We start from the raw sequence: 56,716 nt of genomic DNA, 5'->3' as shown, positions 1-56,716 counted from the left end.
CCGCCATTATAACCATACTAGATATCAATGGAACCTAAAAAAGATGACTCCTGTGCAATACAGAAATCACCTTTTAAAGGTGGCCTAAGCCTTTTTTAAAAATGTCCTTTACAAAGGGTACCTTTTAATCATACTATTCTCCTTTTTTTAATTATTGCTGTATATATTAATGATTTATATTGATTTTAGGCTTATCGGGTTTCTCTCTCAAGTAATAAGGCTCTAACTCAAACCATATGAGTACAAAAAGTGTAATGGTTTACGCCATCTCCTGTTATTTTCTCATGGTTGGATCCAACGATGGTATTGGTTACTCAATTCCCCACATTTCCCCTTTACCGAACACTATTCAGTATGTTTACAAAAATTGGGTCGAGCAGAACATAGAAGTAACGTGACGTGGTATGTCGTTTACTTCTCCACCGGTTCATTCATAAAAGTCAGCAAGGTGCGACCGTCTCTACCATAAAAACAGCCCATCCATGCTTTAAGCGGCATGAATGGGCTGTTTGTTTATTTTACTTTGAATTGCTTCACAAGTTCTAGTAACTGGGAACTTGCTTGGTTTAGTTCTTCTGCAGAACTCGCTACTTGTGTTAATGCGTCTACTTGTTGGTCACTTGCGGCATTAACCTCTTCAACGGATGCAGATGCCTCTTCTGCGACAGCCGCGATATTTTGAATGCCGTCGATTACCATATCTTTTTGATCTGACATGACCTCTACTTCGGTGCGGATCGTCGATAGAGACGAAACAATGTCTTCGATGGAAGCGACAATTTGTTTAAAAGCAGCTTGTGTGTCATCGACTGCTTCGGTTTGTAAGGTGAAAATTTCTTTTGTTCGATTAATCTCCGATTTTACTTTTTCAGATTGCGTAAAAATTCCGCTTATCGTTTCACTTACTCTTACTGTTGCTTGTGATGATTCCTCGGCTAATTTTCGAACTTCATTGGCTACAACGGCGAAGCCTTTTCCGTGTTCTCCTGCTCTTGCTGCTTCGATACTCGCATTTAAAGCAAGTAAATTCGTTTGTTCAGATATGCCATTGATTGTACTCATTACATGTTCAATATCGGTAATTTTTTCATATAAGCCGGTTACTACATTTTCCACATTGTGAAGTACTTCATTGGCCTCGACTGTTTTTTCCTGTAACGTATCTACTTTTAATGTCCCGTTTTCACTGACTTGTTTCGTGCTGTTCGATACGGTTTCCATTGAATAGGTTTCTTTTGTGACTTTTTCAATTTGATCTGATAATTCCATGGTTCGGTTCTTCATGTCTTCTACATCGTCTACTTGCTTTACTGCTCCACTTGCAATTTCAGCAACAGCCGAAGAAACTTCTTCACTAGATGCAATCGATTCTTCCGATATTGCACTTAAACTCTCTGCGGAATTGTTAACTTCATTGGCAGATGATTGAACAGATTGAATTAGTGCTTTCATGATGTTTGTCATTTCGTTAAAGCTATTCGTTAACTCACCGACCTCATCTCGTGACTTCGTCGTGGCTACGACTGTTAAATCACCGGCCGCAACTTTGCGTACATGGGATTGTAGTGCTTTTAATGGGTTAGTTATATTACGAGAAACAAAATAAGCTACGATGAGCGATAACGATAACATGACAAAAGCAATCATTACAATCTTATTACGTATGTCATATAGGTCAGCCAGCATATTATCGATGATGTACACAGCATTCACTTTCCACCCTGTTGCCGAGACTGTGCTGTAATACATAAATCGATCTAAACCATCGAAATGGTAATGGATATAACCACTTTGATCTCCTGAAAGCATTTGTCTAATTGTTTCATTTTCTGAGAGATCTTCCCCTGTTAAAGTTGGGTGAACAAGAGCGGTTCCATTTGCATCAAAAAGCGCAGCGAACCCTTGATAGTTTACATCTACTTGGTTCACGATCGCAGTTAGACCATCTAGTGAAATATTCATTCCAATGACGCCTAGAAGATTTCCAGTTGCGGGATCTAGTACCGCTTTGGCTCCAGTAACGATTAGTTCGCCATCTTCTGATGCAGATTGGTAAGGATCGGTCCAAATGACTTCGTTCGGATTATTTTGTGCTTGAATGTACCATGGTCGGATTGTGGGATCAAAATCATCTCCTAAGCTAGTTGCAGGAAACGTTTCCATCACCTTTGTTGGCGTACCGATAAATGATGCGTCAATACTTTCATACATTTTCATATACGCTGAAAAACTCTCACCAATTGCATTGTGCATTGAAGAAATCGTTTCACTGTCTTCTTCGTTTATGGCTGTGTTGTAATCGATCATTCGTTGATCTTGACTAAACATCATTAGTTGGTTCGCAAATCCTTCAAAGTATTGATTTGTATATCTCGTAATCTCGTTAACAACATTACTTGCTTCATGCTGGGTGCTGCTTTCTATAACGTTTCTTGTTTGATTGTAGGTAACATAAGAGACTGTTACTATAGTCACAACTAACATCGCAGCAATTAGCACCATGATTTTGTTCTGTATTTTTTTAAACATGATGTTCTTCCTCTCTTATTTATTCTCAAAAAATAGTATATCAGAAATATTTGGTAACTGGTGCTTTTATACTATATTCATATAGTTTATATTAGTCTGAAAGTTTTGGGTATTTTCGTTTTGAGTAGGTATATAAAACTACTAATGCGTACTATAAGATATCCGTGTCAGAAGAACTCATAAGAGAATGTTTGTTTCGTTCAGTAAAAATGGTACCAGGTACCTGTCAATTTGGTCGACAGGTACCTGGTACCATTTAAAAGGTGCCACATACCGATTATTTTATTGGTATAACAATGGTCTTGTTGTATCTTTTCATGTAGTGCATTCCTTCTATTACTAATAGTTCGGGTTCGCCTACGGTGTCAAACAACAAGGTTCGTTGTTTTAAAATCGTTCCGTCATCTAGTTTTAATTCGGTTTGGTTGACGATCGTCCGTAACTCCGTAATTTTATCCCGTGCTTTTATAGAGACACCGTCCAGCATCACGTCATCTTCTGTTGCAATCGTTATTTCTGTTCCAGTTGTGGTTGTTGACACGTCAGTGATCCATAATAATTTCCCGTCAAAAAGAGAAATTGGGTTTTCGCCAGTCTTTGCAAGGTTGATCGTTTGGTCTAGTTTTTCATAGCCAACAAACTGCTTCATGACGAGTTCTAGTGACTGTAATGGCTGAGGTAAGGCGTCAAAGCGGATATCAAAATTAATGCCTCTTATAGAAGAAGTACTTCCGCCTCCTAGTTGTTGTACGACTTCATCATTAGCAACTAAATCAATACCACCTAATGCATAGTTGACGCGATCAAAATTATCAACTTGTAACTTTCCGTCAATCACCGTCATTGTCGGTGTGGCTGTAATCGAATGAAAGGTAACTTTTCCTTGATCGACGTTTACAGTTTTTCGAATCGACTGTTTAATTTCGGTTTGCATCGCTTGATTTGGATTGTACGGGAAAGAAATGGTATCTTCGATCGTTTGGCCGTTTAGTGATTGATACGAGAATTGCAAAGTTAATTCTTTTGAAAAAGGACTAACGTGTTCAAATGACATCATTCCTTTGATTTCATTCTCCTCTTCATTGAGTAGAGATTGACCTCCAACGGCAATAGAGTTGGTTAGAAAGCCAGTCATTCGGTAAAACCGGAAATGATCGTCATAAGAAAGACCGTTCGGATTGGTTAATGTATAGTACAGGATCAGCTGATTGGCATCGGTCATAATTCCGTCCACTGTGAACATCGTTCCGTCTGCTAATTGTTTTTGCTTATCTATGATTTGGCCCATCTCTTCTTCATTTAGTTCTTTTAATGTACCTGTGATGACTTCATCAAAACCAAACAGTTTCTTCCCGTAATAAGCAAATCCATTGTAATGATAGCCAACAATCACCATGAAAAGTAAGGCGACAGCTGCAGCACCGAAAAGCGGTGTTTTGCGTTTCGGTTTTTTAACCGTCGTTCGGTTCTCTAGTGCTCCTCTCAATCTCGCTTCTAGTTCCTCAGGTGCTGTCATGTTATCCAGACGCTTTTTTTCTTCTTCTAAACGCTTTTCGATGTTACTCATCCACCTCACCCCCATAGTGTTCTCTTAGTTTTTTTAGACCTTGAAAAACTCTCGATTTCACCGTACCAACAGAGACATTTGTCATCACTGCTATCGTTTGATAGTCAAGGTCGTGAAAGTATTTTAATTGAATCGCCTCTCGTTGATGGTCATTTAAATGAAGTAACAGTTGTTGAATGTCGATTTGCCTTTCTGTCCGAACATACGGGTTCACTTTTAGCGCATGCCCCGCTTCACTTTCATTCGTCATACTCCATTCTTCAATGAGGACGATTTTCTTTTGCTTACGGAGTAGTGTTTTACAGCAGTTCACTAAGATGGTTTTGCTCCAACTATAGAAGGCGTCTTCGTTTTTTAGTTGATCAATTTTTTCATACAGTGTTACGATCATTTCTTCCATCGCATCCATGGCATCGTGTGAGTTCCCCATGTAGGTGAGAGCTAACTTATAGTACACATCTTTTTCAGCCATAATTAATTGCAGCAATGCTTCTTTGTTTCCTTTTTTCGCTTTTTTAACTAATCGAATGACATTCATGCCTTCACCTCTCTTCCTCTCCCCTATAAGAGTCCTCAGCTTTTAAGAAAGTTCATTTTTAAATAAAAAAATTTCTTACTGTAGCTTCTTCGGTAATGGGGTCTACTCTCTGGGCCGACGCTATCGTTGCTAAAATGATTTTTGTGAGCTGTCTTTCCTTATAATGGATATATTGGGCATGTATTTGAGTTTTGTGGTCTGTTTTTTCCTTATACTGGATAAAGTGAGCGCAAAAAGGAGTTTTATGGTCAAAATTCCCTGAAACTGGATAAGTTGAGTACGAATATCGTTTTGAAATCTTTTTTACATAGAATTATTTTCAATTAATTTAGATTAACAATCTATCATTCTTTCCAAACACTCTCTTATTATAAACTTATTTTCAGCTAAAAAAATAAGGCCAAAAGCTTTCAGCAAGCTCTTGACCGTTGTTATTTTTATTATGATTCCACTGTATAAAGCTTAACGTAGGATGGGCGTGGGAAAATTTGTGGTGGCTGTTGGTCGATTTCTTCTGAAGTTCCCCGTTTTTTATGTGCGTGTTTATAGGCATTTGTTGTTTTCCAATTTTCTTATCCCTGCGTCTTCTCGTTCATTTTCTCATACATCTCGTTAATCTCAGGAACATTCATCCACCAGATGTCGCCTGCTCCAGGTTCATCTGAAGGTGCTCCAGGTAAGAGGTGCAATACAGACGTTACTACAAAAATAACGACGACAAAACCTATTAAATTCAAGATTTTTTTCATCATTCCATCTCCTAGAATGGTAGTGTGAAGAAGGTTCCACTAAAGAACACCCAAGCTGCAAGTAACGTTAAGATGATATTGAACAGCTGACCGACGATGTATAGAATGATAGGTTTACCACCTCTAACACCTTTAGCTAGTTCTTTAAAGTTGGACTCTAAGCCAATGCTGACAAAGGCTAATGTAAAAAATAAGCCACGATAGCCATCTATGGTTGGTAAGGCTGCTTCAACCGTTTGATCCGGTAGTAGGAATGAGAAAATCAGTGAGGCACCGATAAACCCTAAAATAAACTTTGGCATACGCACCCAAATTTCTTTTCCAGAAATTTCCTTCTTGCTAGTCGTCCCTTTGTTTTCAACGCGTGATACAAAGAAAATGGCAATCGCGACCGCAACAAATCCAATTAAAATGTTTTGTACCATTTTAATGACGGAAGCGACTTCCATAGCTTCATCGCCTAGTAAAGAACCGGCGGCAACTACTGCTCCTGTTGCATCAATTGTACCACCAAGCCAAGCTCCTCCTACGATCGGGTCCATACCAAACAACCGAACAAGTGCAGGCATCCCTAACATCATTAAGATTGTAAAAATTAATGTGATCGAAATTGCCAGTGTAATTTCTTCTTTTTTCGCCTTGGCCGCAGTTCCCGATGCAATTGCTGCAGATACACCACACACTGCTGTTGCTGATGAAATGGTTATGGCTAATTCTTTTTGGTCGTTCATTTTTAAGTAACGCTGCGAGAACCAGTACATCACAATAATAACGATCGGCGTGACGACCCAAGCGACCCCAACACCTAACAAACCAAGAGCTAACATACGATCAAATAAAATTGAAGCGCCTAGTAAAACTAATCCAGCTTTAATATACAACTCTGTATGCAAAACGCTTTTTAAAAACGCCGGTGTTTTTAAAACATTACTTATAAATAACCCGATGGCTAACGCCCAGATGACATCGTTAAACCCGTAATGACGCCAAGGTCCATACTGTCCAAGTACGTATGCAAGTAAAGTTAATGCAAAAAGAACTGGAAATGCCACAAGAAACTGATTACTAATTTCCTTTTTTAAAAAACGAATCGCTAAGAAAAAAATGAATAACGCTACAATTCCGGTAATGACAACAGGTATGAAACCTTCACTCGGAATCGTATTTAAAATCCCTTGTTGATCCCCTGATCCCCAGCGAGCAGGTAATGTAGGTTTAGGTATAAAATTGATAAGGACTAAAACTATAACGCCAAAGCCTAACCAAACGGCCCACCAATCTTCAGTGTTCCAATTTCTTTTCTTTCCTTCATTTGAAGGTTCTTTCACTTCTTGTGGTCCTTTTAGGTTTGATAACATTCGATGATCCTCCTACAATAATATTGTCTACTCTTACAGAAGAAGGACCTCTGGTTTTTCCAGTCAGCACTTTTATATCCGAGTAATCTTATACGTTTTATAATATTACTATACTTTAATGTGTGTCAATACTTTTTTTGGAATTAAAATTCTTTTTTTCCATCCTGTGGATGATTTCAAGTTTGATAGACTTTCGCCATTGATTTAGGGTCGTAAAATGATAAATGACACGATAACTAAAAAGACTAGGAAATCCGATGATATCCTAGCCGTCCGCTTCTTAATTTGTATTCTCTAGTATTTTCCGTATTTGGTTGGTATACTTCTCATCTAAATGGTCTGTACTGTAATGGAAATTGTCCATACTCGCCACTTTTGGGATGTTTATGTTTACGAGTTGAGTATCGAGTTCAGCAATCATGAAATATTCATGCTCATTGTCTTTTACCCCGCCGACCTCTGTTATATCGATTTTCGTACCATCTTTTAATTCAATAACATAATAGAATTGTCCCTTTGAATGGGTAAAGGGCAGGTAAAATTGGTCACCATACACACCCGTATTGATCTCAACAATATCATGGTAGCTATATTCCTTCCCCTTAGGTGCTAGATAGGAATAATCGATGATTTTAGTAGTTGTAATAACAGTGACAGAAGTTAAGATAATGTAAAACAACACGATGTTGATCATCACGACAGCGAAGTAAAGTCGCTTCCTAAATTTCCTTCCCCATGGTTTCTTTACTGGAAACGCTTCTATTTCAACTGATTTTTTCGTTCGTCGATTAAGCATGTAAAAGAAACTTAAAATAAGGAGGATTTCGTAAACAATCACGAACCTTGAAGCAGGATATTTAAAAACCCACATCACGTACTCTTCAGGTACAAACAACATACCTTGTAACGCTACAATGATTATATAAAGCGCGATCGTTAAGGTAACGATGACTATGATAGCTAATGTGTATAAAAGAAAGGATTTAAAAATTCTCAAGTTAATTACCTACATTTCTTCTAATCTATTGTTTTGTTTTTGCAATTGAAGCCGTTAGGTCTCACCGTAAAATTCAACAAGATGTATAAATCCTACCTTTTTCACAAGGTAGTTTCTCAGTTCGCCTTGCGTCGCTTTTTCAATGCGGTAAACTTTAGGTGACTGAGAAGCCCTTATTTCCTCTAAATCTACCATTTTCCTAATGTTAGGGCACTGAGAGGCCCTTATTTGTCACTTTTATTGTGTGAATGATGGATTTTACAGAGAATAAGAACTTCTGAGGTCCCTAAACTCTTGAAAATACTGGTTTTGTCACAAATAAGGACCGTTGGAGACCGCTTCCGTTCCCCCGATGCTCAAGAGTTTAAGTCAACTATTTTGAGTTGTTGTTTCTTTTGAAAAACAAAGCTTTCAATATTGTTTTTATAATAGACTCAGTCTCTGCATGTGTTCTGATTTCTTCTAAAAAAGGGAAATCCGTTGGGGCCACGGATAGTTTCGCCAGTGGCTTTACATTTTGTTCACATACCCACTCATCTCCAATTCCACCTCGTTTAAACTGATCTTTAGGCAAAATATATATGGTACCAGGTGTCCAAATGTCCTATACATCTTCATTATTAATAGAAAAATAATAGTAACGTCTGATGCCTTTCTTTGTTGGAACAGTCAAGCAAAGATTTCTTAATGAACCTGCATAGTCTCTTCGATTTTTAACAGAAAAAAATAATGACCATACGCCATCACTTGCGGCAAACACAGCTTTTATTGGCCTCCCATTAAAAAGCGTACTTTCTTTTGGTTCGAAGCTATTGATTACGGGGTTATTAGAACCATGCACTAATACATTTTTATTCTCAATGATATAATTTAAAAACTGATAGACCGGGTAGTTACTTTTATAAGAAATAGACTTTCCTTCACCTGCTAGTATTGAATGGTGATATATGTCATCAAACTCATTCTTTGCTTGCGCCGGCAACTCTAGTTCTTCTATATTTAATAATTGAAGTCGATCTAATAGATACCGTTTAAGACGGTTTTGTATGGTATGGTCTCTCATACACCCTCCTCATAGAAAGGAAAATAATTAGCGTTATATACATATTTAACCATATTGGAAATTGAATGTGTAAGGAAAAATTAAATATCAATTAAAAAAACCAACAGTTAGTGTTCTACTCTAACTGTTGGGGGTGGGTACCTTGATAGCCTTTTTTAAGTCTCTTATTATAGGTTTTCAATAGTAACGGGAACTCAATTGAAACATTCTTCGTGTGTGAGTGATCAGATTAATCTATACTCTACTCCTCAACCAACTCCTTAAATACTTCATACAAATCATCACGGAACTTTTTGAGTTTGATTTGCGTTTTCTTGGGCGGGATGACTTTTAGTTTTTCGGATGGTTCGGGTAAATACATACGCCGGTTGATTTCTATTTGGATCCACGGGATGTTTCCTTTGTTGCCGTGATGCCTCGTAATATAACCGCCCGCAAATGGTTGATTGAGTGTGACGAGTGGCATTCCTTCGGCTTCTTCTTTATATTCACTGAATTTGTTTTCAAGTAACGCCTTCAATTTTTCCATTATTTCAACAGGTGCTGTGATCGGCTCGCCTTTCGAGTGGCCGGTTTCAGACCCGCGGTTACCGAGACAAAACAGCGGGCGCTTCTCCCAATTCGCCCCTATGGCTACGGGACCGACATCGAGCATCGTATGACAGTCAATTCCTAACACAACGTTAGGGTTGGTGGCGGCGGCTTCTAGCTGTTTATGATAATTCGAATAGTAACTCTCTAATAACACTTGAATTTCCGCTTGTGATAAACTTCCATTTTCTGTATTCCAGACCGGCTTTTGGACGACAGACAACGTTTTGACGACGCCATCAGGATTTTGCGGTGGCAGATCCTGTCGGTCACGGTTCATATCAACGACAATCCGAGCGATGGGTGTGGTGACAAACTCTTCCACCATACCATTAAAGTCATAAATCTCATGAGACCATGTGTCACAATCAAGCAAAACTTCTTCGGGTGTAAGCAAGCATTTCTTAATTAGATTGGTTGGGATCATCAGTCCCCCGTGGGGAACTGATATCACAATAGGTAATTTCTTTTTCGTATCTTTCATCTTATTGTTCTAGTAAAAACAACCCGAGTAATAAAGAACGTTGAATTAATTCACTTCGATGGATCGCTTCGGTTGGTGTATATAGATGTTTACTAGCCGGCGCGAACCCACACACCACCGGGATATTCGTTGGGATTTCCCCAGCAGCCGTCGCTAGAAGACTCGACTCCATTCCAAACGGCAAGTTCCATTTACTGCTTAATTCTTGAAGTTGTGCAATCACCGGGTTATTATGCTTACGTAATAATGGCGGTCGTTCGACTAATGTTTCAACATAAGCTCGCATGCCGCTAGACTTGGATGTAAACGTTTCTCGGATTTGTTTTTCAACATCTTCCGCTAGCTTTTCGTCTACATACGTGACAACGACTGTCGCATGAACTCGATGTGGCAATAACACACTATAGCGCTGCGAACGTACGTCTTGAACGGCAACAGTTAATTTTTTATTACGACTGCTAAATTTCTTAAGCTTTTCTGCTTTTTGAATAAAATCACTAAGAACATCAGTCTCATTCGTTTGTTTCCCGATTCGCATCGGATCGCCTTCTACAATAATGCTATATTGTTTTGAACCCCGTCGTTGGTCGGCAATTTTCCCATCTGTAAATCCTGGTTGAAGGACAATGACTTGTTTTGATTTTTGCGCTGCTTTACGTAAGGTAGAGTTGCTGTAGCGCATCCCTCTTCCTTCGTCCGAATAAAAATAGACACCGACTTTCTTTTCTGACAGTAATCCTTGTGCATGAAGTGCTTCTAAAGCCGTTAATATTGTAACGAGACCACCGCGACTCGAAGCCACACCTTCCCCGTAGATCCACTCTTGCTCGGTACGGTATGGAATCGGAAAGCCTGTTCGCTCTCCAGGGATATCGATTGGAATCACGAGTAACGTGCCATCTTCAAAGCCCTCTTTTGTTTCCCAAGTCCAAGCCGATCGTCCGTTCGTATGTTCTTCAACAAGTCGTAAGTCTAAAGCTTTTAACCGCTCTTCTAAACGTCTGCGGATCGTACTTAACCCGACAGGATCTTCCGTCCAGCTTGAAATGTTTGTCCAACGTTTTAAATCAGCTTCAATTTTATCGCGTTTTTGTGTAATCGCTGAGATAAGCTCTAGTTGGTCTTTGCCTTCTTCAATATTGTTGTCGAGAAAATACGGACCAAAATAGCGTTCATTCGTGATATCGATCAGCTTGTTCATTAAGTCAGCATAGCTTAACCCCATCGTTTCAGCAGCGAAAACAAAAGAGCCGTCAGCACCTAAGCTTGCCATCGAATTCACTTCTAGAATATACGGTTTTCCATCTTTATCGATACGGAAGTCAACACGGGCACTGTCATAGCAACCTAATGCGTTAAACGTATCGATCGCAAGCTGTTGAATTTCTTTTGTTTGTTCTTCAGAAAGCGGCGCTGGACATACCTTTTGTACGGTCCTTCCGCTTTTGTTCTTTTTATCTTCGTATGTATAAATCTGTTCTCCTTCACCGAAGACCAGTTCGACAGGCAGAAGCGCTTCTACCGGGTTATTTCCGAGTAGACCGACATTGACTTCACGACCTTCGATATATTCCTCTACTAATGTAGGAGCGTGGAACGTTTCATAGATGAGTTGAACCCCTGCTCGCAGCTCTTCTTCATTGTGAACAACTTTAAGTCCGAATGAGACCGCTTCATCTTTTGGTTTTACAATGAGTGGATAGTTTAAGTTATCCATGATCGGCGATTCCGGCTTTTCCATGACGGTAAATCTAGGTGTAGGAAGTCCTCTTTGAATTAAAATCATTTTCGTAACGACTTTATCGAGTGCCAAAGCGTGTGTTTCTGGTCCTGAACCGACATAAGGAATTCCGAGCATTTCTAAAATTCCGGGGATGTGCATATAGCGTCCTTTTCCTTGAATACCATAGCTTAAGTTAAAAACAAGACCGGGCCGTTCGCCGGATACGACAGATGGCATGAATTCTTCTAATTTCGCGATGATGTTTTTATCTCCTTCAAACGTCTTCACTTGATGACCGCCAGCAACTAAAGCCTCCCTAATATTTCGAATCGTTTCAAGACCGTATTTCTCCCGATTTTGCTTTCCGAATAAATTGATAACAGCTTGACTTTCACGGTTATACACAATCGCGATTTTCATTGCACCCTCACCCTTCTTTTATATTAATAAATTTGGTCCTTTTGCCGTTCCATCTCTTCTTAGATCAGCAACTCCGTAAAATGGTTCGTCCTGTTTTTTCGGGAACTGTATACCTTGGACACAGCCTAGGTAAAAACTATAAGCCCCTCTTCTTTTTAATTCAAACCCAGTATTCGTTAAGGCAGATAAGACTTCTTCGGAAAAACGTGCTTTTTCAATTAAAAGCTGTCCAGTGTCTGATGAATGAAAGCGCGGTGCAGCAATGGCTGCATCTAAGTTTTCGTTGCGGTCGATTAATCGAGTAATCACTTGTGCCAGCGAAGTCGAAATGCGACTGCTTCCCGGACTGCCTAATAAAAATCTCGGTGCACCGTCTTTAAAAATAAGCGTCGGTGCAACACTGCTCCATGGCTTTCCACCGGGTAAAAGATAATATGGGTGGGTCATATTTTTATAATCAAACGCACTCATGTAGTTGTTATAAAAAAATCCAAGGCCGTTAGCCATGCGTTTACTACCAAACACAAGTTCAATCGATTGAGTGATTCCGACTGCATTGCCTTCTCTGTCTGCAACTGACAGGTGCGTTGTTTCACCCGAAGAAGGAGGTGCAGGATACATATCGGGTAAATTTGTTTGGGCAATTCTAGAAATCAGTTGAGCGACTTCTGCTGCATATTCTTTATCTAACATGAGATTATTTACAGTTTGTAAATAATAATCAGGATGGATCGGCATGTTCTGTCGATTTGTTAACGCAAATTGGAACGCTAAAGCAGAGAGAGCAGCGCCAATCGGCTCCTCTGTATTCAGTATGTCAGGAGAAAAGCTTTCTAAAGTATTTAAAATTTGAATAAGCACTCGCCCTGCCCCAGGAGGCGGGAATGTATAAAGATCGTACCCTCTATAGCTGCTCGAAAGCACATCTCTTTCAACTGGAAGCGGGATTTGGCATAGATCAGCTTCTGTTATTAAGCCGTCTCGTTTTTTCATATCCTCGATGATTTGTTGTCCGATGATTCCTACATATAAATCTTGCCAACCTCTTTCCACCATTGTTTCTAGCGTAGCAGCAAGTTCTGGCTGCTGGATGAGTTGACCTGTAGTTTTCGGTTCACCATTCTCAAAAAAGTTTTTAACGATTAAAGGGTCCTCACGTAAATGGTCTACTTCTTTTTTGAGTAACTTGTGAATTAATGGAGAAACAGTAAACCCTTCTTTGGCAGCGCGGATCGCTGGCGCTGCGACTTCAGCAAAAGTCAGCCTGCCGTATGATTCTTGCATATATCCTAAAGTGGCAGGTGTAGATGGAACGGTCGTTGATTTCAAACCTAATTTAATTGGTTTATCTGGTGTTTTCATCGGTTGAACATTGAATGGCGCACGGGAAGAGCCGTCTAAAGCAAACACGCGGTCTTCTTCTTTTAAATAAAGCAACGCCATCGATTGCCCGCCAATTCCTGAAGCTTGCGGTTCGGTAACGCCCAAACAAAGTGCAGCTGCAACGGCAGCATCCACCGCATTACCGCCTTTTTCAAGCATCTCAACGCCAGCATCTGTCGCGGGCTTCGAGGCTGTCGAAACCATGCCATACATACTGTTCGCCGAATAATCTTTTGTTTTTTTCATTCGTGTTCGCCATACTTTCTATAGAAGATAAAAAATTACTTATTCTTGAATATTTTACCACAATATAAACCAATTAAGCGTAGACTATTTTATGTTAAATTGGTTACAAAATGCGCAAGTCCAGCGATTTTTTCTTTATTAAATAGACAAAAATAAAGTTAAATGTTCCTTGAACGAAGTTAACCAAATAAAAAAGAACAAGTTTTCACCTGTCCTATGGATTACGATTCGTTCATTATTAAACTTTTTTGCATGATCACCAAATTTGGGTCTGTTCCTTTATTAATTTCTTTTCCAAACACCGAACTACGCGCCGTGAATATCACGTTTACTTGATTTTTCTACCCATTCAACAAATTCTCTTCCATGAAAATGCTGGTTTAATTCTTGTTGAAAAACGGCCAACTGTTCCATGAATTTCTTATTTTCCTCACTGTTCGCTATGAATTGATCAATATAGGCTTGGAGCTTCAGTGTACCCTCGTAGGACGTCCTCACTTTTTCAGCACCTAATTCAGTTAACTTCACATAGGATACTCGCAGATCTCTTTCATCCTTTTCAATGGTAATAAGTCCTTTTTGCGTTAGCCTTTTCGTTACTTGCATAACCGTTGATATATCAATTAAACCGAGTTGAGCTAACTTAGTCATCGATGTTATCTTTTCATAATAAACAATACTTAATAAATGATGCTCCGCTTGCGTTAACCCTAACGCTTGAACCGATTTTTTCCACTCTTCATCTAAAATTTTATATGTCGCTCGTAAATAATTTATTAACTTGTGCATATTAGTGTAATCCATTTTATTCCTCCTACGAAAAATGAATTTCACCGTATCTTTCATTAGGCCTACATCTTATTTCCTTGTGGAGTTCTTTAGTTACCTTCACATTGAAATTGTTGTGTAATTACCGGATTTAGGTGAAGTTGTATATACTTCTATTTTACTAAATATTACGCCATATATATGTTGCTAGTTGCCACAGCTTAAATTTTTATGTTACTCCTTTTGCCGGGGGGAAATAGGATTGACGTAAAAAGTGAGAAAAACGTAGACAAAATCTAAACGGTTTTCTCACTTTTATATTATTTTAAATTATTAAATGGATTGTCATCCGGGTTCGATCTAAAGTATCCTCCACCTTGTTCTACAGTTCGGTTAACTGACGTATCGCCATCGCCATCACGGAAATAACCTTGTACAACGGTTCCATCACTTCGTACATAGCTGTCTACATAGTGAGGTTTCACAAAATGGATGTTCTCTAATTGCAATGGTTTAAACTGAAACTTTTGAGAATATTTTAGTGGATCCTGGTATTGCATGATCTCATGGGTTGAATCGTTATACGTACTGAATTGATTAATCGGTAATACTTCATGATGCATCGGTGTAGTTAGTTTTGAATTATAATCATTATCAAATGTGTTGGAGATTTCAGGTAAGTTTTGGTTTGTCCAATCGATCATAATACCACTTCCTTCTGATTACTCATTCTTTCAATCCATTCTTTACAACCTTCTAATTTAGCTCGATATTCATTGATTTGACTAGTTTCTTCTGTTTTCTTACGAATTTCATCTTGTACCATTCTATAATAGGAGCTTAATAACCGATGAAACTCATCTACAGACTGCTCTTTAATCGTAAACATTTGGTCGCGAATGTATTGATCTAGTTGTAATTGGAATTGATCAATTAACTCATTCGTTTTCAATTGTACGGTACTAATTAATTCTGGTTTAAGGTTTTCGAGTTGTTTTTCTGCAATTTTTTGAGATAAAAAGGGTAGTCCTGCCATACCAACAATCGGAATGAAGAATGAAGCACCGAGCAGGAGTGCAACTGTACTTGCGCCCCCCATGGCCAAACCAGCTTTTACATTGGCATTACCACTTTTGGTTTCGAAGGATAGCATGGGATTACTATATTGAATATTTTCAGATTGATAGGCTTGAATTCGTACACTTTGTTCAAAGGATTCAGCTAGTCCACGACTAACTTCCTGTTGAAGTTTATGAAATAAGTTATTAATATGATCGCTATATTGATCGATCCATTGCGTTAATTGTGACTTAATAGCAAATGGCAATTGAGTTTCTACCAATGACTTAATATCCGGTCCATGATACGTATGGATACGATTTTCAACATCTTCTCGTAGGCGATCACCGAAATAATTAACAGATTTTCTCACCATAAATTTAATTTCTTCTTCACGCTCAGTTAGATAGTGCTGAAGTTCAGTTTCAAGCTGAGCTTTGTTGTCAAACCATTCTTTAACGACCTTTTGTTGTTGTTCCAATTCTTCGATTGATTGTTTGGAAAGTCCTTCAGACGTTTCGATTTCCTGCAGAATAACTTCACTAAGTAGTGCTAGCCTTGTCTCAAAACGTGATAACTTTTCTTTACTTCTAGATCCACCTTCAATTTGCGCGAGGATATCCCGTTCTATTTCTAGTAATCCTGAGTAGTTTAACAACTCCTCATCCGCATGTAGTTTACCTTCTAAAGCTTCTTTTGAAGAAAGCGCATAAAGTGGTGACGTTGAGTTGCCTGTAATTTTTTCTAAACGGCGACTCATGAATTCCATAACATCATCAAATTCTTCATCATCGATTCGATCGAGAAAGTTCGCGATAAATAATGTTTTGTCTAGACCGTTTTTTTGTAATTGATTTTGTATAAACTCTTTTTCTGTGTTCTTGAAAGCATCGGTCATTGACGTCATAAATAAAATCACATCGGCACGCGGAATAAATTGGTATGTAATTTGAGAACGATGATCATTCAAGTCATTTACTCCTGGAGTATCAATAAGGACGACACGATTTTGAAGTAATTCTGCCGGAAGAAACAACTTAAGATAATTGATATCATTAGGGTTAAAATCAGCGGCTGCCGTATACTCATTTAATGTATCGAGGGTGAGTTCTCTACGTTCAAGTTCACCATTTGATTTTAAAATTTGCACTTCCTCTTGCTCACTATAAAAGACAGCATTAATGGTTGCTGTTGTCGGTGTCACATCTCGAGGCATAATGTCACGACCTAATAGCGCGTTAACAAAGGTAGATTTTCCGTGTTTAAATTCCCCAACGACTACGATAGAGTAATAATCTTCAATAATATCTTCCTCTAATTCTAGTAAAACTCTAAATTGAGAACTGTTCGGTAAGATCTCTGCGACTTTTTCGAGTAAGGTTTGTACATTCGATAGTATCTTTTGTTTTTCTTCTGTATAGTTCATCGTATCTCAGCCTTTACTTTTAAATGTTGACTCAACTCTTGATCTAGTTTATTGAGCTCTTTTTGTATTTTAAGAAGTACTGCTTCTCGCTGTTGGACAATTGCTAGGCGTTTTTGAATATCAACTTCTTCTAGTCTTGTCGATTCTAGCAGTTTATTTAATTGTGAATTCATTTGTTCCACATTGTCATCAATCACATTTTGATAGCGTTTTTTTGTTTCTTTAACGATTCCAGTCCATTCTTTTTTAAAAGCAGACACCTTTTGTTTTTTTGTTGTCTCGAATTGTGCAACCAAGTGACGCTTTAGTTTGGCCTTTTCATCTTCACCAGTCAACCATGCCCATCCTGCTTTAAAAATTGATGTAACTCCATGGACGATTCCTGTAGCAATAAATCCAGTAACGATGGCTGCTTTTCCAAAGAAACTGTTACTTTGATCCCATGCAACATCGAGTTCATTGTATATTTCATCAAAAATTGTCGGATCTGAATTTTGTTCAGATTCTCTTTTAGAACGAACTACTTTTCCATCCATATCTGGTTGATAAATGGTCTGCAGGTCATCTTCAAGTTGTATCCATTCTTCATTTAAAGTTTGACTCATTCGATCAATACACGCTTTAACGGTTGTCGTAATTTTTTCTTTTTTCTTCAAGTGCAAGTCTCGTTCTAATGGAGCAATCCCATTCTCAACTAACCTAGTAATCTCGTTTACACCTAAATAACGGTTATTTTCAAATATTGTGAGCGCTTCTCTTGAAATGGTATCGAGTTCTGTACTGTACCAGCGAACCAGTGGATCTTCATTTTTTTGAAGTTCAAACGAAATCTTTTTAAGCGCTTCCGTTCCAATTTGCTTTACATGGTTTAGTTTTGGGCGAAAAGCTTCAACTTTCTCTTGTAAGTCATCCATTTGATTGGACAGTGCTCTTTTTTCTAAATGGATTTGTTTTTCAACCACGGTTTCAATTGACTTCTCAATGCGCTTAATCGGTTTCTTTAATTTAACCGTTCCTCTCTCATACTGTAAAAATTGAGCAAGACTTTCCTCAAGTTCAATAAATCCTGTTTCATTTAGATCCCAAACCGGAACAGGACGCCCTCTCCTTGTCATCATTTCTTCGCCTTGTTCTTTTCTTCTAGCATTTAAAGCTTCTTTTGCAGCGACTAGAAAGATCTTTGGTTCGTGTAAGATGTCTTTTAAATGTTCATATGCATAGTCCAGAACTTTTTGTTTCGCTTGTTCGTTTTCAAGTTCATCTTTAAAATTGATAACAATAAAAATTTTTTGTATATCGTTGGCTAATAAACGGTCTCGCAAAAAACTAATTTCTGACTCAGACAATATTTTAATAGCAGATAATATAAGGATTGCTGCGTCAGATTTTGGGATTATATTATTTGTGACTTGTTCCCGTGCTGGATCCAAGTCATTCGTTCCAGGTGTATCAATAATCGTTACACCACTTGAACAAAATGACAGTGGATGCCCGAGTTCTGCATATTTAATTGACTTTAAGATTTGCATTTGTTGTTCATACTCTTTTTCAGACTCTTCATCACCTTGTAATGGATCTTTTGGAGCAACTAATTTTTTAAACGTTTCTTCTGAGACGTTCATCGGTTGTTTCTTTTCATTATGAAAATGTAAATGAATAAAAGGATCTTCACTATACGTAATTACGTTAAGTGTTGCAGTCGTTGGTTTTGCAGATGATGGTAATATTCTTTTTCCTAGTAATGCATTAATAAACGTCGATTTACCTCGGGAAAACTCACCGACAACTACTACTTGGAATTGATCTTGCAAGATTTGTTCTTTCAATCCTAAAATCTTTTTATACTCCAGATCGTTTTCCATATCTTTCAGAACAATAGAATAATGATCAAGTTTATCTATTAATTTATTTCGTTCTCGTTTATAACCTTCTAGTGAAAAACTCATGTTTTACCCTCACTTTTTAATAGTCAATCTTTTCAATGATGTCAATGTTGAGTAGTTCTTTAATAAAGAGTTGTCCATTCGTAGTTACTTCTACTAAATAGTCGGCATAGAGTTTTTTATAGTCTCCGGAACCATCCTGGTAGAAATATTCATCTTCAATATAAACGGTTACCTGATAGTGTGTCGGATCATATTCGTGGACAGACTCCACTTCAAAATAGTAATTGGTCATATGCATTTGTTTTTCTAAAGCATTATCAATATAATTCATTGTTGCATTATACTCGTCGGTATTAGAGCTATAAAATGGATCCACATAACTAAATCCTTGTCCATTAAAAGCCTCAACAAAGTAATAGTAATAACTATTCAAGAAATCCGTTATGTCATAATAAGATACGTAGTGAACCGTAGGCACTATAACTTCTTCCTTCTTCGTATTCGTGATGGTAATGTCTTGAATCTCTAACCGCCTGTCCACATTTACTTTTACTTTATATTCTTTAATTCGTTCATAAAGAATTTTTTGACCTTCAGCATCTATAAACGTAAACTCTTCATACGACGTACCTACATATAGGTTAGTGCTAATTTTGTTTAAATCTGTAATTTCAAACCAATCCGAATCAAACGTTAGTCCTCTTCCAGATATATCGCTTACATATTGGCTTAACTCGTTGTAAGCCGGTCCCCCATATTGCAAGTAAGGTGACACATAGCGGAAGTCCTCATAGTTTAAGGCATAAAAATAATCCGTACGGAAGTCGTTAAGGAACGACACAATGTCCTCCTCTGCAACAGGGACTTCTAATTCGTTTTCATGGAGTAAAGAGTAAGATACGAGTTCAATGATTAAATGGTCATCCGCTAAAAGAGTGAACGTATAAACCAACTGAAAATCTTTTTCAAATCCATCAACCTCATACAACTCTCTCGTTTGAACGATGGCGGTAACTTCGTCGATGTATTCAATACTTTGCATTTCAAATTGTTGTGCATACCCATCGATTACGATGTTGTAATAATCATAAAAAGAGTACCATGCAGCCATTGTCATAAAATCATCATAAGGAAAATCATCAGCGTAGCTATAGTTAGATTTCGTGTGATGTAATTGGTTTAAGTAATTAGCAAAATCGTCTCCACTATACAACTCATCTATTGTTGGCTCTGGCATTTCCTCTATTACATCAGAGGTCGTAGCTGTATACGTAATAGGTGCAGGTTCTTTAACTGATTTTGGTGTTGAATCATTGGTGAATGCATAGGTTGCACCGCCCCCGATTACGAGTAATAAAATAGCATATCCAACTACTAAACTTCTTCGTTTCTCAGAAATTTTCTCAAGTTCCTTTGATGCCGTATATACTAGAGTTTCCGGCTCTTGAGGTACTTTTTTGAACAATTCAGAAGGACCAAGACTTTTCATATTAAACTTGTATTCTTTTACTTTTTGTTTTTCATACGTTCTAAGCTTTTGTAAGTACTTCGTAGTTTCTTTTAATGGCAAGTGCTCGTGAAGTGATGCAATATTCGTCAGTAAATATTCACACTCTTTATAAGCCATTAAACTTGTGATTTCTTGATCAGAAAATTGTACCTCATAAATGACGTTATCCTTAAATTGATAGAGCCAGTCAAAAAACGTTTGAATATTACGGACCACATCGTCAGTTAAAATGTCATAATGTTTCTGTTTAGCCTCTAGTTGTTTATTCCATTCATTGACTGCTTGTTTTAATGCTTGAGAATAGCCTAATATATCATTGTTGATAAAACTACTAATCTCTTTTTCTAAAAGAACGAAAGACTTCAGTAGGTTTTGCTGACCTTTTGCTATATCCCTTTTCTGAGTGGAAAGGATTTTATTCGTACGATTAAATTCGTCCTGTTTAGCGATGAAGTTCTGAACTTTTTTCTTTTTAAAATATCTTTTTTGCTCTAATTTTCCCCACTCTTCTTGCAAGTTTTGCCTTTCGCGTTTCTTTTCTTCTATTTGAGTTTCATATTTAGAAAAGCCTTTTTTATATTGATTGATTTCCGGAAGAATCTCATGATCCCATTTGTTATTTATGGAATCAGAACCATCCTGTTCTTTGGTTGTTAGTGATATATGATCAAGTAACCTTTCGATGCCTATAATCGCATCCTCAAACTTTTTCTGATGCTTAGGGGAATTTTTGTCCCAAGCTTTGATAATATCATTTCTTTCATCTTCGAGTTTATTCGTATTCTCACGAAGTGCTTCTAACAGCTTAGCATCATTTTGTACTAATGATTGAATGAGTGGAAGAAAGCGATGCAGTGCAAGTACTGATTTCTCCTCTAATAAATGCTCGTTTAATTGTTTTAATGGAACTGCTAGTTTTTGAAAAATACGTTCTGCCTTTTTACTTGCCAACTCTTCAAAGCTTTTAAATAAATCGTCTATTTCTTTCCAATTACTCCATTCTAAAAGCTCGTTATCGTTTTCCATTTTTCCTTGAAGAGCTTCTCGAGCGGATACACCGATAAGGCGGTCAACGAGAGGATGAAGTTTTCGGTAATTAAAGTCTAGAACGTCTTCTAGATCACCTTCATCATCATCATGCATATCAATACCGTTGACTATCGGTATCGGTTTAATTTTATGTTCATATAATTTTCTTAGCCATTCTACTTCTGTATTCGTACCTACATTTCGATAAGAAAATAACCAAATGGCGACATCCGCTCGTTTTAAAAATCGTTCCGTAGCATATGTATGGTGTTCATGGCTAGAATTTAACCCTGGTGTATCGACAACGGTAAATGTCTTTAACAATTCAATTGGTAATTGTAATTCAATAAAAGAAAGTTGTTGTCTTACCTGAGAAAACTTTCCGCTTCGTTCTGCAGTTAGTTGTTCTAACCATTCTTCATTGTATTCCTTGATCGTACCGTCTAAAAAATGAGCTAAAACTTTCTTTTGTTGACCATATGTTAATTTGGTTACAACCGCAGTCGCTGGTGTTACGTCAGATGTTACAATTTCACTACCTAATAAGGCATTTATAAAAGTAGACTTACCGGCCTTAAATTCTCCAGCAATCATTACGATCAATTCATCATTTAAGTCTTCTTTAATCGTTTTTAGTTCTTCCCTAATCGAAGTATAATGGTCTTTAGTCATAGAAAGATGAATCCAATTGTCTAAAGCCTTCGATAGTTGTTTCTTCCATTCCATTGATGTTCGCTCCAATCCAAATACTCCAGTTGGATTTATTTTCGTTTGATCGTTTTAAGTTTTAATTAGATGCGCATGATATTTTTTATTTATTTTGATTCACTAATTAATTTTAATTCTATAGTACTATACATGCTTATATAATTTTGTAGAATCTTGTCGAACGAAAAGTTTTTTGCTGATTTGTGCATAGTTCTTTAGAATGACAATGATTGTTTTTTATTTATTTGTTCATAAAAAAGAGTACAAATCATCGTTGACTTGTACTCATGTAATATAGGCTTGTCTCAGCGGAAATTTATCCTTCTTGTCCCACTTCTTCTATGTATGTATTAAATTTCGCTTCTACTTGCTGCCATTCTTCGTCGCTTAATTCATCAAAGAAAAGCGTTCCTTCTTCGTCTTCAGTATAGCTGAAAGAGATAATGTTTGGATCTTTGTTTGGGTCCTCTAGATCTGCGCTCAGACCTGCTACTAAATAGTGTTTCGCCTTTAATTCACACGTATAAAGTACTTCATACAGCTCTTCGTTGTCTTCATCTCCGAAGTATAATTGTTCGCCAATTTCAACAGTCATTTTGGTTTCCCTCCTTTTCTTTAGTATGTTTCATTGTACGACTATCTATCATTAAAAAGAAAGTGATTATTGTTCATCATTCCTTGTCTGCATCGTATATACCTTTTTTATCTTCTCCTCGAGTGCATCTAAGTGAACGAACCTCGCTTCTCTGATGTATTCTTTCTCCTCAATAAATAAAATCATCGCAGGCACTGTAAAAATCGAAAATCGACCAGCAATTTCTTCGACGTCATCCGCGTTGATAAACCCTAGTTGGATAAGCGGAAATTGTTGCAGCAATTCCTTCACCTGCGGTAGTAACGCATGGCAAACTCCACAATTCGTACGAGAAACATATATAAAACTAAATCGATGTTCTTTTAAAAATGTTTCGACCATGTCGAGTGATGTTAACTCCCTCATTTTTCCCTCTCCCTCCGGTACCAGGTACCTTTAATGCTGTAAAGTGCTAATTTCATTTGTGTTACTTTGTTTAGTTTAGAAAAGTAAAAAACACAGTAATGTCTCTAAGAACCGCTGCGTTGTATTTCTTATATTCATTTTAAGCGTTATTGAGAGAAAATAGTTAATTAATTAAATATTTCCTTTAAGTTTTTCACCTGTAGTAAAGTCAACTTCAAGTTCCAATTTCCTAACATCATGACTTGAGATGTTCAACGTCGCTAAAATCCGCTCCATTGCTTCTTTAGGATGCGTATTAGCGTCGAGTGCTATTTCCGAAACAAGGTTTTGTATTTCTTCTATTGCCTCTCTCCCTCTTTTCTCTCGTTTTCCCTCTGCAGTTTTGGTTTCTACTTCAGCTGATTCTTCTTCATTTTTTTGTTTGTATTCCATATCAATTTCATCATCATTAACTAAATCTATCTCTAATTCAAATTCTAGGATATGACCGAGCGCTGTTGCTTGTCCTAGTTCGTCGGCTGTCGTTGGATCATCTCCAACGGTCTCTTCCAACTCTACTGTTTCTTCATGAGTGACTTCGTCATTCACTATCTCCTCATTGGTACCAACATCTGCTCCACAGCCTAACATAACAAAAGAGATTAAGGTAGTTATTGTTAAAAAGATTACCTTCTTCATCCTCATATTCACCACCATTTTTTGTTTAGTATGTAATTTCTAACTGTGATTATTCTAAAAAAACGGTACCAGGCACCTTTACTACAGTACTGTAGTAAAGGTGCCTGGTACCCGTATATTTATTTATATTGTGGTTTTGTAGATGTTTAGGCCGTTTTCGATCAGTGATGTTAGTTGGCTGTTGTTTTTGCTCAAGGATTCTAGGTCAGCAAACATTGCTTTTTCTAGTTCTGGCAACCACTCGTTATGATGCAGAACTTCGGCGATTTCTAAGCGCAATAGCCAATCATTTGGATATTGGGTTTGAAGCTCTTCCGCTACTTTTTCAATCGCAGTAGTTGGGTTTTCAGAAGTACCCGCTCTTATATCGCGAATGGTTTGGTATAACGCATCTAATTCAGTTTGTTCTTGATTATGTGTAATTTTGCTAGTCGTCTCTTCATCATCCGAATAGTACGCTTCACCATCGGCTGCTCCTGCAAACACAGAAGTCACTTTTTCGCCGACCGCCATATCGTACATACCCCAAGCTGGGTCGAATAGTACTTGCTCGCCTAATGTAACCGAACAATTCTTAAACGAGATCAGCACGATACTTCCGTCTTGCTTGGTGATTGCTGTTACTATACCTTTCACTTCAACTCCACTTTCAAAATGGAGCTCACTTTGTTGACCAGCAACAATACCGAGTTCGTTAAGTTCATTTTCTGTTAAGGCCTCAAGGGGCTTGCTCGTACCTTTTAACTTGCCAACAGGAGCACCAAACCCATCTTGGTGAGTTTCTGTTCCATGACCATCAAGTTGACGGTTATTGAAAGCTAATGCTGTTGGGCCTAATGTCTTAATGTAAGTCGGGTCATTTTTGTCATCTGTGATCATATCGTTAATGACCCCAGTAACTTGTAGACCTGAACTGTAGACAGCTGTGGCCACATTTGCCGACTGGATCGCTTTTTCTAGGCTTTCTGTTCCGCCCTTCATAAAGGCCATTTCTTCAGCAAACTGTTTGAGGCCTTCGATTAATTGTTCGAAGTCAGTGCATACAAATAATTGTGGTTGTGGTTTGGTTATATCAAAGCCTGTTTGAATGATCGTTTCAAGGTCAAACGGAACTTTTTTAACGTCAGGGCTTAAGATGTTACCACCTTCTGATACAGAAGATAACAGCCCTGCACCATAAATTTTCGGATCTTCTAGAGTACCAATTAAGCCATATTCAACGGTCCACCAGTATAAACGACCGATTTTCTCAGCTTCAGAAACCCCTGTTATTAGTTTTGATTTTTCGTCAACTTGCTTTTTTGCTTCTGCAATTTCAGCTTCCGTCGCTTCACCTTTTTCCAGGAGATTGGAGTAATGACGAACTGCTTCAAACACGTCATGCTCTTCTTTGGTTGCAATCGCTTTTTTACCGATTTCTCCAAATAGCTTCACGTACTCGGAGTACTTTCCGTTACATAGTATTGGTGCATGCCCAGCCGCTTCATGGATCATATCAGGAGCTGGTGTATATTGAATATTTTCTAGTTTTCTAATTTCTGCTACGACAGGTAGGATGCCGTTCGCTTGGAATTCAAAAAAGGCAACGCCAGGAATAAAACCATCGATTGTCGCCGCTCCCCATCCAAAAGGAGCTAAACATTGATTCATTTCACTCACATCTGGAATTCTTTCAGTATAGATTCCCGATGCTTGTAATCCTTCGGTATAAGCTTCATGCGCCAAGTCTTTTAATGTGTGGTGATTTTGACGCATGACATATCGCCACACCGCATGATTGATCGCTGTATAGCTATCGTAGTTTTGTTCTATTGTATACTTCCTTAAATGTTTTGGTACTGTTCTCGTTGCCATTTTTTCACACCCTTCTGAAACATACGCCAACGCTTTTTAGCGTTAAAGCATTATACTATAATAACATATCGGTTTAATATCAATATGTCAAACATTTTTAATTGTTTCATAGATGGCGTCATACTGTTCTGCTAGTTTTGTGTCTAACGGCGTTATCCCATTTTCTTTCCATGAAGATAACCGGACACGGACTAATTTGTAATCAATCGCAATGAACGGATGATGATTGATTTCCTCTGATGCCTTGGCGATTTCTTGGACGAAATCGACTCCATTGAGATACTCTTTAAACCGATATTTCTTCTCGATCCATTTTTCATCGACTAACTGCCATCCTTGACGGCTTTCTAAAAATTGCTGCAATTCTTGTTCGGTTAATTTTTGCACAGTCATCCTCCTAATTTTGCGAAATAGTTTTCACGCTTGTTTTCAATTGTAAATGTAGTTTTGAAGAATTTCCATGCCAAGGTACTTTTAGATATAAGTTTTGGCTCGAAGTAGAAATTATTGTTTTGGCTTACACAGTAAAATTGTAGCGTCATTCTTCGCATCACGTCTCACTTGAGAGAATGTTTTAATGGAAAGATGCGGTGTGCTAAAAAGTGTCATTTAATGAGTAATTTAGACTTCGCATAACATAGTGAGAGTTTAGGATTTATAAATCTAGAGTACGCCGATATATCAGAAGTTACGCCGATAAAATCAAAGTTGCGCCGATATTTTGCGATTTACGCCGATATCGATCTTGCGCCTTGCCCTAACTAGGAGTTAGGACTCTATGAAGCCTCATCTTCTGCCTAACTCCAGCCATGAACTTACTTCCAACTATATTTGTACTCGACATCTTCATAGTTTTGGGCTTGTTTGACGACGCGTAACGGTCTAAACGTGTCGATCATGACGGCAAGTTCAAGTGTTTCTTTCTTCCCGATACTCGCTTCAATTTTTCCTGGATGAGGGCCGTGCGGAATACCTGACGGGTGTAAGGTCATCGACCCTTCACTAATGCCTTTGCGGCTCATGAAATTTCCTTTGACATAATATAGAACTTCGTCACTGTTCACATTGCTATGGAAGTATGGCGCTGGGATCGCTTCTGGATGATAATCATACATACGGGGAACAAACGAACAAATGACGAAATTGTTTCCTTCAAACGTTTGGTGGATCGGCGGCGGCATATGAATGCGCCCTGTTATTGGTTCGAAATCATCGACATTAAAAATATACGGGAACAAGTAGCCGTCCCAACCAACCACATCTAATGGATGGTGATTAAATGTATGAGCGTGCATAAACCCTCTTGACTTCGTCCTCACTTCATATTCGTTTTGATCATCATGCGTTTCTAATGTTTCTGGACCGTGGAAATCTCGCTCACAAAATGGACTATGCTCTAGTAGTTGTCCGTGTGCATTTCGATAGCGCTTCGGTGTGGAAATCCAGCTATTCGTTTCAATGACTAAAAATTTGGCATCCCCTTCGCTTGGTACGACACGGTAAATCGTCCCGATCGGAATGACAATATAATCCCCAGGTTTATACGTTAACGTGCCAAACATTGTCTCGACTTTCCCTGTACCGTAATGAACGAACAGCACTTCGTCTCCGTCTCCGTTTCGGTAAAAAAAGTCCATCGGCTCTGTCGGATTTACGACGCCAATGAGGACATCTTCGTTACCTAGCAAATAATGCCTTCCCATAACAGCGTCCGTTTTTTCCGTATATTGATGAGAGTAAAAATGACGGTGAGCCAAATCAGCTTGACCCTCGTAATGAACGCTGCAATCCTTTAATAGCTCGGATTTAACGATACTTGTCGGCGGATAATGATGATATAAAATGGATTGAATACCCGAAAAGCCTTTCGTTCCCATCACTTGCTCCCGGTATAACGTTCCATCCTCCTTTTTATACATCGTGTGGCGTTTGCGAGGAATGTCTCCCATTTGCTTATAAAATGGCACGGTAAAACCCTCCTTCTATGACGTGTTTTACTACTACTATATTAGGACTGGAAGAATTCGCCCGGTCACTTCTCCAAATCCAATCCGATACCCGTTTCCCTGACACCAACCGGTCATCGTAATTTCATCTTCATCTTTTAACCACACTCGCTGTTCTCCATTGTCTAGCTCAATCGGGTCTAATCCTCGCCATGTTAACTCTAGTAAACAACCACGCTCATGTTTATTCGAACCACTAATCGTACCGGATGCGAGTAAATCACCTGGTCGGAGGTTACATCCCGCTACCGTATGATGGGCAATTTGCTGAGCCATACTCCAGTACAGATAACTAAAATTGGTAGAAATGATCTTTTGGGGTTGGTCCATCTCTTTACCTTTTAAATAGACTTCAAGATGAATATCGAACGTACTTGGTCCCTCTTTTTGCAAGTAAGGTAAAGGAGCTGGATCTTGTTTTGGACCTTCCGTACGAAATGGTTCAAGCGCCTCAAGTGGAACAACCCACGGAGAAATCGAGGTCGCGAAACTTTTTGATAAAAACGGTCCGAGTGGCTGATACTCCCATGCTTGAATATCGCGGGCGCTCCAATCATTTACTAACACGAGCCCGAATATTTCTTCTTCAGCAGAAGCGGCAGAAATCGGTTTGCCCCGTTCATTTCCAGGGCCGATAAACCAGCCCATTTCAAGCTCGATATCTAGTTGTTGACTCGGCCCAAAAAGTGGTGCGTCCACATCTTTCGGTTTCATTTGTCCTTTTGGCCGGTGGATATCTGTGCCACTGATCACGACTGAGCTAGATCGTCCGTGATAGCCGACAGGTAAGTGTGTCCAGTTTGGCATTAACGCATTTTCTTTTCCTCTAAACATCGTCCCGACATTGGTTGCGTGTTCCTTTGAGGCATAAAAGTCTGTATAGTCGCCGATTTGTGCGGGTAATAGGAGTTCCACATCACTCTGTTTTCGTATTGCTGCTGTCCGAAGCTCCATTTGATCTCGTAAAGTCGGTTCTTTTTCATGTAATAAAGATTGTAGTTTCCGCCGTACCTTTTTCCAGACGTCTTTTCCTAATGCCATGAACGCATTAAGAGATGGTTCGGCAAAAATTGCTTCTTCAGGTAAACCGGTACCTTTTAAAAGCCCAGCACCTTCTACTACAGAAAGATCTAGGACGTATTCACCGATAGCGACACCAACGCGGGGCTTTCCGCCATCTAAAGGCCTAAATATACAATAGGGTAAGTTCTGTAATGGAAAATGAGAGTCCGGCTCAACAGGAATAAAAGATTTCAACATCTATAAAAGCCCCTCCTATACTAGATCATATTCAGCTTTCGCAGGTCTTCTAGCGGTTCATCAAAGCTGCAGCTTCCGTACGAACATAGTGCATACTGTCGAACGTAATTAATGTCAGGGACGTTGACAAGATGCCCCTTCCAACTCACTCCTTCTTCAGTTAATGTGAAATGAGATGGGTCTTCATCTGCAATCACTTCAGCAAGAGCCTCCACACTGCATGTGTTCGTTCGTGCAAGCATCCCAGCTGTAAAAATATTTAGGAACCCGTGCATGGAGGTGTTCACTTCATCTCGGTACATACGGATTGGATGATGAAGGCCCGCGGTGAACTTCTGGGAAATATCCCGCTCAGCACAAGCGTGCAGGACGGTTGCTACTTGTTGTGGCGTTGGGAATGCATCAGCAGTAACTCCACCTGTACGGAGTTTCAAGCCCATACGTATACCGTCCTTATTATTGTGGATGGCGATTTCGTTTAATGTAAGAAGCATTTTTTGATACCATTGTTCATCTAGTGGCACCGTTACTTCACAAAACAGTTGTAAACTGTACTTTTCTATAAAACTTGAAATTTTTTGAAGTAGCTGACGATTAGGTACAACAGGGGGAATCGGCAGTTCCAATACTTTGACTTGCGCAACTTCTCCGTGCTTCTTGTGAAATGATTGAATTTTTTCTAAGTCAAAAGCAAGCCGCTCAAGGCATTGTTCACTGTCAACGGTTTTTTGTCCAATCGCTGAAACAGGTAAAGGATTTTTCTTTGAAAAAAGAGACATGTAAGGGTCAAGCTCTTCTAACCTACTAGCAGGAATGATAAAGTGACCTAGCATCCACGCATCCTCATCCTTTTGATACGAGGCATAATTATGGATCGCCTGCTCTAATGGCAGTTGCGCTGGTGGGAATAGTCCTGCGTAATCAATTAGGTTTGAAAAGAACTGCAGTGTGCTAGAATTTTGCTTTTGTGTTTCACTACGGTTGTTCTCTTTTACCATTAGTCCTCCCTCCTTTAGTTTGTTTAATCAATCTTTGGAGTAACGGAAGATAAAAATCTGTGTCATTTTGGTTACTCCTTAGTTTGAACAGTCAGAATGGGCTCCTATATCAAGTTTTATCGCTTTCGTTGTTCGATCATCCTAACCTTTTCCTTAAGGGTACACCAAATACCCTTTTTGTTTAGCGTGATCTCCTAGTATTTTCCTCTAGCGCAAGCACTCCCTCTCCCTCACATTGGTTAGAGGAATCTCATACTTGCCTTATCAAATGCTCTCTTTAGCCACTACTATCTCCTTTTAAGACCCCTTCTTTATATCTATACCGTGTTACTGATTAAATATTTCCACGTCGTTCTTGTTCCCGTTCAATGGACTCAAATAGGGCTTTGAAGTTTCCTTCTCCGAAGCCTCTTGCTCCTTTTCGCTGGATGACCTCAATAAAGAGTGTCGGTCTATCAACAATCGGTTTTGTGAAAATTTGCAGCAGATAGCCTTCATCATCACGATCTACTAAAATACTAAGTTCTTGTAGTTTTTTTAAATCTTCATCAATGTCACCGACACGCGCACTCAGGTCTTCGTAGTAAGTAGCGGGTGTATCAAGGAATTCAATTCCGTTTTCCCGTAAAGCTTTTACGGTCGAAATAATGTCATTTGTAAGTAGTGCTAGATGTTGGACACCTGGTCCATTGTAAAAATCTAAGTATTCTTGAATCTGCGATTTTCGTTTACCTTCTGCGGGTTCGTTGATCGGAAATTTGATTCGTCCTGTTCCGTTTGTCATTACCTTCGACATTAGAGCTGAATAATCTGTAGAAATATCCTCATCATCAAAATGTTTTAAGACCTGAAAGCCAAACACTTTTTCATAATACGTTGTCCACTCTTCCATACTCTCCACATTACCGACCACATGGTCAATGCCGACGAGCCCTGTTGCTGTGGAATGGTTATTTCCTTCATACGTTTGATACCCTGGTAAAAAACAACCGTTATAGTCAACGACTTCAATTAACGTATGAATGGCGTCACCGTACGTCCCGATAATCGCTTTTTTCACTGTGCCGTTTTCATCATTTTCTGTCCAAGGCGCTCGTATCGGAATGCCCCCGCGCTTAACTGCACCTTCATAGGCTTGATCGACACTTGAAACTTTTAAAGCAATATCCTTTGCGCCGTCGCCATGTAATTTTACAAAAGATGCGACCTCGGTATCATCTTTCAGAGATCCTGTTACAACCAATTGGATCGTTTCTTGCTGAAGAACATATGAGACGAGATCGCGACTACCCGTTTCTAGACCTCGATAAGATGTAATTTCAAAACCAAAGGCGTTACAGAAAAAAAAAGCCGCCTGCTTAGCATTTCCTACGTATAATTCTAGGTGATGAATACTTTCCACTGGAAACACTTCATTCTCTGTCTGTTTGTTCACTTCAAATACATTTTTAGCCATAGACAAAAACCTCCCATAAATTACTGAAAATTCAAAATAAAATACACGTTAATTTGTATGATATTAAAATAAAATCACCTTTGCAAGCGCTTACATTACCGCTTAAATTCTTTACATGGTTAAAGAGTCAAGCTTAATTTTTTAGCAAAAACCCTATATTAACGCTGTTTTTTAGTAACAGTACAAAATGGAATTAAATGTTTTTATATAAAATTTTTAATAAAGTTTTCCATAAACCACTGCAATATTTTACTTTTTAAAAAACGGTTCCACAAAAAAGGTAGCTACTAGAGACAAAATTCAATCATCTCTAATAGCTACCCTGTTAGTTTAAGGCTGTGGTGTTTCTGTCGGGACATAACCTTCAAACATACGATCAATATATTCTCTTATATCCTGAAGGGTCTTTCCTTCGTCTTTCAACTCTACGTAAATGTTAGTTAAATCTAAACATACTTGACAAAACTCCCCGTGCTTTTCTAACATTCTTTGTCCACTTTCATTGTAGGTGAAGAAACAGTTGTGATTACTTGTATGGCCGATTTCCCCACACCCGCAAAAGCAAGGGATTTTTTCTAAATCTTGTTGATGTAAAATATTTGTGTTGTATTCATCCACACCGATGATTGGCATCCATTCATCATCATGTTCAAATAAGAATGTTTGGTTTTTAGATTTTTTCTTAAGTAATAATTCCTCAGTTAGAATATCTCCCTCATATGTTTCGGTAACCACTTGGACTTTTTCTACACCATCAAACGATAATAGCGTGAGTGCAATTAATTCTTCCGTTTGTTGTCCAATAGTCGTTCCTAAATATTGATCGAAATCGTTTAACACTCTAACAATTGTCACTCCATCTGCCCCGCCGATCTGATCAAATTTAACGTCATCTGGTATTGGGCTTGATACTTGTTCTGGTAATTCGGTTTTGATTGCTAGAAGTTCTTGAATGGCAGAGATACGAGGATAGCGAACTTCAGAGTTATATTTAACAAATCTAGGAATCTCTACATATTTTCCGTCAGCATCATCCACAGCAAAAATTGAAATCAATACGCTATTTTCTTGATTGGTATTGCTTTGTGGAATGATAGGGTCAACCTCATTTGTTTTTAAATACTCAATCGCTTCCCTGTACGGATTAAGGTCTGGCTCTTTTTCTAATCTCTTTAACTCTTCACCATTACTATTCAAAAATAATACTGTCGGGTGTTCTTTTACTCCATAGTCATTCACAACATCTACATCATGAATTACGTTATACTCGATAAAATTCAAATCTGTAAATTCTTCTTCTAATTCTGATAGAATCTCTTTTACATTGTCACAACCAGTACATCCTTCCAAAGCAAACGAAGCAATTTGGATTAACTCGGTTTTAGAGTCTTTAGAGTCTTTTGAGTCTGCACTCACAGACGCGCTTTGGTCATTCGTCGAGCACCCTATTAGAATAATGATCAACAGTGCAACGCCAATAAAAATTAGAAATGGTTGAATTCTCATGTTGTAACCCCTGCCTTTTATATCATCTTTTTGATCTTATTGCTCTTGAAGTAAAAATACTATTTAAATTTAAAGGAATTGTGAAGAACTTCACAAATAATGTTGCTATTTGGTGAACATTTACTTTAACTGCACTTCTTAAGTTTTTCTCATTAAAAGTTTTGTCTATAATATTACGGAAACATGAGAATACGGTTACCTAACTCCACTCTAGAACCGTTTTTTCGCATCTAATTGTACTTATCATCGTCTAGAACACGACCAAAAATGAAAAGACCGCACAACAGCGGTCTTTTTTCTTACGATCATGAAGTTTTATAATTCCGTGCGCAAATCCCACAACTCAGGGGAAAATGCGCTGGTCTATTACTTTTTTCAAATAGTTCACTCCGGAAGATCCACCGGTTCCCATTTTGAAGCAGATGAAAAAATGCGGACACTTTCATTGACATGTTAGTGACTACTTAATTCCCACCATCTCTACGCGCTTGAAGCTGTGCAAGGATGTCTGTGTAATGTTTATCCACTTTAAATAACCAAAGGAGGATAACTTGAATGACTCCTAGAGCGAGTGGAATATAAAGATTTAATGCGAGGATCATGGTCATGGCTGAAGCTGATTGTTCAGCGGCGCCTCCAATATATCCGCCAAATCCTAGTAACCAACCAATAAGCGCTAGACCGATACCCGTACCTACTTTTGTTCCAAAACTCGCCCCGCTATTGATCAGTCCTTCTGTTCTCAATCCTGATTTTAATTCACCATACTCAATCGTGTCATTAATCATAGCAAATATTAAAGCGATGCCAGGCATTACACCAAAACCTACTAATACGTGACCTGATAAAAAGATCATCAAGTTTGTAGGGTCAATGAGCTTGATCATTTGTCCTGTAATAAAGACAAGGGCACCAACTAAAGCAACATTACGCTTTCCAAACTTTCTAACGATTGGCCCGAGGAATAATACCCCAATTAGCATCGGTAAGGCTGAAGATAGGCCAATCAATGGAAAGTAATTAATATTCCCAATAATGTATTGAGCATAATACAAGGCTCCTCCTTGCGTTAAACCGATTGTTGCGTAATACGTGAGACAGAATCCAGTAATGATTAACCAATATTTATTTTTAAACAATGCTTTAAATCCAGCTTTAAACGGAATTTTTTCACTATCTTTTTCCTGAACAACGACGGAAGCTCTTTCTTTTACAAAAGCAAATGTTACAAAAAGAGAGACTATGGTAAGAACCCCATATAGAACAGCGAGCATCGTCCACCCGATCTTTGCTGCTAACGGTTGGGTTAATGTAACGACAAGGAGATTTCCGGTTAAAATAAAAATGGCCGCATAAATATTGGATAAAGACCGACTATGCTGGTGTTGCGTCATGACTCCAAGTAATGTTTTATATGGAATCGAGACAGCCGTGTACACAAAGACAAATAATAGGTAGGTTATATAGGCGTAGACGACTTTCCCTGTTGTTCCTACATCAGGTACTGAAAACAGTAAAACCGTCATGATCCCAAGTGGAACGGACATCCATAAGATCCACGGTCTTGCTTTTCCGTATTTTGACTTCGTCCGATCGACTAATGAACCCATGCCTAAATCGGTAAAACCATCAAATAATCTAGCTACTAACATAAGTGTACCAACGACTCCGGCTGCAATTCCCGCTACATCTGTATAGAAATAGGTTAAAAAAGATCCCATTAAACTCCAAACAGCAAAGATACCGAAGCTGCCAACACCATAGGCCCACATTTCTTTTTTCTTCGGTTTTTCGACTTCAACAACCTTATTTTCATGGCTTAGATTTTTTGCTAACATTCGCAACTCTCCTTTTCTTTGAGACTTGATCTCATCAATATTCAGTCACAACACATCTAGAAAACCTATAAATGTAAGGGCTTACAAAGTTTTTTAGTAGAAAAAGAGAGGGATGAATTACTATAAAAAAGCAAATTAATAACTTGCATTTTCAATTAAAATGGCCATTCCTTGTCCCCCGCCAACACACAAGGTCGCGATTCCATACTGTTCGTTTTTTAACTGCATTTCATAGATCAACGTCGTTATGATCTTACAACCTGTCGCACCTAGAGGGTGTCCAAGGGCAATCGCTCCCCCGTTAACATTCACTTTTTCCCGGTCTAGGTTGGCTTCTTGAATAACAGCAAGAGCTTGTGCGGCAAATGCTTCATTCAGTTCGATTATTCCGACTTCGCTCAAGTTGATTCCGGTGCGTTTAAGTAATTTATCAATAGCTGGGACTGGCCCAATTCCCATCACTTCAGGAGACACACCGGCTGTTGCCCAATCGACAATACGTGCGAGCGGCTTTAAACCTAACGACTCCGCTTTGTTCGACGACATCATCACAACCGCCGCTGCTCCATCATTTCGACCACAGGCGTTTCCTGCTGTTACAGTACCGTTCTCTTTAAAAACAGGTATTAATTTTGATAATGACTCAGTCGTTGTTCCTGGTCTTGGGAATTCATCATGTGCAAATGTAAAACTCCGTTTTCTCTCTTTGATTTCAACAGGAACAATCTCGTCAACAAAACGACCTTCTTCAATGGCTTGTGCTGCCTTTTGTTGACTTTCAAAAGCGAATTGATCTTGAGCCTCTCTTGAAATGTTGTATCGTTCGGCCACATTTTCAGCGGTGATCCCCATGCCTAAATGACTTCCATAGACCTCTTGTGGTTGTTGGCCATTTTCCAAGTTGGAATCTATTAATTTCGGATTCCCTTCTTCAAAACGAGAGTTTCTTAAATAGATAGGGGCTCTACTCATGTTTTCCGTACCTCCCGCAACTACAACATCGGCTTGCTTTGATAAAATTTGTTGCACGCCTGAAACCATCGCCTGCATTCCTGAAGCACATAGCCGGTTTACTGTAAATGCAGTTGCTGTATCCGGAACACCCGCGCGTAAGGACGCTACTCGGGCCACATTGGATGACTCAGTCGTTTGCCGAACTTCTCCTAAAATAACCTCATCGACTAGATTAGGAGATAGTTGAGCTCTTTTTAAGGACTCTTGGATAACAATGGCTCCTAACGTACCTGAATTTACTCCTTTTAACGATCCACCAAAACGTCCTACTGCTGTTCGAACGGCACTTACAATCACAATGTCGGTCATTCAATTTTCCCCCTTTTCACTTGGTGATTAACGGTATTCTTTTCGTAGTTGAGCTGAGATGATGTTCTTTTGGATTTCAGATGTCCCCTCATAAATGCGGGTAATCCGTGCATCCCGAAAAAATCGTTCAATGGGATAATCCGCAATATAGCCAATGCCACCGTGAATTTGGACCGCTTTATCAGCGACTCTGTTGTAAACTTCGGAACCGAAGAGCTTTAACATCGCGGCTTCTTTGATCAATTTTTCTCCTTCATCCACCATCCAAGCGACACGGTATGTAAAGGAACGAAGCGCCTCGATTTCCATCGCCATTTCAGCTAACATATGAGCCACAGCCTGATGCTCGATAATGGGGACGTTAAATTGTTTCCGTTCCTCCACAAATTCCATACATAAATCCAATAGCTTTTGACAAGACCCTAAGTTTCTTGCGGCTAGGCCAGCTCTTCCATTTGCGAGAATTTTAAGTGCATTCACATACCCCTGTCCTTCTTCACCTAACACATTTTCAACAGGAACCTCACAGTTATCAAAAAAGAGTTCAGCTGAATGAGAACCTTTTAACCCCATTTTCTTTTCGATGGCGCCAACTTTAAACCCAGGAAAATCTTTTTCTACAATAAATGACGTGATCCCTTTTGCTCCTTTGGATGCATCAGTTACAGCCATGACAGTAAAAATGTCTGCAATCGGGGCATTCGTTATATAATGTTTGGATCCATTTAAAATGTACTTATCTCCCTGCTTTACAGCGGTTGTTTTTAAATTGGTCGCATGTGAACCTGCACTTGGTTCTGTTAACGCAAAGGCACCAATCATCTCTCCTCGTGCCATAGGAGGCAGGTACTTTTTCTTTTGTTGTTCATTGCCCATTTCTACTATACCGACCGTCCCAATTCCGGTATGAGCGCCAATGAGAGTTGTATAACCATTGTGTGTTTTTCCTATTTCTTCATATAAGGCACACTTTCCTACCATTCCGATCCCAAGTCCGCCGTACGCTTCAGGGATACTTAATCCAAATAGCCCTAACTCTTTTGACATATCTACAATAGAAGAAGGAATTTCATCTTCCTCTTCAATTTGCATCGCTAATGGTTCGACTTCATTCTTAATAAAGTCGCGTATGTTTCGCTTTAAAAATTGAATATCTTCACTTAATCGAAAATCCATCTGACTCCCACCTTATGAATACGAATAAAATCCTTGCCCTGTTTTTCTACCAAGTCGACCAGCCTTTACATACTTCACTAAAATTGGACATGGGCGATATTTCTCGCCAAGTGTTTGGTGCAGATATTCCATATTTCGAAGCCGCGTATCGAGTCCAACTAAATCCGCTAACTCCAATGGACCCATTGGATGATTTAAACCGAGCTTCATCGCTTTATCGACATCTTCAACGGTTGCGACTCCTTCCATAACCATATTCATCGCTTCGTTGCCAATTAGACAATTCATTCGACTCACCGCAAAACCAGGGAATTCATTGACTCTGACACATTCTTTTCCCATTTGTGTTCCGACTTCCATTACACGTTCGATCGTCTCTTCCGACGTTTCTAACCCGCATATCACTTCAATTAATTTCATCTTAGGAACGGGATTAAAGAAATGCATCGCAATGCACCGGTCTGGCCTTTTCGTTTGGGCAGCAATTTCTGTAGGACTCATGGTGGATGTATTCGTTGCTAAAATGGTATGCGGTGCTGTTATTTCATCGAGTTCCCTAAAGATCTTTGTTTTCAAATCCATCACTTCGAGTACTGCTTCAATCACGAGATCAGCTTCCTCTGCAGCAACGCGTAAGTCGGTCGTATATAAAAGTTTATTCAACACTTGGTCAGCATCTTTTTCCGTAGTCAAACCTCTTAAAAGAGCTTTTTCTAGTTGAGTCTTGATATAGGTTTCTGCTTCTTTTAAAGATTCTTCATTTATGTCATAGAGATGGACCTGGAAACCAGCTAATGCCGCTGCATAGCCGATCCCTCGTCCCATCGTCCCTGTTCCAATAACTGCAATGGTGTTTATCATGTCCCACCTCTTACCTGAAAATTTTATGATCCTATGAAGTTCGGTTTTCGTTTCTCTAAAAAGGCTTTTGTCCCCTCTGCCTTGTCTTCGGAAGCGAATAGGATCGCTTGTGATAGTTTTTCAATCATTAATCCCGTTTTCAGACGATCAGATTTTGATAGGTCATTCCGACTTCCCCCTTCAACATTACTAATTAATTGTAAGCGTAAAAGCCTTGCCCTGTTTTTCTTCCGAGTTCTCCTCGTTCTACTTTTTCTACGATTAATGAAGATGGTTTATCTGCCTCATCACCAGACTTCGCATACCTCTCCATTCGGACATTATAGTGAACATCTAATCCGGTTAAGTCGATCAAAGCAAAGGGGCCGATCGGATGATTGAGAGCTTTCGTACAAGCTAAATCGATTTCTTCGGCAGTAGCAATCTCATTTTCTAGTAAATAAATGGCTTCATTCATTATTTTTCCTAGTATTCGGTTCGCAACAAATCCGCTAATTTCTTTTTGTAAAAGAATCGGCGTTTTGTTCAGACGTTTCGAGAGAGCCATCGTGATTTCGGCTGTTTCATCTGAAGTATGGGGACCTTGAACAACTTCGACGAGATCCATTACGAGTGCTGGATTAAAAAAGTGCATATTACAAACTTTTTCTGGACGGTTCGTCGCAGGAGCAATTTCCGAACTGACAATGGTCGAACTATTCGTAGCTAAAATCGTATGAGGAGGAGCGAGTTGATCTAGTTGCGCGAACAATTGCCTTTTGATATCTAATTTCTCAACAATCGCTTCAATAACGAAATCGGTGTCACTGACTGCCTCTTTTAAATCAGTTGTAAAGGAAAGTCTAGCAAATGCTTCTTCTACTACTTGTTCTGTTAATTTCCCTTTTACGATCCGTTTGTTCATTTGAGAGTTTAAGAGAGCCTTTGCTTTTTCCAAGCTTTCGAATTGAATATCTTGTAACGTTACTTGGTAACCTGATAGCGCACAAACCATCGCAATTTGCGAACCCATCGCTCCAGAGCCGATGACACTTATTTTCCTCAAATCATCAATCTTCATCTGATTTCCCCCTTCGTATGTAAGGCTGTTTCTTCAGCAATTAAATTTTGTCTTAGTATTTTTCCGACAGCAGTTTTCGGTAGTTCTTTTCTAAATGTAATTTGTTTAGGAACTTTATAAGCGGCTAAACGTTTTGAGCACCAATCGACGATTTCAGCTTCAGTGACCGTTAAGTCCTCATCTTTTAAAACAAGGACCGCTTTCACCGTTTCCCCGCGGTAGGCATCCGCGACACCGAATACACAAGCTTCTGAAACGGCCGGATGTTGATACAAAACATCCTCTACTTCTGTTGGATATACGTTGTACCCACTAGCGATAATCAAATCCTTTTTCCGGCCAACAATATAAAAATAACCATCTTCATCCATCTTCGCTAAGTCACCGGTGTATAACCATTTATCCCGAATGGCCATCATCGTTTCACTTTCGTTGTTCCAATAGCCTTTCATCACTTGAGGACCTTTAATGATGAGCTCACCCACTTCACCAGGAGGTAGTTCAGTTGTTCCTGTTTCACGATCTACGATTTTGCTTTCAGTGTTAGGAATAGGAATTCCGATACTCCCAGCTTTTTTTAGACCGGTCACTGGATTTCGATGCGTAATTGGCGCTGCTTCTGAAAGACCGTAGCCCTCAACGATCGCTGCACCGGTTTTGGCTTCAAATTCTTTCATCGCTTCAACTGGCATTGGCGCAGACCCGCTATTACAAACTTTCATGCTCGATAACAGTTCTTTGGATGCCCTAGGATGCCGGAGTAAGGCGATATACATCGTCGGTACTCCGGGAAAGAAGGTAGGTCGATACTTTTCCATATACTCTAACGTCTGTTCAATCGTAAATCGTTTCATACAAATAATCGTTCCCGCTCCAAAAATGGTTAAGTTCATCGCACCTGTCATCCCATACACATGGAAAAACGGGGTGACACTTAAAATCCGTTCACCGGGCCTTTCAAAAAAGCCATCGGAAAACACAAAACTTTGATGCACGTTCGCGATGAGATTATAATGTGTAAGCATGACGCCTTTGCTGCGTCCTGTTGTTCCCCCTGTGTATTGCAAAACGGCGACATCTTCTTTTGGATCAATGTCTACTTCTGGAAGATCAACATGGTTCGTTTCAAGGATCATTGGATAAAAACTTTGCTCGCCCTCGAATACCATTTCCTTTGTAACGTAAATCGGTCTAATAATATCCACGTTTGGAAGCGCATTGATTTTAGGTCGCTGGATATCATTTCCGACAAACCATCGTGCCTGAGAATTTTCAAATAAGTATTCAAGCTCGCTGGATTGATACAGAGGGTTCACTTGAACAACGATTCCACCTAAGCGAAGAGCTGCGTAGTATGAAATGATATATTCCGCTGAATTCGGAAGCATCACCGCTAATTTATCCCCTTTTTGAAAACCTGACTGATGAAGAGCTACTGCAAATCGGTCCGTATACTTTTTTAACGTTTCGTACGTCCATTCTTTCTTTTCATCAATCACCGCTAATTGATCGGGATAGTCAATTGCCGTTCTTTCTAGCAATTGATAGACGGATATGGACGGAATTTCTAATGTCTCAGGAACACCTTCCGGATAGAAATTCAACCATCTGCTTTTTAACAAATTGTTCCCTCCTTAATGTTCATCTAAAATATGGCGCGCTATAATCATCTTTTGGATTTCATTTGTACCTTCATAGATTTTCGTAATACGGGCATCACGGTAAAATCTTTCAATAGGGTATTCAGACACGTAACCCATGCCTCCATGAAGTTGAACAGCTTGGTCAGCGACCTTATTAAAGACGTCAGTGGCAAACATTTTCGCCATCGAGGCTTCTTTAATCGCTTTTTTTCCTTCGTCAATTAATCGGGCAGCCATCAAAGTAAGTTGTCTTGCCGCCTCTGTTTCTGTTGCCATCTCTGCAAGCATCCACTGAATTCCTTGATTGTGAGCAATCGGCTTACCGAATTGAACTCGTTCTTTGACATACCGAGTAGACATTTCTATTAATTTATCAGCAGAACCAACGGACCTGGCAGCCAATCCGATACGACCTTCACCTAGAATTCGGAGCGCAGACATATATCCCATGCCGACTTCTCCAATGACATTTTCTTGAGGCACCTCGCAATCTTCAAAAATCACTTGTGAGGTGTAAGATCCTCTTAATCCCATCTTTTTATCGATTGCTCCAATAATTAGACCCGGAAACTCTTTTTCAATTAAGAAAGCGGTAATGCCGCCTTTCGCTCCTTTTTCTTTGTCCGTTACCGCAAACACCGTAAAGAGGTCGGCAATTGGAGCGTTCGTTATAAAATGCTTTGTCCCGTTAATAATCCACTTCTCTCCTTTTTTCTCTGCTCGAGTGGAAAGGTTCGTTGCATCCGAACCCGCTCCTGGTTCAGATAAGGCAAAGCAGCCAATTTTCTCTCCAGCTGCCATCGCAGGCAGGTATTTGTTTTTTAGATACTCAGAACCTAACCGCACCAATCCTGTACTGCCGATCCCGGTATGGGCGCTGATTAAAGAAACATATCCGTTATGGGTTCTTCCTAGTTGTTCTAATACGATCGACTTTCCTACCGTATTTAAGCCGATGCCCCCGTATTCTTCGGGAATGCTGATCCCAAACAAACCTATTTCTTTCGCTTTCTCAATCAAGTGGTCTGGAATTCGATCTTCTTCTTCAATTTGCTGGGCATACGGTTCAACTTCATTTTCAACAAAGCTTCGTATCATCAACTTCATTTGTAAATTTTCATCCGTTAAAAGCGACATCGTTTCCACCTCAATGTAATTTGTTTTTGGTGTGATAATTTATCGATTTTCTCTACTAATTGGAAGCTTCTCCTCTTCACTCCTTTAGCCATTCTGTTCGATCATTCGCGAAATAACTAGGCGTTGAATTTCAGCTGTTCCTTCCCAGATTTGATAGATTTTTGCATCACGCAGCCACTTCTCTACAGGATACTCGCGGCTATACCCGTAGCCACCTAAAATTTGAATGGCTTCGGTTGCTGTTTTTACGGCAACATCGCCAGCGTATAACTTCGACATGCTTCCTTCACCTCGAGCAAACGGCTGGTTATTTTTAACGAGCCAACCTGCTTTCCACAGCAGTAATCGAGAGGCTTCAATTTCTGTAGCCATATCAGCAAGTTTAAAAGCAATCGCTTGGTTTTTAATAATCGGTTTACCAAATTGTTTACGCTCTTTGGCGTATTCAAGCGAATATTCATACGCTGCTCTTGCTATTCCAAGGGCTGCAGCACCAACAGACGGCCTCGTGCGTTCTAGCATTTTCAATGCCGCAAGGCCACTAATGTGAGTCGGTTCCCCAGGTTCACCACCTAAGCGGTTCTCCAACGGAATTCGGCAGTCTTCTAGGATGACTTGTGCAGTATGCGAAGCACGTACACCCATTTTGATTTCCTTTTTCCCCATTTTCAGTCCAGGTGTTCCTTTTTCGACTACGAAAGCAGCGACACCATTCCAACCTTTTTCTTTGTCTGTTTGAGCAAAGATGACATGAACATCAGCGATGCCACCATTCGTAATAAACTGTTTAGTTCCGTTAAGGACGTATTCATTTCCGTCTCTGACGGCAGTAGTAGCCATGGCAGATACATCCGAACCTGCACTCGGTTCTGTAAGCCCCATCGCTCCAAGTCTTGGATTATCAGGATCACAAAATTGTGGAATGAATCTCTTTTTTTGTTCTTCCGTACCAGCTACCATAATGCCTGTCGCTGCTAATCCCGTTCCATTAATCGCTGTACCAATTCCGGCACAACCCCAGTAAATTTCCTCTGTCATGATTAAAGAAGTAATCGGATCACTAATCCCTAAACCGCCGTATTCTACCGGGTAACGATACGATGTTAACCCTAACTTGGCCGCTTTTTTAATCACATCCCATGGCACTTCCTCGGTATCATCATAAATATGGGCAACGGGTCTAATCTCATTTCGTGCAAAATCCCTAGCCAGCTTTTGAAACTCTTTCTGTTCATCCGTTAAAGCGAAATCGATCATTCTAATCATGCCTCCAGTAATTTTTAATTTGTTTCTCTATCTATTTCATTGCAAAACTCGTGCCAAAATAAAAAAGCGCTATAATTAGCGCTTTTCGATTGGTCGGCATCTATTTAATTCATTTTTGAATTAAAAGAGAGGGAATTTTTAATTCATTTTTGGATTTTAATTCATTTTTGTATTGGTGGGTTTGATTTTATATTTTTGCAACTTTCGGACAATGGTGGCTTGGCTCGTCCCTAGATGTTCTGCGATTTCATACGTCGTTTGGAATTGTTGTGCTGCCAACGTTAATACTTCTTGTTCTGCTTGCTCAACTGCTTCCTTCAGCGTTCTGGTTTCATTTGGAGTTCCCATTTCATTTGAAGTTCTCATCTCCATTGCAACATACGCACTGGGTTTCTTCGCTTTCCGATAATCGTCAGGAAGATCCTTCATTTTGAGCTCATTGGTGGGCACGGTCAGCATCAACCGTTCTACTAAGTTGGCAAGCTCTCGGACATTCCCCGGCCAATCATACTGATAAAAAAATTCTTTAAGCGATCTATCAAAGCTTTTGGATATTTGATACTTGCGATTATTTTCATTTAAAAAGTGTTGTACGAGAGGTAAAATATCATCTCTGCGCTCCCTGAGCGGGGGAATGGAAACCGGAACAACGTGTAAACGGTAATATAGATCTTCTCTAAACATTCCCTGTTCAACCATCTTTTTTAGGTCCTTGTTGGTAGCTGCTATTACTCGAACATCTACTTCTTTTACATCGGTTCCCCCAACTCTCTGAATCTCTTTTTCTTGTAAAACCCTCAGCAGTTTTACTTGTAAATCTAGTGGCAACTCACCGACTTCATCTAAGAATAAGAACCCGCGGTCAGCCAATTCAAACATTCCGGGTTTCCCGGATCGGCTAGCTCCAGAAAACGCACCGCTTTCATAACCGAATAGTTCTGATTCAAGTAAGTCTTTCGGAATGGCGCCACAATTTACTTTTATCAGTTTACCCGTATCATAACGATTGCTGACACGATAGAGATGCCTTGTAAGAACATCCTTACCGACTCCCGTCTCTCCTAAAACTAAAACCGTCGCATCCACGTTAGCTAACCGTTCGGCCACTTGGAACAATTCTTCCATCTTTTTACTTTTGATAACAACTTCTGGGTCTAAATTTTTATGAGCTTTCAGTCTCTCTAATTCATGCTTGTACTGATCATTTAGCTGTTGGACTTTTTTTAATTCTTGGTGAAGGTTATTTAATTCGGAGAGGTCCCGAATGTTCGTTACGACTTTTTCAATTTCTCCTGCCTCATTATAGATGGGACTACCTGTTAACATCGTTTCCATTTGGTTATGATTTTTTTGCACGACCGTAACGGCTTCGTTTCTCTCTAAAACTTTGAGTGTAACCGATTCGGTAAGAATCCCTTTTTCAAGAAGATACTTAATATTCTTCCCAATATAATATTCTCGTGGGATCCCTGTAATACGTTCGATCGCAGAGTTAACCTTTAGCGTGGTTCCTTGATGATCAGTAATATAAAAACCATCGTAAGAGCTTTCGATAATTGCATCAAGTTCTCGATTATATTTATCTAACTCTTTCACCTTTTCTAACAGGTCCACATAGTGATCACCATTGAGCAGGATGTAAATATAGTGTTTTCCTTCAAGATATTCGTATGTTGTTGAGACTAATAGATACTTATGATCGTTGTAGTGAGCAATATAAAAATCATCACTAGGCACCCATTGATCAAAGAAGTCAGTTATCGGTTGACCTTTTTGTAGTGAAGGAAGTTCAATTTGATTGAAATACTCGTTGAAATCAATAATCGTCTGCTGCTCATTTGTCACTAGGATGGGGAAAGGAATGGGAAGTTCTTTTGTAAGATGCATCGTATCACTCCGATTAGATATTCTAGACAAAGGTTATGTGTACTATTAGTTTACATTACATAAGGTCAGTAAAGAAATAATTTCAGAATATTTAATTGAATTGATTGATTAGGAGGTGTTTTCTAGAATTGTCTTTTCTCGGACTGGATGTGCTGAAATCATGGAATTTGTCTTACAGTTAAGCTAATACTGGATCTAATAGACTCTATTAGACGGCTTGCTTCCCGTTCTTTTCTGATACTGACTGATTCGGGGGGCAATCTGTGGTTTGTGGTGCGCGATTTCCTGAAACTGGTAAATTGGACTTTGATCTACGGTGTGTGAACCAAAATTCACTGAAACTGGATAAAGTGAGCTCTAATCTACGGTTTGCGATCCATTATTAACTGATATTGGATAAAATGTGATCTTATCTGTGGCTTAGAGTAGATATACAATCTTTAATAATAGTTTCATTGCTTTTATCTGCTCTACCTCATCCCCGCTACCAAAAATAATTCCGAAACTGCAATTTTTTACCATTATACGAAAAGACCGCAAAACGCGGCCTTCTCAACACTCACATATCAGTTACCGTTCACCATCACAATTCCGTGCGTAAATCCCACAACTCTGGGAAGAAGCGCTGGTCTAATACTTTTTTCAAATAGTTCACTCCGGAAGATCCGCCGGTTCCCATTTTGAAGCCGATGATGCGTTCGACGGTTTTCATGTGACGGAAACGCCATTGTTGCAAAGAGTCTTCGATATCGACGAGTTTTTCGGCGAGCTGATATAAGTCCCAATATTGATCGACGTTTTGATACACGGCTAACCAAGCGTCACGTACAGATCGGTCTTCCTCATACGGCGAAGAGTAATCTCGATTTAATACATCTGGATGAATCGTGAACCCGACTTTTGCCAGTTGTTTGATCGCGACGTCGTACAATCCTGGTGCAATAAATGCTTTTTCTAAATCTGCATAAAGTTCAGGATCTTTTTGATAGATTTTCAATACATGATCGGTTTTATAGCCGAGCGCAAATTCGATCTTTCGGTATTGAAACGATTGGAATCCAGACGCTTGCCCTAAGAAGTCCCGAAACTCCATATATTCTGAAGGTGTCAGTGTGGAAAGGACATCCCATCCTTGTATGATTTGTGTTTGAATTCGTGATACTCGTGCTAATTGTTTGAATGACGTTTGCAAATCATCTTTTTCAATCGAGTCGATCGCGGCATTTAGTTCGTGTAAAATCAGTTTCATCCACAATTCGCTCACTTGGTGAATGACGATGAACAGCATCTCATCATGATGATCGGATAAACGATCCTGGCTAGATAAGATTTGATCGAGCTGCAGATATTCCCCGTACGTCATATTGTTTGTAAAATCAGTGTGTATGTTTTTTTCAGACTTAGTTGTTGAGTAATGCTTTTTATCTTTGTGTTCCATCGTAGTACTCCTCCATAAAGCCTCTTATTTTTTTATTCTCTATACCGGGCGAATGACCGCTCGAACCGGACTTCCATCTGATTCTGTGATCGAAAGTGGTAATGCAATTAATTCATAATCACCAGGCTCAACCTTATCTAACATAACATTCTCTAAAATATGAATTCCGTGTTCATGTAACGCGTGATGTCCCTCTAGTTCTTTACTATCTAAAGGATCGACAGAAGGAACATCGACTCCTAGTAAAATAATTCCTTTCTGCTGCATATACTCCGCGCCGCTTCTCGTTATGTACGGTATTTCGTTTGGAAAAGCGCTCGGGTTGTTTGGCACCGACGTTTTCAGTAGTAGTCGAGTTACCCCCTCTAATTCATATTGAAGCAGTACATCCGCATCGATTTTCGCAGCGTCTGATACATCGATGATCCGGCATGGCCCAATGTACACGTTGATGTCTAAAGCTCCCACTTTGGCACCATCATTTTTAAAATGAAACGGTGCATCGATATGCGTTCCGATGTGTACGCTCGTTGTAATTTTACCGATATTGACCGAACCGGTTTGTTCTTTTGTGTAACTAACCTCGTATGAAAATGGCGTATCTTCAGGCCAGTGAGCAACTAAACTTGTAAGTGGCTGGGATATATCAATCCATTGATTTTTCGTGTTATTTTTCATCTCTATGCGACAACTCCACGTTTATTTTCAAATTTCTTGTACTCTTCATCATCCATAATTTGTTTCAACTTTTCTACGGTTAACCATACTTCGTCAAACGTATTGTATAAAGCGACTGGTGCGAGACGGATCCCATTTGGGGAGCGGAAATCTGGGACGATATGGTGCGATTTTAAAGCTTTACAGATCCGAGCCGCTTCCGGATGTTCTAGGAAAATATGACCGCCGCGCGTTTCGTCTGCCTTTGGATTTCTCACTATAAATCCGTAGCCTTTTAGTTCGTGTTCGATCAGGTCTAGCATATAGCCCGTTAATTGTAAGGACTTTGTTCTAATTTTATCGATCCCTACTTCATTAAACATCGATAAAGACCCGATCAATGGCGCCATACTTAGCACATGCGGTGTACCCATCTGAAACGCACCCGCATGTTCGGCCGGTGATAATTCATGTTCCATGTCAAATTGTTTATCTTTTCGTGAACTAAACCAACCAGCAAGTCCTGGATTTTTTCCAAAGTGTCGTTTATTTACATATAAACCGCCTACAGCTCCAGGCCCACCATTTAAGTGCTTATAATTGCACCAAAAAGCAAAATCAACTTCCCATTCGCTTAATTGATGAGGAATCGATCCGATCGAGTGACAGAGATCAAATCCAATTAAAATATTTCGTTTGTGCGCTTCCTTTGATAGTCGCTCCATATTTAAAATTTGACCACTTCTGTATAAAATACTTGGTAGAACAATAAGGGCAACTTCTTCATCCATCGCTTGAATGATATCACCTTCATCAACCGTATGCCCGTCCTTACTTTTTACCTTCACTAAGTGTTCAGAAGGATCCATTCCTTTCAGTTTCAACTGACTTTGGAGCGCATAAATATCCGTCGGAAAAGCGAGTTCATCGGTTAAAATTTTCGTTTTTTTTCCGTCAGGGTGATAGAAAGAAGCCGTTAATTGATGAAGGTTCGAAGTTGTGGAACCGGTTACAATCACTTCTTCATTATTCGCACCAACGAGAGGCGCCATCTGATCACCCATTGATTCAGACAAATAAAACCACGGATTGTCTCCCTCGGTCCACCCATCAATACCAAGTGTTTTCCATGAGTGAAGTAAGTCAAGTAAAGTTTGCTCTGCTCGTTTCGATAACAACCCGAGTGAGTTTCCATCGAAATAAATCGTCCCTTCTTTTATGTAAAATTCATCGCGATATCGAGCTAACGGATCATTTTGATCTAGTTGTCGTGCGTAATCTCGGGTATAGGTTTCATTCTGTTTAGGCATGATTTCCCCCTGTGGAATAAAAAATGTTATGTACTTAAAGTATTCCTTAAAAGTAATAAAAAACCTTCTAATTCTTTCACTCATTTTAACATGAATGCTTACACTTAAACTTTCACAAAAAAAGACTGTGTAACAAATGAATCGTTAAATAACGAGACAGTTACGCAGTCTTTCTAATACTATAATTCCATACCTTCTTCTAACTTTCTTGCTTGTCTAACAAGGCGTTCCACATCAGTTCCACCCGTTTGGATCGTTTGATCGACTTCACTTTGTATGGACTGAAAATCATTTAATTGTTCAGAATTTTTCTCAATCAAACCTTTGGAGTCAACCATCATACTGGCTATTTCTTGACTACTTGCTGTCAGTTCTTCCATCGTTCCAGCCATTTCATTAATTTCTTCTGCAAATCCTTTCATATGTTCCAATACACGATCCAAGTTGCCATGAACGCCAAAGAACATTTTTCCACCTTCATTGATTTCCTCACGATTATCTTTCATTGACACTACTACCTGCTGTACATCTTGGTTGACGCTCTCAATAATTTGACTAATATTATTTGTTGCTAAAATGGAATGCTCGGCTAATTTTCTTACCTCACCCGCGACAACGGAAAAACCTTTTCCGTGTTCTCCAGCCCGGGCTGCTTCAATACTCGCATTGAGGGCCAATAAATTCGTTTGATCTGCAATTCCTTTAATGATATCAATGACCTGTTCAATTTCTTTCATCTTATCATTTAAACCTCGAATTAAATGGGCAGTCTCTTTCGATTCCTCTTGTATCGTCTGAAATTGCTCGGATATGTCCTTAAGAGCCGTTTGACTTTCGACCGCGAGTTCACTAGAAGCTATTGATCGATCATTTACTTTTTGTAAGGTAGAAGAATTCATCTCGATCGTACTGGAAACTTCTTGCAAGATCATGCTCGTTTTATCAAACACTTGAACGACATCTTGATTACTTTTGTGAAAAGAGTCCAACAATTGGTTTTGTTCTGCATTTTTCTGACCGAGAATATCAAAAGAATTCTTGAAGTTTTGGGAATGTTCATAAACTTTATTTGATTGTGCGTGAGTGTCTTTCATATAATCTTTTAAATTTGTCGATAAGAAGGATATATTATTTGCCAGTCTTCCAATTTCATCGTCCCACTTATCTTTGTATGTAATAAAATTTCCACGGTCTACTTCAGCTAAGACTTTATTCATCCTATCGATTCGTTTTGTAATAAAGTAGTGAGAAAAAACTACAACTAAAACAGGGATCGTTAAGATTTGAATGATTAAACTGACTGATGAAAATACAGCTCCACTTACAATTCCATTGATTGAAAGGAAAGATTGAATAAAACCAGACACTGGTGCGCCGATAAAACTACTAATAACTACAATAGCTAATAACTTAAATTTGATTGACTTCATAAACCCTAATTTTTTGAACGAAATATTCAATTTTTGCTCCATCGCCTTTCTCCTTTTTACTAATTTCTTTTTTGCAGATGTGATCATTTCTGTTTCTCATGATAGGTAAGGAATATAAGTGAAGTGTACATTCTATTACTGTTGTACCATTCATCTCAGAAAGAGAGAAAAAGAACCTATGACTTAAGTACCCTTTATTAAATATCTTAAACCACTTTTTTTATATTATATTAATTTTTATTTTTTTATATGTCAAAAGAACTATGAACTCTAGGTTTTTTGCCTTAGTCCATAAAAGAATTTTATAAGTGTCGCTCAAACGATTTTCAAGAGAATTTTTTTTAGGATAGGGCACTATGTAAAAATATTAGAATACAAAAAACCAGATCCGGATTTGGATCTGGTTTTCAAGATATTATAGATTAATCGTTACGTCTGCTTCCTCACGAAGTTTTCCAACTAACGCTTGTGCCACTTCCGTCTGCTTTTGAAGTTTCACTTGCTTTTCGATCTCGTCTTTTAACTCTTCAAAAGGTGGAATTTCTACATCTTCTCCACCCATTTCTGCTTGTTGCGCAATAGCAAGTTCATAGAATTCCTTTAGCTCTGCCTCTGTTGGCTCTATTTCTCCCGACTCACTAGCAATCAGCTTGTCTACTTTTACTTGCAAGGAAAGCTCTGACATCACTTCTTCTCTTTCCATTCCTTGTTCTTCCAAAGCAGCAAGAAACTCGTCACTTGTGCCAAGACCATATTGCGCGGCTAAATCCTCAAGTGTGTTAGTAATGTCTTCTTCTGAAGCCTCATGTCCCGCTTTATTAGCTTCTTGTTTAAGAAGTTCTTGAGCAATCATACTTTCAATCATCTGTTCTTTTAATTCGTCTTGGTTCACTTCTTCACCAAACATTTGTGCTTGCATTGCAGCTTGCATGAATTGATTTACATAAACGGATTCAAAGTCTTCTTTTGAAATATCTTTTCCATTGACACTTGCGACAACATCAGGAATACCGGCTAAATCCGGCTCAGGCATGTCCGGCTGTTCAGCATTGACGGGTGCAGCTTCTTCCTGTGTTTCAGGTGCTTCATTATTATTTTCAGCTGATTCATCCGTGTTCCCGCATGCTGCTGTTACAGAAACAATTCCAGCAAGTAATAAACTTAATAACCATTTTTTTCTCATATCATTCTCCTTTATGCATTGTTTGATGGTCATTGTAACATATCTAATTCGCTGATTCATCCTTATGAGAGCTGGGAAATGATAGTTCGGAAACCTAACACGATAAATACCTATAGATGAAGTCTGTTATAGCAACGTTTTTAGAATGCTCCAATTTAAATGTGTAAAAATGACTAAAGTTCTGTCAAAGTTAGCAAAAAATTTACCCCTAGTAGGACTTCAACCGTTTCTAAAAAGCCTTTTTTAGATTGTTCTTTTGTTTGTCATCTTGCATATGATTTACCTTGAGGCGTTTTAATTATGAAACCAAATCTAAATTCTACATTAATTACATTCATCCATAAATGATGTGAAGTGTAAGTGCAGTCAGGAATATGAATTAAATAATTATGGAGGTTAGAGTATGGTCAATTTCAAGTTTTTTCAGGGCTTCGTCACCTCAATTCACGACTTTCCGATCGGTGTCAATGACGAAAGTGAAGGGTGTTATAAAATGATATCTGTAGAAGACGGTACTGGTACCCTTGTTAACTTCGTTGTCTCTCCGACTACTTATTTTGTTGACCAAGCGATTGTTTCAGTTGGTGATCGAGTCACTGGATATTACGATGGGGATGCACCGGTGCCTTTGATATATCCGCCACAGTACGCTTCCCTTGTTATGGTAAAAGAGACTTACTATCAAAATGTCAAAGTAGACTTTTTTAACTCTCAATTAGTTAGTCGTGATGGACAATTAAAAGTAAACCTTTCTCCTTATACACAAGTCTTACTAACGAATGGTCAACCGTTCACAAGAAATCCTGCAAACCGCAATCTTATTGTCATTTATGGTCCTTCCACTAAAAGCATTCCAGCTCAAACTACACCTTATCGGATCATTGTGTGGTGTTAAATGGTATAAACTATAACTTATACAAAAGGAAATAGGCGAAATGCTGAAATCGATTTCGCCTGAAATTGAAATTCTCATTAGTAAGTAACGTTAGTTCACCTGAATACGTGATATTGTTAATCGGTCTCTACTTTAAATTTTTCTTCAATCACTTTGAGTCCAACTGTAAAATGGTCAAATAATATTTCTTTTACTAAAGGAATGCGATCTTCTTTGCAATGTATCACAACTACTACTTCTCCACCTTCGCCTTTCATCTTCTTCAATTTAAATTGCTTTTTTCGAATAAATAAATCAAGTAAAAATCCTACACCGCCACCAAAGAAAAGACCAATTAAACCCCAAGCAATTGGACCGCCAGCGAGCACAAAACCATAAATCACACCAAAAAGGGAAAATACCGTGGCCAACGCAAACGTCATATCTAAAAGGGAGAAGCCCGATCCCCGAATAATCTCGCTGTTTTTCTTTGGCTTATTTTTTTCGGTAAGCGGTACTGTAAAAATATTTTCTTTACTAATTCCATGTCTTTCAAGTTCTTTAATAGCAAGCTCTAAGTAAACTGTGTGATCAAAAGACGCCACAACGTTCATTTCACCACTTCTCTCTGTCAATAAATTCGTTTTCTCTTTAAAAGACGAATTCTGATATTCTTCTTCTAAAAAGTAACTCTGTTGTTTCTCCATGAGTTTATTGAAATTTTCACATAGTACATAGGCGGAATAAGCAGCGTAACCATACATCGAAGGTAAAAATAACACCCATTGTGGATGTAAGATACTGGTCGCCTGTTGAAATTCACCAATGAATGTTAAGTGAATTGCTGGTAGGAAATTAGAAAACCAGATGGCTACTAGAAACCAAATAAGGAGATAAAATCCGGATGGTAACCGATTGATGTATAGGTGTCCTAAACCAGGTGTAACAACCGACCAAAAAACAGCTAACCAGGGTTTTCGTTTATCAAGGTAGTTATTTTCTATAGCAGAAATAGCTATCGAATTAATCTCAGCAATAGAATCACTAGATTGATCTGCTAAAATGGCGTATTTATTTAAATCAATGGTTGCCCTTCTACTATCCCAAATCGCATAGGTATAAACAGGCATATAGAGTAAAACCCATTTCGGGTCAACCACTTGGATCGCTTCATCAAATCTGCCTGTAAACGTGTAGACAATCGCCGTATTAATGTTTGCATTCACATTGACAGCGAACTCCCAAATAATTAATATGAAGCCCTTTAAATATTTACATAACATCACATGGCCAAAACCAGGCATCGCCGCAGACCACCACATGATGACGTTCGGATTTCTTATTTCTACAATATTGTAATTATAAGGAGTAACAACTCCTTTTTTGTAACGAGGTTGGTTATTTGTAATTAAATTTTGTGCTGGCATGTTAACTCCATTATTTGTATTTTTTTATATTGTTTTCAAATGGAGTTTAACTATTCTTCCTCAGTTACAATATTTACCTTTTTGGTTCAATAGTCCTTATTTTAGGCTAAAATAAAAATGGACGGCTTTCTGCCATCCAATCGCATTTATTGATAAGGCTTAATGTACACATCAACTATTTATATTTACTTGTGATGCAGGACTTTTTGCCTCTTGTTGAAAAAAAAATTAAACAGTATAACGAATATTCCAGCTTTTTGGAAATTCGACTTTATTAGCATATGTATAGCGAATTAATTGTCCGTGATGCTGAACCTCATGTTCTAATAAATCAAATAACAGATTACTGGTAATATTATCTATGCCCGTTTCTCGTAAAAATCTCTCTATGTTTGCATGAGTTTCTTCCAATTTACTATTAATTAAAGGTTTATCATTACTATCAATTAGACTACAATCAAATCCTACCCAATGACCATTTTTTAAAGCCTTTAAATAGCTTTCTCTCGCTCCGATAATACAATAGGCTTGTCCTCCAATTGTATTTGATGGCACATCTGATATTTTTAAAGTTAAACAACCCTCATTAATATGGTTATAAAAGTCATCTGTCAAACTCATTGCTTGTAAAACCCTTTTTTTTAGTATATCCACTAATCATTCCTCCAACTTTCTAAAATCTCTGAACTTCTAACCAGCTGAACTAAATTTAAATTAATCCCACGTATTGAATATCGCCTCTCCAATTGTACGAGGTTGATAATAATTCACTTGTTCAATAATAGAACGAACATTTCTTAATTCCTCATGCTCTTGTAACTGAAACGGTTGGGATAATTCTTCTACAGATAATACATGATAATCCCTTCCGAATTCATTCTCTAGCTCTTCAAAATCAATAAATTGATCCCAATGAAAGACATGACCCTCGCCTAAACTTTCAAATAAACAAAAGGCAATAAACGTATGAGCGCGATTACATAGTACATAAATGGGTCGTGGTTGATAATTAAATTGAACCGCACAATAACTGCTAGAATATAGGTCTTGCATGATCTCGCACTTCAAGTGTTTCTTCGCTGCTATCTCCTTACATGTACGATAAAACTCTTTTTCATCTATACAAGGTGGTTCTTTTTCAAGTACTGGTTTGTAATATCCACCCGTTACTCCGTATGGTAATTTCATAGTTTCACTCCGTTCATTTCAATTTATAGTGTAGCATGTATTAAATACATAACTAAGTAATAGTTTAAAAAAATTCCTTTATATTGGTATTACTTATTTAGTAATTTAAACTGAGGAAAATATTTTTATTTAATTTTGTTACATCTCTTATTTTTTCCATATGCGCTATCCTCCTCTCTTAATATTCATAAAGAATTCATAATAAAATGAAAAGGAATAAATGCCCAGTATTATAATAAAGAAGGAATAGTATTTTTTTTGGATGCTAAATAACTGAGAGGAAATTTTAAATGATGAAATCTATGAATCAAATATTTTTGGGGAAACTGACAGGTGTGCTGCTTCTCTTTACCTTCATCCTTTTTCATTCGGCACATGCCGAAGCATCTTCTAACAAACTTCCAATAGAGGATGAATTGGATAATTACATTCAACAGACAGTGGATAAATTAGCCATTCCTGGAATGTCTGTTGCGATTTCGCACCAAGGTGAGTTGGTGTACAGCAAGGTCTTCGGTGACGACCTAAACGAGGAAACCCGGTTTTATATTGGCTCGACGACGAAGACATTTACTGCTCTTGCGGTGATGCAGCTTGTCGAACAAGGAATGATCAACCTCGATGAAAGTGTTTCTACGTACTTAGACGATTTCACCGTATCTGATCAAATCACTGTATGGCATCTCTTGCATCATATTAGTGGGATGACTGAATTTGAGTACATGTCTAACCTTTCACCGGAATCGCAGTTTAACGACTTAATTGAGGATATGAATAGCATGTCGTTAACGTATGAGCCGGGAGAATACTTTTCCTATTTTAATCCCAATTATAGTTTGCTAGGAGCGATTGTAGAAAGAGTGAGCGGCCAAAGCTATCCCGAATATATCAAGGAACATATTATTAATCCGCTTGGGCTGGAACACACATCGGTAATCGGTGAAGTGGATACACCTGGTCACCTTTCCTTTTTTGGTTTTTCTAAAAAGCGAATGGAACCACATCTTCAGTACGACCTTCCCGCTGGTTTTATAACGTCTACTTCAAAAGATTTAGTTCGCTTTCTTGAAGCGGTGCGCATGAAGGAGCCCGTCCTTGGCGTGTCTCCAGAAGGTATTGATCTGATGATGTCGAGTGGCAATTTCTATGGAATGGGCTTAATGATCGGTGAAATTGCTGGTCGTCCGGCCGTCCACCATGGCGGTTCTTTGCCTGGGTATACTTCGAATGCGATCATGCTCCTTGAAGATGAATATAGCATGGCCTTCTTAATCAACAAAAACCATATGCTAAACGCGTTTTTGTTTTATCCGGACTTAACGAATGGAGTGGTCTCGCTTATAACGGAACAGAAACCTTCTTCTAGCGTTCAGTATTACTGGGTTTATCGTTTACTTATCGTGTTATTTGCTGTTACTATCATTTACAACATCATTAAAATTTCAAGAATGATTACCCGTCCAAAACTAATAACAGTTAGGCAAAGAGTAACTGCAGCATTGCTTAATATAGCGATCCCTATAGCTGTCATCGTTTTAATCCCTCGGGTAACAGGTATCCTTTTCCAGAGAGGAATGTCATGGGACCTTGCCTTTTTATTGATGCCAGATCTGTTGATGTGGTTGTTTATCGGGCTGGCCATACATTTTATTATGTCCATCATTCACTTTGGATTTCTTGTAAAGTACTATGTTAATTCTCGAGAAGCCATTGCAATGACCAAGTTCTAGAAGGAAAGCGAATGATAGGTAAGTTAGCATAAAGGTGGAAGGTTCATTGAGTGTAACGAATATAAGGTCATAAATAAGGAATTCAAATACCTAACCTTTTAGGGCATTGAGAGGACCTTATTTTCTTGGAATCTAGTATTTTAACAATGTTAGGGCACTGTGAGGACCTTATTTGCAGTATTCTTTGAGCAAAAGATCGTCTTTTTAGTAAATAAGAGCCTATGAGGTCCCTAAACTGTAAAAATCATTGATTTTATTGCAAATAAGGGCTTCTAGAGTCCCCTTTGGTTTTTCTTATCAAAATTCATCACATATGCGAAAACTAAGAAAAGCTGCTGTCGCCGTACAAAAAGAGGTGCTAATCATCATTAAAATGTACCCTATAGAGTAGACACTTAAAAAAAGTGCTCTCTCTGTAGGGTACTTTTTTGTATAATGTAAGAACTACAAATTGAGACATAACTTGGAGATGGAGAATCATGAGTAAAAAGCTATT

45 protein-coding genes and 1 pseudogene are annotated in these 56,716 nt (G+C 38.8%); 3 read left to right on the top strand and 43 right to left on the bottom strand.

Features of this window, described 5'->3' with window-relative positions; translation table 11 throughout:
- Positions 1-88, top strand: an 88-nt coding sequence (locus ACNSTQ_RS19365; RefSeq protein WP_418201429.1) for an IS3 family transposase, incomplete at its 5' end; no start/stop codon positions are given.
- A gap of 425 nt (positions 89-513) precedes the next feature.
- On the opposite strand, the gene ACNSTQ_RS19360 is transcribed toward ACNSTQ_RS19365, so the two are convergent.
- From ACNSTQ_RS19360 to ACNSTQ_RS19165, 40 genes and pseudogenes are all read right to left on the bottom strand, one after another.
- The gene (locus ACNSTQ_RS19360) at positions 514-2,529 is read right to left on the bottom strand and encodes a methyl-accepting chemotaxis protein (RefSeq protein ID WP_418201426.1); all 2,016 of its coding nucleotides are present in this window, start codon (positions 2,527-2,529) and stop codon (positions 514-516) included.
- Positions 2,530-2,806: 277 nt separating this feature from the next.
- On the bottom strand, positions 2,807-4,096 hold the full coding sequence (locus tag ACNSTQ_RS19355) for a DUF4179 domain-containing protein (RefSeq protein ID WP_418201425.1): 1,290 nt from the start codon (positions 4,094-4,096) through the stop codon (positions 2,807-2,809).
- The gene (locus ACNSTQ_RS19350) at positions 4,089-4,634 is read right to left on the bottom strand and encodes a sigma-70 family RNA polymerase sigma factor (RefSeq protein WP_418201424.1); all 546 of its coding nucleotides are present in this window, start codon (positions 4,632-4,634) and stop codon (positions 4,089-4,091) included. Before ACNSTQ_RS19350 ends, ACNSTQ_RS19355 begins: the two co-directional genes overlap by 8 nt.
- Positions 4,635-5,206: 572 nt before the next feature.
- Entirely contained in the window at positions 5,207-5,383 is a 177-nt protein-coding gene (locus ACNSTQ_RS19345) for a hypothetical protein (protein WP_418201423.1), read from the bottom strand.
- An 11-nt stretch (positions 5,384-5,394) separates the two neighbouring features.
- Entirely contained in the window at positions 5,395-6,741 is a 1,347-nt protein-coding gene (locus ACNSTQ_RS19340; RefSeq protein WP_418201422.1) for a YeiH family protein, read from the bottom strand.
- Between the two features lie 280 nt (positions 6,742-7,021).
- Positions 7,022-7,738 (bottom strand): hypothetical protein, encoded by a 717-nt coding sequence (locus tag ACNSTQ_RS19335; protein WP_418201421.1) that lies wholly within the window; start codon positions 7,736-7,738, stop codon positions 7,022-7,024.
- Positions 7,739-8,342: 604 nt separating this feature from the next.
- Positions 8,343-8,801 (bottom strand): hypothetical protein, encoded by a 459-nt coding sequence (locus ACNSTQ_RS19330; RefSeq protein ID WP_418201420.1) that lies wholly within the window; start codon positions 8,799-8,801, stop codon positions 8,343-8,345.
- Positions 8,802-9,042: 241 nt separating this feature from the next.
- The gene (locus ACNSTQ_RS19325; RefSeq protein WP_418201419.1) at positions 9,043-9,846 is read right to left on the bottom strand and encodes an N-formylglutamate amidohydrolase; all 804 of its coding nucleotides are present in this window, start codon (positions 9,844-9,846) and stop codon (positions 9,043-9,045) included.
- 31 nt (positions 9,847-9,877) lie between these two features.
- On the bottom strand, positions 9,878-12,019 hold the full coding sequence (locus ACNSTQ_RS19320) for a M20/M25/M40 family metallo-hydrolase (protein WP_418201418.1): 2,142 nt from the start codon (positions 12,017-12,019) through the stop codon (positions 9,878-9,880).
- An 18-nt stretch (positions 12,020-12,037) separates the two neighbouring features.
- Positions 12,038-13,648, bottom strand: a complete 1,611-nt coding sequence (locus ACNSTQ_RS19315) for a gamma-glutamyltransferase family protein (protein WP_418201417.1) — start codon at positions 13,646-13,648, stop codon at positions 12,038-12,040.
- 306 nt (positions 13,649-13,954) lie between these two features.
- The gene (locus ACNSTQ_RS19310; RefSeq protein ID WP_418201416.1) at positions 13,955-14,452 is read right to left on the bottom strand and encodes a MarR family transcriptional regulator; all 498 of its coding nucleotides are present in this window, start codon (positions 14,450-14,452) and stop codon (positions 13,955-13,957) included.
- A 284-nt stretch (positions 14,453-14,736) separates the two neighbouring features.
- Positions 14,737-15,120: a hypothetical protein gene (locus tag ACNSTQ_RS19305; protein ID WP_418201415.1), complete on the bottom strand. Its 384-nt coding sequence runs from the start codon at positions 15,118-15,120 to the stop codon at positions 14,737-14,739.
- Entirely contained in the window at positions 15,117-16,901 is a 1,785-nt protein-coding gene (locus ACNSTQ_RS19300) for a dynamin family protein (RefSeq protein WP_418201414.1), read from the bottom strand. Before ACNSTQ_RS19300 ends, ACNSTQ_RS19305 begins: the two co-directional genes overlap by 4 nt.
- Positions 16,898-18,847 carry a dynamin family protein gene (locus tag ACNSTQ_RS19295; RefSeq protein WP_418201413.1) on the bottom strand — a complete coding sequence of 650 codons (1,950 nt, stop codon included), beginning with the start codon at positions 18,845-18,847 and terminating at the stop codon, positions 16,898-16,900. Before ACNSTQ_RS19295 ends, ACNSTQ_RS19300 begins: the two co-directional genes overlap by 4 nt.
- A 16-nt stretch (positions 18,848-18,863) precedes the next feature.
- Positions 18,864-22,052, bottom strand: coding sequence for a TcaA NTF2-like domain-containing protein (locus ACNSTQ_RS19290; RefSeq protein ID WP_418201412.1), 3,189 nt, complete (start codon positions 22,050-22,052; stop codon positions 18,864-18,866).
- A gap of 298 nt (positions 22,053-22,350) precedes the next feature.
- Positions 22,351-22,629, bottom strand: coding sequence for a DUF1292 domain-containing protein (locus ACNSTQ_RS19285; protein ID WP_418201411.1), 279 nt, complete (start codon positions 22,627-22,629; stop codon positions 22,351-22,353).
- A gap of 66 nt (positions 22,630-22,695) precedes the next feature.
- Positions 22,696-23,034, bottom strand: coding sequence for a thioredoxin family protein (locus ACNSTQ_RS19280; protein ID WP_418201410.1), 339 nt, complete (start codon positions 23,032-23,034; stop codon positions 22,696-22,698).
- Between the two features lie 171 nt (positions 23,035-23,205).
- The gene (locus tag ACNSTQ_RS19275) at positions 23,206-23,712 is read right to left on the bottom strand and encodes a YusW family protein (RefSeq protein ID WP_418201409.1); all 507 of its coding nucleotides are present in this window, start codon (positions 23,710-23,712) and stop codon (positions 23,206-23,208) included.
- Between the two features lie 123 nt (positions 23,713-23,835).
- On the bottom strand, positions 23,836-25,566 hold the full coding sequence (locus tag ACNSTQ_RS19270) for an aromatic amino acid hydroxylase (protein ID WP_418201408.1): 1,731 nt from the start codon (positions 25,564-25,566) through the stop codon (positions 23,836-23,838).
- Positions 25,567-25,653: 87 nt separating this feature from the next.
- Complete coding sequence (locus tag ACNSTQ_RS19265) at positions 25,654-25,959, bottom strand: 4a-hydroxytetrahydrobiopterin dehydratase (RefSeq protein ID WP_418201407.1); 306 nt, start codon at positions 25,957-25,959, stop codon at positions 25,654-25,656.
- A 422-nt stretch (positions 25,960-26,381) separates the two neighbouring features.
- A complete protein-coding gene (locus tag ACNSTQ_RS19260) occupies positions 26,382-27,515 on the bottom strand; it encodes a homogentisate 1,2-dioxygenase (RefSeq protein WP_418201428.1) in 1,134 nt (377 codons plus the stop codon).
- Positions 27,516-27,569: 54 nt separating this feature from the next.
- Positions 27,570-28,832 (bottom strand): fumarylacetoacetase, encoded by a 1,263-nt coding sequence (gene fahA, locus ACNSTQ_RS19255; protein ID WP_418201406.1) that lies wholly within the window; start codon positions 28,830-28,832, stop codon positions 27,570-27,572.
- Between the two features lie 20 nt (positions 28,833-28,852).
- Positions 28,853-29,830: a hypothetical protein gene (locus ACNSTQ_RS19250; RefSeq protein WP_418201405.1), complete on the bottom strand. Its 978-nt coding sequence runs from the start codon at positions 29,828-29,830 to the stop codon at positions 28,853-28,855.
- A gap of 334 nt (positions 29,831-30,164) precedes the next feature.
- Positions 30,165-31,286 (bottom strand): 4-hydroxyphenylpyruvate dioxygenase, encoded by a 1,122-nt coding sequence (gene hppD, locus ACNSTQ_RS19245; RefSeq protein ID WP_418201404.1) that lies wholly within the window; start codon positions 31,284-31,286, stop codon positions 30,165-30,167.
- 330 nt (positions 31,287-31,616) lie between these two features.
- Positions 31,617-32,792, bottom strand: coding sequence for a PCYCGC motif-containing (lipo)protein (locus ACNSTQ_RS19240; RefSeq protein WP_418201403.1), 1,176 nt, complete (start codon positions 32,790-32,792; stop codon positions 31,617-31,619).
- 315 nt (positions 32,793-33,107) lie between these two features.
- Positions 33,108-33,216 (bottom strand): annotated as a pseudogene (locus ACNSTQ_RS19235) (tryptophan 2,3-dioxygenase family protein); the annotation flags it as partial.
- A gap of 40 nt (positions 33,217-33,256) precedes the next feature.
- The gene (locus ACNSTQ_RS19230) at positions 33,257-34,630 is read right to left on the bottom strand and encodes an MFS transporter (protein WP_418201402.1); all 1,374 of its coding nucleotides are present in this window, start codon (positions 34,628-34,630) and stop codon (positions 33,257-33,259) included.
- Between the two features lie 135 nt (positions 34,631-34,765).
- The gene (locus tag ACNSTQ_RS19225; protein WP_418201401.1) at positions 34,766-35,953 is read right to left on the bottom strand and encodes a thiolase family protein; all 1,188 of its coding nucleotides are present in this window, start codon (positions 35,951-35,953) and stop codon (positions 34,766-34,768) included.
- Positions 35,954-35,980: 27 nt separating this feature from the next.
- The gene (locus ACNSTQ_RS19220; RefSeq protein ID WP_418201400.1) at positions 35,981-37,129 is read right to left on the bottom strand and encodes an acyl-CoA dehydrogenase family protein; all 1,149 of its coding nucleotides are present in this window, start codon (positions 37,127-37,129) and stop codon (positions 35,981-35,983) included.
- 12 nt (positions 37,130-37,141) lie between these two features.
- On the bottom strand, positions 37,142-37,990 hold the full coding sequence (locus tag ACNSTQ_RS19215) for a 3-hydroxyacyl-CoA dehydrogenase family protein (RefSeq protein ID WP_418201399.1): 849 nt from the start codon (positions 37,988-37,990) through the stop codon (positions 37,142-37,144).
- A 193-nt stretch (positions 37,991-38,183) separates the two neighbouring features.
- Positions 38,184-39,050 carry a 3-hydroxyacyl-CoA dehydrogenase family protein gene (locus tag ACNSTQ_RS19210; protein ID WP_418201398.1) on the bottom strand — a complete coding sequence of 289 codons (867 nt, stop codon included), beginning with the start codon at positions 39,048-39,050 and terminating at the stop codon, positions 38,184-38,186.
- Positions 39,047-40,672: a long-chain-fatty-acid--CoA ligase gene (locus ACNSTQ_RS19205; RefSeq protein ID WP_418201397.1), complete on the bottom strand. Its 1,626-nt coding sequence runs from the start codon at positions 40,670-40,672 to the stop codon at positions 39,047-39,049. Before ACNSTQ_RS19205 ends, ACNSTQ_RS19210 begins: the two co-directional genes overlap by 4 nt.
- Before the next feature lie 12 nt (positions 40,673-40,684).
- Complete coding sequence (locus ACNSTQ_RS19200) at positions 40,685-41,830, bottom strand: acyl-CoA dehydrogenase family protein (RefSeq protein ID WP_418201396.1); 1,146 nt, start codon at positions 41,828-41,830, stop codon at positions 40,685-40,687.
- Between the two features lie 84 nt (positions 41,831-41,914).
- The gene (locus ACNSTQ_RS19195; RefSeq protein ID WP_418201427.1) at positions 41,915-43,084 is read right to left on the bottom strand and encodes an acyl-CoA dehydrogenase family protein; all 1,170 of its coding nucleotides are present in this window, start codon (positions 43,082-43,084) and stop codon (positions 41,915-41,917) included.
- A gap of 168 nt (positions 43,085-43,252) precedes the next feature.
- Positions 43,253-44,983, bottom strand: coding sequence for a sigma-54 interaction domain-containing protein (locus ACNSTQ_RS19190; RefSeq protein WP_418201395.1), 1,731 nt, complete (start codon positions 44,981-44,983; stop codon positions 43,253-43,255).
- Positions 44,984-45,566: 583 nt separating this feature from the next.
- Positions 45,567-46,421 (bottom strand): tryptophan 2,3-dioxygenase, encoded by an 855-nt coding sequence (kynA, locus tag ACNSTQ_RS19185; RefSeq protein ID WP_418201394.1) that lies wholly within the window; start codon positions 46,419-46,421, stop codon positions 45,567-45,569.
- A 39-nt stretch (positions 46,422-46,460) separates the two neighbouring features.
- A complete protein-coding gene (gene kynB / locus ACNSTQ_RS19180) occupies positions 46,461-47,099 on the bottom strand; it encodes an arylformamidase (protein WP_418201393.1) in 639 nt (212 codons plus the stop codon).
- A gap of 2 nt (positions 47,100-47,101) precedes the next feature.
- Positions 47,102-48,388, bottom strand: coding sequence for a kynureninase (gene kynU, locus ACNSTQ_RS19175; RefSeq protein ID WP_418201392.1), 1,287 nt, complete (start codon positions 48,386-48,388; stop codon positions 47,102-47,104).
- Positions 48,389-48,567: 179 nt separating this feature from the next.
- Positions 48,568-49,860 carry a methyl-accepting chemotaxis protein gene (locus ACNSTQ_RS19170; RefSeq protein WP_418201391.1) on the bottom strand — a complete coding sequence of 431 codons (1,293 nt, stop codon included), beginning with the start codon at positions 49,858-49,860 and terminating at the stop codon, positions 48,568-48,570.
- 373 nt (positions 49,861-50,233) lie between these two features.
- Positions 50,234-51,001, bottom strand: a complete 768-nt coding sequence (locus ACNSTQ_RS19165; protein ID WP_418201390.1) for a SurA N-terminal domain-containing protein — start codon at positions 50,999-51,001, stop codon at positions 50,234-50,236.
- Between the two features lie 403 nt (positions 51,002-51,404).
- Between ACNSTQ_RS19165 and ACNSTQ_RS19160 the strand changes: the two genes are divergently transcribed.
- Positions 51,405-51,896, top strand: a complete 492-nt coding sequence (locus tag ACNSTQ_RS19160) for a hypothetical protein (protein WP_418201389.1) — start codon at positions 51,405-51,407, stop codon at positions 51,894-51,896.
- 116 nt (positions 51,897-52,012) lie between these two features.
- On the opposite strand, the gene ACNSTQ_RS19155 is transcribed toward ACNSTQ_RS19160, so the two are convergent.
- The 3 genes from ACNSTQ_RS19155 to ACNSTQ_RS19145 all read right to left on the bottom strand — a co-directional run bounded on the left by ACNSTQ_RS19155 (position 52,013) and on the right by ACNSTQ_RS19145 (position 54,490).
- On the bottom strand, positions 52,013-53,302 hold the full coding sequence (locus ACNSTQ_RS19155) for a hypothetical protein (protein WP_418201388.1): 1,290 nt from the start codon (positions 53,300-53,302) through the stop codon (positions 52,013-52,015).
- Positions 53,303-53,530: 228 nt separating this feature from the next.
- Positions 53,531-53,956: a hypothetical protein gene (locus ACNSTQ_RS19150; RefSeq protein ID WP_418201387.1), complete on the bottom strand. Its 426-nt coding sequence runs from the start codon at positions 53,954-53,956 to the stop codon at positions 53,531-53,533.
- Positions 53,957-54,016: 60 nt separating this feature from the next.
- Positions 54,017-54,490: a hypothetical protein gene (locus ACNSTQ_RS19145; RefSeq protein WP_418201386.1), complete on the bottom strand. Its 474-nt coding sequence runs from the start codon at positions 54,488-54,490 to the stop codon at positions 54,017-54,019.
- Between the two features lie 290 nt (positions 54,491-54,780).
- Between ACNSTQ_RS19145 and ACNSTQ_RS19140 the strand changes: the two genes are divergently transcribed.
- Positions 54,781-56,220: a serine hydrolase domain-containing protein gene (locus ACNSTQ_RS19140; RefSeq protein WP_418201385.1), complete on the top strand. Its 1,440-nt coding sequence runs from the start codon at positions 54,781-54,783 to the stop codon at positions 56,218-56,220.
- Positions 56,221-56,716 lie beyond the last annotated feature (496 nt).

Origin of the sequence: Alkalihalobacterium sp. APHAB7, from assembly GCF_048323755.1 — a bacterium.
Classification (GTDB): domain Bacteria; phylum Bacillota; class Bacilli; order Bacillales; family Bacillaceae_F; genus Alkalihalobacterium.
The sequence above is the reverse complement of the archived record's forward strand: the minus strand, read 5'-3'. Positions and strand labels throughout refer to the sequence as shown.

Excerpts from the sequence above, each read along its gene's own strand:
- ACNSTQ_RS19170 (WP_418201391.1), bottom strand. The coding sequence starts at position 49,860 with ATGGAGCAAAAATTGAATATTTCGTTCAAAAAATTAGGGTTTATGAAG.
- ACNSTQ_RS19275 (WP_418201409.1), bottom strand. The coding sequence starts at position 23,712 with ATGAAGAAGGTAATCTTTTTAACAATAACTACCTTAATCTCTTTTGTT.
- ACNSTQ_RS19305 (WP_418201415.1), bottom strand. The coding sequence starts at position 15,120 with ATGATCGATTGGACAAACCAAAACTTACCTGAAATCTCCAACACATTT.
- ACNSTQ_RS19165 (WP_418201390.1), bottom strand. The coding sequence starts at position 51,001 with ATGAGAAAAAAATGGTTATTAAGTTTATTACTTGCTGGAATTGTTTCT.
- ACNSTQ_RS19265 (WP_418201407.1), bottom strand. The coding sequence starts at position 25,959 with ATGACTGTGCAAAAATTAACCGAACAAGAATTGCAGCAATTTTTAGAA.
- ACNSTQ_RS19210 (WP_418201398.1), bottom strand. The coding sequence starts at position 39,050 with ATGAAGATTGATGATTTGAGGAAAATAAGTGTCATCGGCTCTGGAGCG.
- kynU (WP_418201392.1), bottom strand. The coding sequence starts at position 48,388 with ATGCCTAAACAGAATGAAACCTATACCCGAGATTACGCACGACAACTA.
- ACNSTQ_RS19320 (WP_418201418.1), bottom strand. The coding sequence starts at position 12,019 with ATGAAAATCGCGATTGTGTATAACCGTGAAAGTCAAGCTGTTATCAAT.
- ACNSTQ_RS19350 (WP_418201424.1), bottom strand. The coding sequence starts at position 4,634 with ATGAATGTCATTCGATTAGTTAAAAAAGCGAAAAAAGGAAACAAAGAA.
- ACNSTQ_RS19240 (WP_418201403.1), bottom strand. The coding sequence starts at position 32,792 with ATGAGAATTCAACCATTTCTAATTTTTATTGGCGTTGCACTGTTGATC.
- ACNSTQ_RS19345 (WP_418201423.1), bottom strand. The coding sequence starts at position 5,383 with ATGAAAAAAATCTTGAATTTAATAGGTTTTGTCGTCGTTATTTTTGTA.
- ACNSTQ_RS19140 (WP_418201385.1), top strand. The coding sequence starts at position 54,781 with ATGATGAAATCTATGAATCAAATATTTTTGGGGAAACTGACAGGTGTG.
- ACNSTQ_RS19355 (WP_418201425.1), bottom strand. The coding sequence starts at position 4,096 with ATGAGTAACATCGAAAAGCGTTTAGAAGAAGAAAAAAAGCGTCTGGAT.
- ACNSTQ_RS19315 (WP_418201417.1), bottom strand. The coding sequence starts at position 13,648 with ATGAAAAAAACAAAAGATTATTCGGCGAACAGTATGTATGGCATGGTT.
- ACNSTQ_RS19250 (WP_418201405.1), bottom strand. The coding sequence starts at position 29,830 with ATGGTAAAAGAGAACAACCGTAGTGAAACACAAAAGCAAAATTCTAGC.
- fahA (WP_418201406.1), bottom strand. The coding sequence starts at position 28,832 with ATGTTGAAATCTTTTATTCCTGTTGAGCCGGACTCTCATTTTCCATTA.
- kynA (WP_418201394.1), bottom strand. The coding sequence starts at position 46,421 with ATGGAACACAAAGATAAAAAGCATTACTCAACAACTAAGTCTGAAAAA.
- ACNSTQ_RS19260 (WP_418201428.1), bottom strand. The coding sequence starts at position 27,515 with ATGGGAGACATTCCTCGCAAACGCCACACGATGTATAAAAAGGAGGAT.
- ACNSTQ_RS19285 (WP_418201411.1), bottom strand. The coding sequence starts at position 22,629 with ATGACTGTTGAAATTGGCGAACAATTATACTTCGGAGATGAAGACAAC.
- ACNSTQ_RS19190 (WP_418201395.1), bottom strand. The coding sequence starts at position 44,983 with ATGCATCTTACAAAAGAACTTCCCATTCCTTTCCCCATCCTAGTGACA.
- ACNSTQ_RS19310 (WP_418201416.1), bottom strand. The coding sequence starts at position 14,452 with ATGGATTACACTAATATGCACAAGTTAATAAATTATTTACGAGCGACA.
- ACNSTQ_RS19330 (WP_418201420.1), bottom strand. The coding sequence starts at position 8,801 with ATGAGAGACCATACCATACAAAACCGTCTTAAACGGTATCTATTAGAT.
- ACNSTQ_RS19295 (WP_418201413.1), bottom strand. The coding sequence starts at position 18,847 with ATGAGTTTTTCACTAGAAGGTTATAAACGAGAACGAAATAAATTAATA.
- ACNSTQ_RS19215 (WP_418201399.1), bottom strand. The coding sequence starts at position 37,990 with ATGATAAACACCATTGCAGTTATTGGAACAGGGACGATGGGACGAGGG.
- hppD (WP_418201404.1), bottom strand. The coding sequence starts at position 31,286 with ATGGCTAAAAATGTATTTGAAGTGAACAAACAGACAGAGAATGAAGTG.
- ACNSTQ_RS19200 (WP_418201396.1), bottom strand. The coding sequence starts at position 41,830 with ATGTCGCTTTTAACGGATGAAAATTTACAAATGAAGTTGATGATACGA.
- ACNSTQ_RS19290 (WP_418201412.1), bottom strand. The coding sequence starts at position 22,052 with ATGGAATGGAAGAAACAACTATCGAAGGCTTTAGACAATTGGATTCAT.
- ACNSTQ_RS19280 (WP_418201410.1), bottom strand. The coding sequence starts at position 23,034 with ATGAGGGAGTTAACATCACTCGACATGGTCGAAACATTTTTAAAAGAA.
- ACNSTQ_RS19360 (WP_418201426.1), bottom strand. The coding sequence starts at position 2,529 with ATGTTTAAAAAAATACAGAACAAAATCATGGTGCTAATTGCTGCGATG.
- ACNSTQ_RS19230 (WP_418201402.1), bottom strand. The coding sequence starts at position 34,630 with ATGTTAGCAAAAAATCTAAGCCATGAAAATAAGGTTGTTGAAGTCGAA.
- ACNSTQ_RS19340 (WP_418201422.1), bottom strand. The coding sequence starts at position 6,741 with ATGTTATCAAACCTAAAAGGACCACAAGAAGTGAAAGAACCTTCAAAT.
- ACNSTQ_RS19160 (WP_418201389.1), top strand. The coding sequence starts at position 51,405 with ATGGTCAATTTCAAGTTTTTTCAGGGCTTCGTCACCTCAATTCACGAC.
- ACNSTQ_RS19220 (WP_418201400.1), bottom strand. The coding sequence starts at position 37,129 with ATGGATTTTCGATTAAGTGAAGATATTCAATTTTTAAAGCGAAACATA.
- ACNSTQ_RS19155 (WP_418201388.1), bottom strand. The coding sequence starts at position 53,302 with ATGCCAGCACAAAATTTAATTACAAATAACCAACCTCGTTACAAAAAA.
- ACNSTQ_RS19300 (WP_418201414.1), bottom strand. The coding sequence starts at position 16,901 with ATGAACTATACAGAAGAAAAACAAAAGATACTATCGAATGTACAAACC.
- kynB (WP_418201393.1), bottom strand. The coding sequence starts at position 47,099 with ATGAAAAATAACACGAAAAATCAATGGATTGATATATCCCAGCCACTT.
- ACNSTQ_RS19225 (WP_418201401.1), bottom strand. The coding sequence starts at position 35,953 with ATGACCGACATTGTGATTGTAAGTGCCGTTCGAACAGCAGTAGGACGT.
- ACNSTQ_RS19145 (WP_418201386.1), bottom strand. The coding sequence starts at position 54,490 with ATGAAATTACCATACGGAGTAACGGGTGGATATTACAAACCAGTACTT.
- ACNSTQ_RS19270 (WP_418201408.1), bottom strand. The coding sequence starts at position 25,566 with ATGGCAACGAGAACAGTACCAAAACATTTAAGGAAGTATACAATAGAA.